At 38.0% G+C, this 57,671-nt stretch carries 47 protein-coding genes (1 of these 47 only partly in view); 35 read left to right on the top strand and 12 right to left on the bottom strand.

The window, feature by feature from the left end; translation table 11 throughout:
* Window positions 1-919 precede the first annotated feature (919 nt).
* The 3 genes from G6N06_RS10795 to nadA are packed head-to-tail and all read right to left on the bottom strand — an operon-like array spanning window position 920 to window position 3,856.
* Window positions 920-1,306 carry a putative zinc-binding protein gene (locus G6N06_RS10795; RefSeq protein ID WP_163516739.1) on the bottom strand — a complete coding sequence of 129 codons (387 nt, stop codon included), beginning with the start codon at window positions 1,304-1,306 and terminating at the stop codon, window positions 920-922.
* A gap of 29 nt (window positions 1,307-1,335) precedes the next feature.
* The gene (gene nadB, locus G6N06_RS10790; protein WP_163516736.1) at window positions 1,336-2,928 is read right to left on the bottom strand and encodes an L-aspartate oxidase; all 1,593 of its coding nucleotides are present in this window, start codon (window positions 2,926-2,928) and stop codon (window positions 1,336-1,338) included.
* 1 nt (window position 2,929) lies between these two features.
* Window positions 2,930-3,856 (bottom strand): quinolinate synthase NadA, encoded by a 927-nt coding sequence (gene nadA / locus G6N06_RS10785; RefSeq protein WP_163516734.1) that lies wholly within the window; start codon window positions 3,854-3,856, stop codon window positions 2,930-2,932.
* A 342-nt stretch (window positions 3,857-4,198) separates the two neighbouring features.
* On the opposite strand from nadA, the gene ureA reads away from it, so the two are divergent.
* From ureA to G6N06_RS10740, 9 genes are all read left to right on the top strand, one after another.
* The gene (ureA, locus tag G6N06_RS10780; RefSeq protein ID WP_163516732.1) at window positions 4,199-4,501 is read left to right on the top strand and encodes an urease subunit gamma; all 303 of its coding nucleotides are present in this window, start codon (window positions 4,199-4,201) and stop codon (window positions 4,499-4,501) included.
* Window positions 4,502-4,517: 16 nt separating this feature from the next.
* Window positions 4,518-4,892 carry an urease subunit beta gene (locus tag G6N06_RS10775; RefSeq protein WP_163516730.1) on the top strand — a complete coding sequence of 125 codons (375 nt, stop codon included), beginning with the start codon at window positions 4,518-4,520 and terminating at the stop codon, window positions 4,890-4,892.
* The gene (ureC, locus tag G6N06_RS10770) at window positions 4,889-6,616 is read left to right on the top strand and encodes an urease subunit alpha (protein WP_163516728.1); all 1,728 of its coding nucleotides are present in this window, start codon (window positions 4,889-4,891) and stop codon (window positions 6,614-6,616) included. The genes G6N06_RS10775 and ureC overlap by 4 nt, the downstream gene beginning before the upstream one ends.
* Before the next feature lie 25 nt (window positions 6,617-6,641).
* A complete protein-coding gene (gene ureE / locus G6N06_RS10765) occupies window positions 6,642-7,148 on the top strand; it encodes an urease accessory protein UreE (protein ID WP_163516725.1) in 507 nt (168 codons plus the stop codon).
* Between the two features lie 72 nt (window positions 7,149-7,220).
* A complete protein-coding gene (locus G6N06_RS10760; protein WP_163516723.1) occupies window positions 7,221-7,934 on the top strand; it encodes an urease accessory protein UreF in 714 nt (237 codons plus the stop codon).
* 23 nt (window positions 7,935-7,957) lie between these two features.
* Complete coding sequence (ureG, locus tag G6N06_RS10755; RefSeq protein WP_163516721.1) at window positions 7,958-8,599, top strand: urease accessory protein UreG; 642 nt, start codon at window positions 7,958-7,960, stop codon at window positions 8,597-8,599.
* Window positions 8,599-9,399, top strand: a complete 801-nt coding sequence (locus G6N06_RS10750; protein WP_163516719.1) for an urease accessory protein UreD — start codon at window positions 8,599-8,601, stop codon at window positions 9,397-9,399. Before ureG ends, G6N06_RS10750 begins: the two co-directional genes overlap by 1 nt.
* A 3-nt stretch (window positions 9,400-9,402) precedes the next feature.
* Window positions 9,403-10,104: a sulfite exporter TauE/SafE family protein gene (locus tag G6N06_RS10745; RefSeq protein WP_163516717.1), complete on the top strand. Its 702-nt coding sequence runs from the start codon at window positions 9,403-9,405 to the stop codon at window positions 10,102-10,104.
* A gap of 185 nt (window positions 10,105-10,289) precedes the next feature.
* Complete coding sequence (locus tag G6N06_RS10740) at window positions 10,290-12,515, top strand: TonB-dependent receptor (protein ID WP_163516715.1); 2,226 nt, start codon at window positions 10,290-10,292, stop codon at window positions 12,513-12,515.
* A gap of 145 nt (window positions 12,516-12,660) precedes the next feature.
* Here G6N06_RS10740 and G6N06_RS10735 read toward each other — a convergent pair whose 3' ends face one another.
* Window positions 12,661-13,047 carry an arsenate reductase family protein gene (locus G6N06_RS10735; RefSeq protein ID WP_240338041.1) on the bottom strand — a complete coding sequence of 129 codons (387 nt, stop codon included), beginning with the start codon at window positions 13,045-13,047 and terminating at the stop codon, window positions 12,661-12,663.
* A 481-nt stretch (window positions 13,048-13,528) separates the two neighbouring features.
* Between G6N06_RS10735 and G6N06_RS10730 the strand changes: the two genes are divergently transcribed.
* From G6N06_RS10730 to G6N06_RS10705, 6 genes are all read left to right on the top strand, one after another.
* Window positions 13,529-14,287, top strand: coding sequence for an SDR family NAD(P)-dependent oxidoreductase (locus G6N06_RS10730; RefSeq protein ID WP_163516713.1), 759 nt, complete (start codon window positions 13,529-13,531; stop codon window positions 14,285-14,287).
* A gap of 541 nt (window positions 14,288-14,828) precedes the next feature.
* Window positions 14,829-16,364, top strand: coding sequence for a catalase (locus tag G6N06_RS10725; protein ID WP_163516711.1), 1,536 nt, complete (start codon window positions 14,829-14,831; stop codon window positions 16,362-16,364).
* A gap of 129 nt (window positions 16,365-16,493) precedes the next feature.
* On the top strand, window positions 16,494-16,982 hold the full coding sequence (locus G6N06_RS10720) for a DIP1984 family protein (protein WP_240338040.1): 489 nt from the start codon (window positions 16,494-16,496) through the stop codon (window positions 16,980-16,982).
* 575 nt (window positions 16,983-17,557) lie between these two features.
* Complete coding sequence (locus G6N06_RS10715; protein ID WP_163516709.1) at window positions 17,558-19,531, top strand: monovalent cation:proton antiporter family protein; 1,974 nt, start codon at window positions 17,558-17,560, stop codon at window positions 19,529-19,531.
* A gap of 95 nt (window positions 19,532-19,626) precedes the next feature.
* Window positions 19,627-20,445 carry a universal stress protein gene (locus tag G6N06_RS10710; protein WP_163516707.1) on the top strand — a complete coding sequence of 273 codons (819 nt, stop codon included), beginning with the start codon at window positions 19,627-19,629 and terminating at the stop codon, window positions 20,443-20,445.
* Window positions 20,446-20,895: 450 nt separating this feature from the next.
* Window positions 20,896-21,450 (top strand): NADPH-dependent FMN reductase, encoded by a 555-nt coding sequence (locus G6N06_RS10705; RefSeq protein WP_163516705.1) that lies wholly within the window; start codon window positions 20,896-20,898, stop codon window positions 21,448-21,450.
* Window positions 21,451-21,532: 82 nt separating this feature from the next.
* Here G6N06_RS10705 and G6N06_RS10700 read toward each other — a convergent pair whose 3' ends face one another.
* Window positions 21,533-22,096, bottom strand: a complete 564-nt coding sequence (locus tag G6N06_RS10700) for a DUF6642 family protein (RefSeq protein WP_163516703.1) — start codon at window positions 22,094-22,096, stop codon at window positions 21,533-21,535.
* 453 nt (window positions 22,097-22,549) lie between these two features.
* Between G6N06_RS10700 and G6N06_RS10695 the strand changes: the two genes are divergently transcribed.
* The 3 genes from G6N06_RS10695 (at window position 22,550) to G6N06_RS10685 (ending at window position 24,887) form a co-directional block, all read left to right on the top strand.
* On the top strand, window positions 22,550-23,719 hold the full coding sequence (locus G6N06_RS10695) for a DUF5009 domain-containing protein (RefSeq protein ID WP_163516700.1): 1,170 nt from the start codon (window positions 22,550-22,552) through the stop codon (window positions 23,717-23,719).
* A gap of 209 nt (window positions 23,720-23,928) precedes the next feature.
* Window positions 23,929-24,498: a YceI family protein gene (locus G6N06_RS10690; RefSeq protein ID WP_163516698.1), complete on the top strand. Its 570-nt coding sequence runs from the start codon at window positions 23,929-23,931 to the stop codon at window positions 24,496-24,498.
* 41 nt (window positions 24,499-24,539) lie between these two features.
* On the top strand, window positions 24,540-24,887 hold the full coding sequence (locus G6N06_RS10685; RefSeq protein WP_163516696.1) for a nuclear transport factor 2 family protein: 348 nt from the start codon (window positions 24,540-24,542) through the stop codon (window positions 24,885-24,887).
* Between the two features lie 163 nt (window positions 24,888-25,050).
* Here the strand turns inward: G6N06_RS10685 and G6N06_RS10680 are convergent, their stop codons facing one another.
* The gene (locus G6N06_RS10680; protein WP_163516693.1) at window positions 25,051-25,413 is read right to left on the bottom strand and encodes a winged helix-turn-helix transcriptional regulator; all 363 of its coding nucleotides are present in this window, start codon (window positions 25,411-25,413) and stop codon (window positions 25,051-25,053) included.
* 189 nt (window positions 25,414-25,602) lie between these two features.
* Between G6N06_RS10680 and G6N06_RS10675 the strand changes: the two genes are divergently transcribed.
* From G6N06_RS10675 to G6N06_RS10595, 17 genes are all read left to right on the top strand, one after another.
* Window positions 25,603-26,526 carry a DsbA family protein gene (locus tag G6N06_RS10675; RefSeq protein WP_163516691.1) on the top strand — a complete coding sequence of 308 codons (924 nt, stop codon included), beginning with the start codon at window positions 25,603-25,605 and terminating at the stop codon, window positions 26,524-26,526.
* A gap of 89 nt (window positions 26,527-26,615) precedes the next feature.
* Window positions 26,616-27,671 carry a 2,3-butanediol dehydrogenase gene (locus tag G6N06_RS10670; RefSeq protein ID WP_240338039.1) on the top strand — a complete coding sequence of 352 codons (1,056 nt, stop codon included), beginning with the start codon at window positions 26,616-26,618 and terminating at the stop codon, window positions 27,669-27,671.
* Between the two features lie 36 nt (window positions 27,672-27,707).
* Entirely contained in the window at window positions 27,708-28,181 is a 474-nt protein-coding gene (locus tag G6N06_RS10665) for a Dps family protein (protein WP_163516687.1), read from the top strand.
* 253 nt (window positions 28,182-28,434) lie between these two features.
* Window positions 28,435-28,740, top strand: coding sequence for a ribosome hibernation-promoting factor, HPF/YfiA family (gene hpf, locus G6N06_RS10660; protein ID WP_163516685.1), 306 nt, complete (start codon window positions 28,435-28,437; stop codon window positions 28,738-28,740).
* Between the two features lie 265 nt (window positions 28,741-29,005).
* The gene (locus G6N06_RS10655) at window positions 29,006-29,629 is read left to right on the top strand and encodes a trimeric intracellular cation channel family protein (RefSeq protein WP_163516682.1); all 624 of its coding nucleotides are present in this window, start codon (window positions 29,006-29,008) and stop codon (window positions 29,627-29,629) included.
* Window positions 29,630-29,841: 212 nt separating this feature from the next.
* The gene (locus G6N06_RS10650; RefSeq protein ID WP_163516680.1) at window positions 29,842-30,963 is read left to right on the top strand and encodes a helix-turn-helix domain-containing protein; all 1,122 of its coding nucleotides are present in this window, start codon (window positions 29,842-29,844) and stop codon (window positions 30,961-30,963) included.
* A 182-nt stretch (window positions 30,964-31,145) separates the two neighbouring features.
* Window positions 31,146-31,772: a DUF6448 family protein gene (locus G6N06_RS10645; protein WP_163516678.1), complete on the top strand. Its 627-nt coding sequence runs from the start codon at window positions 31,146-31,148 to the stop codon at window positions 31,770-31,772.
* Window positions 31,773-31,838: 66 nt separating this feature from the next.
* Window positions 31,839-32,069, top strand: coding sequence for a heavy-metal-associated domain-containing protein (locus G6N06_RS10640; RefSeq protein WP_163516676.1), 231 nt, complete (start codon window positions 31,839-31,841; stop codon window positions 32,067-32,069).
* A gap of 18 nt (window positions 32,070-32,087) precedes the next feature.
* Window positions 32,088-34,007, top strand: coding sequence for a heavy metal translocating P-type ATPase (locus G6N06_RS10635; RefSeq protein ID WP_163516673.1), 1,920 nt, complete (start codon window positions 32,088-32,090; stop codon window positions 34,005-34,007).
* A 418-nt stretch (window positions 34,008-34,425) separates the two neighbouring features.
* Window positions 34,426-35,004 (top strand): RNA polymerase sigma factor, encoded by a 579-nt coding sequence (locus tag G6N06_RS10630; RefSeq protein WP_163516672.1) that lies wholly within the window; start codon window positions 34,426-34,428, stop codon window positions 35,002-35,004.
* Window positions 35,005-35,086: 82 nt separating this feature from the next.
* Window positions 35,087-35,836, top strand: a complete 750-nt coding sequence (locus G6N06_RS10625; RefSeq protein WP_163516670.1) for a tetratricopeptide repeat protein — start codon at window positions 35,087-35,089, stop codon at window positions 35,834-35,836.
* Between the two features lie 141 nt (window positions 35,837-35,977).
* Window positions 35,978-39,241, top strand: coding sequence for a CHAT domain-containing protein (locus tag G6N06_RS10620; RefSeq protein WP_163516668.1), 3,264 nt, complete (start codon window positions 35,978-35,980; stop codon window positions 39,239-39,241).
* A 270-nt stretch (window positions 39,242-39,511) separates the two neighbouring features.
* A complete protein-coding gene (locus G6N06_RS10615) occupies window positions 39,512-41,377 on the top strand; it encodes a T9SS type A sorting domain-containing protein (protein ID WP_163516666.1) in 1,866 nt (621 codons plus the stop codon).
* Between the two features lie 4 nt (window positions 41,378-41,381).
* On the top strand, window positions 41,382-42,515 hold the full coding sequence (locus G6N06_RS10610; protein ID WP_163516664.1) for a hypothetical protein: 1,134 nt from the start codon (window positions 41,382-41,384) through the stop codon (window positions 42,513-42,515).
* A 684-nt stretch (window positions 42,516-43,199) separates the two neighbouring features.
* Window positions 43,200-44,447 carry an amidohydrolase family protein gene (locus G6N06_RS10605; RefSeq protein ID WP_163516661.1) on the top strand — a complete coding sequence of 416 codons (1,248 nt, stop codon included), beginning with the start codon at window positions 43,200-43,202 and terminating at the stop codon, window positions 44,445-44,447.
* A 288-nt stretch (window positions 44,448-44,735) separates the two neighbouring features.
* Complete coding sequence (locus tag G6N06_RS10600; RefSeq protein ID WP_163516660.1) at window positions 44,736-45,908, top strand: MFS transporter; 1,173 nt, start codon at window positions 44,736-44,738, stop codon at window positions 45,906-45,908.
* 122 nt (window positions 45,909-46,030) lie between these two features.
* Complete coding sequence (locus G6N06_RS10595; RefSeq protein WP_163516658.1) at window positions 46,031-46,762, top strand: MgtC/SapB family protein; 732 nt, start codon at window positions 46,031-46,033, stop codon at window positions 46,760-46,762.
* 407 nt (window positions 46,763-47,169) lie between these two features.
* On the opposite strand, the gene G6N06_RS10590 is transcribed toward G6N06_RS10595, so the two are convergent.
* The 6 genes from G6N06_RS10590 to G6N06_RS10565 all read right to left on the bottom strand — a co-directional run.
* The gene (locus tag G6N06_RS10590; RefSeq protein ID WP_240338038.1) at window positions 47,170-49,509 is read right to left on the bottom strand and encodes a patatin-like phospholipase family protein; all 2,340 of its coding nucleotides are present in this window, start codon (window positions 49,507-49,509) and stop codon (window positions 47,170-47,172) included.
* A 158-nt stretch (window positions 49,510-49,667) separates the two neighbouring features.
* Entirely contained in the window at window positions 49,668-51,890 is a 2,223-nt protein-coding gene (locus G6N06_RS10585) for an FUSC family protein (protein ID WP_163516656.1), read from the bottom strand.
* Window positions 51,891-52,175: 285 nt separating this feature from the next.
* Complete coding sequence (locus tag G6N06_RS10580) at window positions 52,176-54,113, bottom strand: OmpA family protein (RefSeq protein ID WP_163516654.1); 1,938 nt, start codon at window positions 54,111-54,113, stop codon at window positions 52,176-52,178.
* A gap of 21 nt (window positions 54,114-54,134) precedes the next feature.
* Window positions 54,135-55,064 carry a PorP/SprF family type IX secretion system membrane protein gene (locus tag G6N06_RS10575; RefSeq protein ID WP_163516653.1) on the bottom strand — a complete coding sequence of 310 codons (930 nt, stop codon included), beginning with the start codon at window positions 55,062-55,064 and terminating at the stop codon, window positions 54,135-54,137.
* Between the two features lie 16 nt (window positions 55,065-55,080).
* On the bottom strand, window positions 55,081-56,328 hold the full coding sequence (locus G6N06_RS10570) for a T9SS type B sorting domain-containing protein (protein ID WP_163516651.1): 1,248 nt from the start codon (window positions 56,326-56,328) through the stop codon (window positions 55,081-55,083).
* Window positions 56,328-57,671: the 3' portion of a CshA/CshB family fibrillar adhesin-related protein gene (locus G6N06_RS10565; protein ID WP_163516649.1), read on the bottom strand. It continues 117 nt past the right edge of the window; 1,344 of the gene's 1,461 nt are visible here — the last part of the coding sequence; its start codon lies off the right edge, out of view; it ends in the stop codon at window positions 56,328-56,330. Before G6N06_RS10565 ends, G6N06_RS10570 begins: the two co-directional genes overlap by 1 nt.

The raw sequence follows: 57,671 nt of genomic DNA, 5'->3' as shown, positions 1-57,671 counted from the left end.
AAGAGAAAATCCAAAATCATATAATATTTTGTACTCAAATAATTCAAGTAAATATCTAAAATTTTATATTTCTCAAAAAAGAAACGCATAAGCTCTTGTTTTTAACAGACTCACACACAGACTCACAACTATCGAAACACAGAACCAATTGTTAATCATTGTATTACATGAATTGGAGCAGTTCTTCTTTATCTAAATCAATTCTGGATGATTAAAATGCTTAGTAAACATAATTGAGCAGATTTCTCCTACTTAGATCTGATTCAAATTTTAGGTATCACCAAAAAAAGGACAGTTACAAAATAGAATCATTATATTTGTATCACGAAAGTTTTTGAACCTATTTTAAGTTATGAGTTCACAATTCGTCAACATTGACATTACGATATAGCAAGAACCCCTGCTCTACTGGCGTTCAGGATTTAGGTTCTGACCCCAGTCGGGTCACACGGTGGAAGCACCAAAACTGTAAAACCTTGCTAATTTATTTTAGCAAGGTTTTTTTGTTTTTTACTGATTCCATTGACATCATATTGGATCATCTAACGGATCAAGTCAAAAAGCTATCCATCCTAAATGTTGTTTTTAAGCAAGAATCGTAGTTAATCTATAAAAAAAAATCTGCCGGCGCGTTAATGCTTCTGTTGTCAGATTAGTTGGAGGACAAAACTGGATCAGATTGAAAATAGGCAAAAGCAGGCCTTAAAACAGATATTTGCGATAGTCCAATTAGAATTGCTATATGATAATTCACATCGTAACATTTCAATGAAAATGAAATTTCATTCATTTTCACTACAACATTCTGCCATCTTCGGCTAGGTGATCAAACATTTCAACTTGGAATAAATTATCTTTATTATAATCTTCTTCCATACTAATGAAGGCAAGGAAGTTTAAATAATACAAAAACTTCATTTTATAGCCGATTTGAATGCATTTCTTTTGTTTTTGTTACGATTTGCTCAAAGACGTCCATTTCATCCTCTAAATTTAAACGGGTATTATATCTTTTTTTTAGATCATAATCGGTCAAAATAATATGTTCGTTAGGCTCGATGTCTATGTTCTTCAGACACTCTTTGGCACATTGAAGAGGGCATCCGTCAATAACAATTATCGGTCTATTTGATTTTGCCGTTTTAACAAGCGATTTGACTTTACCTCCTACTCCAGCTATACAGGACATCTCGGCAATACCATCATAATTCATTTTCACGGCAATATCGTTCGCCAATTGCGCCACATTGCTGCAACCAGAACAGGAATATATTAATGGTAGATTTTTTTGCTTTTGTTTTTCCATGGTTAGAAATTTTAGAATTTTTGTAATGTTTAAATCCAATCGTTTATCACACTATCTTTTTCGGCCGCTGGCACATTGTCCACATTATAATAACCGCCTTTATTCAGCCTTCGTTCCAAGGATTGACTAATAATTAAGTGTGCTACATTCACCATGTTTCTTAATTCACATAGTGCAGTGTTAACTTTCATGTCTTTATAAAGTTCTTCAACCTCGTTATAAATCAGATCAAGATGCCGAACTGCCTTTCTTAAGCGATTATCGCTTCTTACAATTCCCACATAATCCCTCATTAGTGCCTGCAACTGGGTTAGATTGTGGTGTATCTGAACATATTCCTTGGGCGTTCTTGTTCCTGCATCATCCCATTCAGGAATAAAGGCATGAACCGGTTCAACCGGATGCGCTGCTTGGTATTCAAATATATTATGTGCGCAAACCAAAGCTTCCAGTAAAGAATTAGATGCCAATCTATTGGCCCCGTGCAAACCTGTTCTGGAACATTCACCACAGGCAAATAAATTGGTCACTGAAGTTTTGCCGTTCTTGTCCACAACTATGCCACCGCAAAGATAATGTGAGGCTGGAACAACGGGAATCCAATCTTTTTCAACATCAATATGGTTGGTCAAACATTCTTGATAAATATTTGGAAAATGATTTTTGAAAACGTCGATATCTAAGTGGGTGCAATCTAAAAAGACATGGGGGTCACCTGTTTTTTTCAACTCGTTGTCAATGCTTTGAGAAACGATATCCCTTGAAGCCAATTCTGCTCTTTTATCATAGTCTGGCATAAATCTATGTCCGTTTTTATTTCTTAAAACCGCGCCTAACCCTCTGACCGCTTCAGAGATCAAAAATGAGCGCCCATCCTTTTTGTCATATAAGGCGGTGGGATGAAATTGGACAAACTCCATATCTTTAATTTCAGCTTTAGCCCTATAGGCCATTGCAATACCATCGCCAGTTGCTATTGTTGGATTTGTGGTATGACCATATAAACGACCAATACCACCCGATGCCAGTAAGGTCCTATCTGCTTTTATCGTCATTATATCTCCTGTATTTTGATCCAATACATAAGCTCCATAGCATGATATGTTTTTAGATTCAGGAATATCAAGATGGTGTTCAGTTATAAGGTCCAATGCAAAATGATAGGGTAAAACTGTGACATTGGACAGTTTATGAACTTGTTGCAGCAATACACGCTCCAACTCGAATCCGGTAATATCCTTATGATGCACTACACGGTTTATAGAGTGTCCACCCTCAATTCCAAGGTCCAGTGTACCGGAATCATTAAGATCAAAATTGGCACCCCAGAGCATTAACTCCTTGAGTCGTTTTGGGCCTTCCTTAATTACCATTTCAACCACGGCCTCATCGCACAATCCATCTCCAGCCACCAAAGTGTCCTGAATATGCTTTTCAAAAGAATCTTCCTTTAAATCCAATACTACTGCCACCCCGCCTTGGGCATATTTGGTGTTGGATTCCTGCTCATCTGCTTTAGTGACAATAACTACGGTCTTATCGGGAAATCTCTGGGCAACCTTTACGGCATACGTCAATCCTGCCACCCCCGAGCCAATCACAAGAAAATTTGTGTTTACCATTTTATTTCGATAGTTCCAACATTCTTTGAATTGGTTGTAGTGCACGCAACCTTATGTCCTCTTGAATTTCAATTTGTGGTGTTTCATTTAAGAGACAATCATAAACTTTTTGAAGAGTATTTACTTTCATAAAAGCGCATTCACTACAGGCACAAGTGTTGTCTTCTTCTGCAGGAGCAGGAATAAGAAGCGTGTTCGGAACCTCCATCTGCATTTTGTGCAATATGCCGGCTTCGGTGGCAACAATAAACCGTTCTTTTGGATGGTTTTTTACGTAGTCAATCATACCTGCAGTAGAACCAATATAAGTTGCAAGATCCAAAATGTGCTCCTCCGATTCGGGATGGGCTATAATTTTTGATCCAGGATAGGCCTTATAAAGAGCCAAGAGCTTATCTAAAGAAAAAGCCTCATGAACCACACAGGATCCATCCCAAAGCAATAAATCCCGCCCCGTTTTTTTACTGATGTAGCGGCCCAAATTTTTGTCCGGCCCAAATATAATGGGCCTATCCTTAGGTGCTGACTCCACTATTTTCACGGCGTTGGAGGAGGTACATACAATGTCGCTCATCGCTTTAATTTCTGCAGAACAATTAATATAGGTAATCACCAAATGATCGGGGTGGGCTTTTACCAATTTTGAAAAGGCCTCTGGTGGACAAGAATCAGCCAATGAACAACCTGCATTTAAGTCTGGCAATAATACTTTTTTGGTTGGATTGAGAATTTTTGCCGTTTCTGCCATAAAATGAACCCCTGCAAACACAATAACAGATGCATCGGTTTCAGCGGCTCTTTGTGAAAGCCCCAAACTATCGCCAACATAGTCCGCAACTTCTTGAATTTCATCACACTGGTAGTAATGTGCGAGAATTACGGCATTCTTTTCTTCCCTCAACTCGTTGATTCTCATTTTTAAACTCATAAGATCAAAAATAATTTTTTAGCCGAAAAAGGTAGGTATTCCATTTTCTTCAAAAAATGACAATTGTCATAAAAAACATGAGGATAATTATGTAAATCTTGGAGCCCCTCAACTGGAGTAATACCTTACAAGACGCATTAATAATTGTTGGACTAAGTAATATGTACCTGTTCTGACCCCTCATATAAAAATGAATTTGAAAACAGTACTTATCCCCAATTCATTAGAAATTCGATAACTCCAACATCTAATTTCATTTGTGTAAAATAAAATGATAAAACTTAGAGATAATGAAATAAATTAGTGAATAAGTTTTTATATATTTAAGAAAACAAAAGAAATATGAAATTAACCTCAAGAGAAACAGAAAAACTCATGCTTTTTTTAGCGGGTGAACTTGCTGAAAAGCGAAAAGCAAGAGGCTTAAAGCTAAATTATCCAGAATCCATAGCATTAATAAGTGCACGGTTACATGAATTAGCTAGAGATGGCAAAAAAGTAGCAGATTTGATGCAATTAGGTGCCACATTTCTTACCAGAGAAGACGTCATGGAAGGTGTTCCAGAAATGATTACAGATGTGCAAATTGAGGCCACTTTCCCTGATGGGACAAAGTTGGTCACAGTAACCAACCCTATTCGTTAATGAAACTCAGAATACTATGATACCAGGAGAATATATTTTAAAAAAAGAACAAATAGTTTGTAATGCCAACCAAGAAAGCATCACATTAAAAGTAATCAATACTGGTGACCGACCTGTACAGGTGGGGTCTCATTTTCATTTTTTTGAAGTCAATAAGGAGATTTCCTTTGATCGTAAAAAGGCATTTGGAAAACGAATGGATATTTTATCAGGAACCGCAATTCGTTTAGAACCAGGCGAAGCCACCGAGGTACAATTAATAGATATCAGTGGGAACAGAAAATCATATGGTGCAAATAATCTCACACAAGGAGATACAACATCAAAAGAGAGTCTAGCAAAAGCGATGAAGAAAATGGAGTCTGAAAATTTTAAAAACACCAAAGCATGAGTTTCAAACTAGATAGAATAAAATACGCAAATATTTATGGGCCTACCGTAGGCGATAAAATACGCTTGGGAGACACTGAACTTTTTATTCAAATTGAAAAAGATTTCAATAGTGATAATTACGGAGAGGAAAGTACATTTGGAGGCGGCAAGAATGTAAGGGATGGAATGGCACAATCATCAACCAGAACAAGAGATGAGAATGTGCTCGATTTTGTCATCTTAAACGTCATCGTTTTAGATCATTGGGGTATTGTAAAAGGCGATTTAGGAATTAAAGACGGAAAAATTGTGGGTCTTGGTAAAGCAGGAAACCCTGATACCATGGATGGTATTACGGAAAATATGATTATAGGCGCATCTACAGAAGTTCATTCTGGTGCCGGTCATATTCTTACCGCAGGTGCAATAGATACACATGTCCATTTTATCAGTCCACAACAAATTGATCATGCTTTGTTTAGTGGTGTTACCACGATGATAGGTGGAGGATCCGGACCCGCAGATGGCACAAGTGCCACCTTGGTAACCTCTGGCGCTTGGCATTTAGAGAAAATGATGCAAGCTTCAGAGAATTTCCCAATGAACATAGGTTTTTTTGGTAAAGGAAACTGTAGCACAACAGCTCCTTTGATAGAACAAATCGAGGCTGGAGCACTAGGATTAAAAGTACATGAAGATTGGGGAGCCACACCAGCTGCACTTGATGCTTCGCTTAAAGTAGCAGATGAATATGATATTCAGGTTGCTCTACATGCCGATAGCTTGAACGAAGCAGGGTTTTTAGAGGACACCGTTAAGGCTATAAACGGCAGAACCATCCATACTTTCCATACTGAAGGCGCTGGTGGCGGACATGCTCCGGATATTATGAAAATTGCATCACATCCTTATGTACTCCCGAGCTCAACCAATCCAACAATGCCCTATACTGTCAATACTATTGATGAGCATTTAGACATGCTCATGGTTGCTCACCACTTAAAAAAATCCATCCCTGAAGATGTCGCTTTCGCAGATTCGAGAATCAGAAAAGAAACTATGGCCGCAGAGGATATTCTTCATGACATGGGCGTTATTAGTATGATGAGTTCAGACTCACAAGCAATGGGAAGGGTTGCTGAAGTTGTTATCAGAACATGGCAGACCGCTCACAAGAACAAGTTGCAACGTGGATTTTTAGAAGAAGATAAAGTCATTGAAGCAGACAACTTCAGAGCAAAAAGATACATAGCCAAGTACACTATAAATCCAGCACTCGTGCATGGTATTTCAAAATATGTGGGGTCTATTGAGCCCGGTAAAATGGCCGATCTGGTATTGTGGAAACCGGCATTTTTTGGTGCAAAGCCCGAAATGGTAATCAAAGGAGGGATGATTGCAGCCAGCAAAATGGGAGATCCAAACGCGGCTATTCCTACGCCACAACCCGTTTTAATGCGAAATATGTACGGGACTTTGGGTTCGGCTGTTCACAAAACATCTGTGACCTTTGTTTCTCAAGCTGGAATTGACAACAAAATCGCCGAAAAATACGGTGTTAAGAAAGAACTATTACCTGTGAAAGGTTGTAGAACAGTTGGTAAAAAAGATATGATTCACAACAGTGCATGTCCAAATATTGAGGTAAACCCAGAGAATTATGAGGTAACTGTAGACGGAAAAGTCATTTCCTGTGAGCCTCTTGAGGTTGTTCCATTAGGTCAACTATACTTTCTTTTTTAAGAGTGTTGATTCTTAAAATAAAGATATGATCTGTAAAGAAGTAATTGGAAATATAGAAACATACCCCATTGGCAATAAAACTAAAGATGTTCTAAACTTGCAATGGTTCGAGACTACTAAGCGTATTATGCGCAAACGGTCGGAAGAAAATCAAGAAATCGTCATTAAATTTCTAAAGGAAGGAACACGACTTAAAGAAGGTGATATTGTTTATGAAGACCCCGACAAGGTTGTGATTGTAAATATTTTGCCTTGTGATGCCATTCAAGTAACCCCAAGATCAATTTATGAAATGGGAACGGTTTGTTATGAAATAGGAAATAAACACTTGCCGCTTTTTATTCAAGATGACCACGTGCTTATTCCCTACGAAAAACCTTTGGAACGCCTCCTTATAGCTACCGGGTACGAGGTCACAAAAACCCATTGCAAATTGCTCAATATGTTGAAGGCTAACGTAGAACCTCATCAACACGGTAAATCTGGAAGTTCTCTATTTTCAAAAATTCTTGAATTAACAACTAAAGAGTAGCATACATATTAAATACTGCTGCCTGAGAAAACACATTTTTTGGGCAGCAGATTATTTATAAGAAAAAATCAAATGAATAAGAACACAACCAAACCTACAGAATTGGGTTCACTTATTGAAATACTCCATATTACGGATCCTACGTTGCCCATTGGCGGATTTTCGCATTCAAACGGCTTGGAAACCTACGTTCAGCAGAATCTGGTAAAGAACGCTTCCACCACCCAAGATTTTGTAGAAAGCATGTTGAAAAACAACTATAAGTATAATGATGGCTTAGCAGTAAAATTGGCTTTTGAATTCACCGAGCAAAACAACTTAGATGAAATCCTGAAATTAGACAATGAATGTCAAGCTTTGAAGGCCCCACTGGAAGTGCGCGAGGCAAGTCTGAAATTGGGCACGCGACTTATAAAAATTTATGCTGCATTATTAGATAATCCCTTTCTAAATGAAATCAACAATCTCATTGAAGAAAAAAAGATGCAGGGTCATTATTCAGTGGTTTATGGGATCATTACAGCACTTTTAAAAATAAATAAGGAGAAGGCTACCTGTGCATTTCTTTACAATGCTGCCGTGGCTATGGTTACAAATGCGGTAAAGCTTGTGCCGCTTGGCCAAACAGATGGTCAACAAATAATTTATAATGTACAAGGCCTAATCGAAGCCTTGACTTTAGAAATAATGGAAGTAGAAAGAGATTTGCATGGGGTGTGCAATACAGCTTTAGACATAAAGTGCATGCAGCACGAGCATCTCTATTCAAGATTATACATGTCTTAAAAGAACCAATAATAAAAACACTAATGGAAGAAAGAAAATATATAAAGATTGGCGTTGCGGGACCAGTAGGATCCGGAAAAACAGCTTTGATAGAAAAACTAACAAGAAGAATTTCAAAAGACTATAGCATCGGTGTCGTCACCAATGATATTTACACAAAGGAAGACGCTAAATATCTTGAAAGCAACTCGTCATTGGACCCAAATAGAATTATAGGTGTGGAAACGGGAGGATGCCCACATACCGCCATTCGAGAAGATGCCAGTATGAATCTTGAGGCCGTTGACGAAATCGTGAATAGACATCCTGATATAGAAATTGTATTTATTGAAAGTGGTGGTGATAATTTATCTGCCACCTTCAGTCCTGACCTTGCCGATGTCACCATTTTTGTGATTTCCGTAGCTGCAGGATCCGATATTCCACGTAAAGGCGGTCCTGGAATTACCCGTTCCGATTTATTGGTAATCAACAAAAAGGATTTGGCCCCTTATGTAAAGGCCGATTTGAAGCTAATGGAAGACGATGCACGCAGAATGCGAAATGGACAACCTTTTGTATTTACGAATCTTATGATTGATGACGGTTTAGACAGTGTGATCCAATGGATAAAGCGTTATGCTTTGGTGGAGGAGCAAACTGAAGAACCTCAACTACTAAGATAATGGAGAAATACAGCCTAAAAACAGGACTAAGGGAGCAAACGATACTGAAAGACGTCTATTTTACACCGCCCTTTAACTTAGTTGAAGTAAGGGAAAATAAAAAAAATCCCTTGTTGGAGATGATGGTCATGTCCTCATCACCTGGGATCCTAAATGATGATTTTTACGATATCAATATTGAAGTTATAGATGGGTCCTCATTGAATTTGCAGACCCAATCCTATCAGCGCATCTTTATTTCTGAAAAAGGCACCAACCAACATATGAATATTTCAGTTGGCGATAGTTCTTATTTTAGCCATGTACCCCACCCTGTCGTACCTCATAAAGGAGCACGTTATACCGCTAAGAGTACGATTCATCTCAAAAGCACTAGCACCCTATTATGGGGCGAAATTTTAACCTGTGGACGTAAATATATGGCTGAAGAAGAGATGTTCCAATTTAAAAAGCATCATGCCATTACAGAAATATATCAAGAGAACGTCTTAATTTTTAAAGACAATCTCTATATCGTTCCTGAGAAGATAGATTTGAGACAGTTTGGTCAATATGAAGAATACACCCATCAAGGAAGTTTATTTTTTATAACTCCCGAAACTGATGTCAAAGAACGCATGGACAACATATCCAACCGACTATCAACAGAAGAAGGCATCAGTTACGGAATATCCAAGTTGTTAGACAACGCCTATGTGCTTAGGGTTTTAGGAAATGAAGGTGAGCAGCTCTATAAGTTATTTACTGAAATACGGATAGCAGAAGACAAATTAATTAATCAGAAAGTAAGTATAAATTAACAAATGGAAACAGAATTAAGTATTTTATTGGTTACCGCCGTTTCAGTAAGTGTATTGCACACCGTTTCAGGTCCTGATCACTATATACCTTTTATAGCGATAGGAAAAACAAAGGGATGGAAACTTCCAAAAATCGTCATGTGGACGATCATTTGCGGTTCCGCGCATGTTATGGCCTCTGTATTAATAGCTTCAGGAGGAGCAGCATTAGGATTTTCCTTGAGTAAAATAGATGGATTGAACGAAATTAGAGGAGGTTTGGCAAGTTGGGCCATTCTCATCTTTGGACTTCTCTATTTTCTGTATGGCCTTTATGGGGTCTATAAAGAAAAAAGACATAAGCATTTTGATGTATATGACGATGGATCTGTTTATGTATTTGAGCACGATCACAAACAAATGACCTATCCGTCAAACAGAAAAAAAGTAACGCCATGGGTTCTCTTTTTAATTTTTCTATTAGGACCATGTGAAGTCTTATTTCCATTACTGACCTATCCTGCCGTGGAACAATCTACATTGAATATGTTCATATTGATTGCAACCTTTCTATTTACAACCGTTTCAACTATGGTTTTAGTCGTCGTCCTAATATATTATGGCTTCAATTTTATAAAAACCGAATGGTTAGAAAAATATGTGACACCAATCTCAGGACTTTCCATAGCATTATGTGGAGTAGGAATGGTTTTCTTAGGATGGTAAATTCATCTGTATAAGAGTAGATTCATACTCAATTTCAGAATCATTATATCAGATATACGGATAGAGCTATTGCCCAATTGGTCAATGGTTCGGATAATAATACAGAGAAATTAATAGAAAACATTTGACACTGCCGATAACGTCAGCCCAATTACAGAAATCCACATTATAAATCTACCATAGAAATGAGAATCAATTTTATACTATTTACATTATTCATCACTAAGATTATAACCGCCCAAAATATAACAGGTATCGTAACTGACTCCAATGAATATCCTCTTGAAGGCGTATATGTTTACAATAATAATAGTGCCAAACACGCGCATACAAAGGCTAACGGAATGTTTACTTTAGAGGAAAGTAAAGCAGGAGACTCAATAGAAGTAGGGATGTTAGGCTTTCATAAAAAAGTTTTTATACTCACACAAACAGATGTTGATGCCGGATTGACGATACAATTGGAAAGCAAAACGATGCAGCTAGACCAAGTTGTCATAACCAGAGGTTTAAATGCAATGCATCATATTGCAAAACTCGACTTGCACACAAGTCCAGTAAATTCTTCTCAAGAAGTTTTAAGAAAAATTCCGGGATTAATCATCGGACAGCATGCTGGTGGCGGTAAAGCAGAACAATTATTTTTAAGAGGTTTTGACATAGACCATGGTACGGACATTAATCTTTCAGTAGATGGCATGCCGGTAAATATGGTTTCCCACGCCCATGGCCAAGGATATAGCGATTTTCATTTTGTCATTCCTGAAACCATCGCAATCATCGATTTTGGTAAAGGTCCTTATAATGCTGAGCGTGGTGATTTTGCCACAGCAGGATATGCCGCATTTATCACTAAAGACAGACTGGAAAACAGTTCAGTGAACTTAGAAATAGGTAAATTCAACACACTTAGGACTTTAGGCATGTTTAATCTTATGGATAAGAGCAGCGACCAAAATGCTTATGTCGCATTTGAATATATTTCTACTGACGGACCATTTGAGTCGCCACAGAATTTTAACAGAATCAACCTAATGGCAAAATATTCTGCCTTTCTTAAAGGAAATGATAAATTAGCCATCACCGCTTCTCATCTTGATAGTAGATGGGATGCTTCCGGACAAATTCCAATGCGTGAAGTGCTGAATGGCAACATTACCAGATTTGGAGCCATTGACGATACCGAAGGTGGTACCACCTCAAGATCGAATTTGAATATAGAATACAGTCGCTTTATTGATGATAACACCAGCTTTAAATCGAATGTTTTTTATAGCCGTTACGGATTTGAACTCTATTCCAATTTCACATTCTTTCTGGAAGATCCTATCAATGGAGATCAAATAAAACAAAAAGAAGATAGAGATATTTTTGGATTTAATGCTTCAATAAAAAACAACTTTCAATGGAATTCTATTGAAACTACAGTCACATCGGGCATAGGGTTGAGACATGATATTATTGATGATGTTGAACTCTCACATACTTTGAACCGAAAAACGACGCTAGAATATTTACAATTGGGAGATATCAACCAATCTAACCTATTTGCCTATGTGAATGCCGATTTCGAATTGGGAAATTTCACCATTGCACCGGCATTGCGTTTGGATTATTTCAAGTTTATGTATGAAGATCAATTAACAGAAACTTACTCGCTGCAAGCCGAACAGAAGGCTATTGTAAGTCCTAAATTAAATTTCCTATACCATCCAACCCAAAATATTCAATGGTTTTTAAAAACCGGAATTGGGTTTCATTCCAATGACACTCGTGTAGTGGTAAAGAAAGAAGGCGAGAAAATTCTACCAAGAGCATATGGAGCCGATTTCGGATTTATTTATAAGCCTGCGCCTCAATTAGTGGTGAATTCGGCTCTGTGGTATTTATTTTCCGAACAAGAATTTGTGTATGTTGGTGATGCCGGAATTGTGGAGCCAAGTGGAAAATCTCAGCGATTTGGAGTGGATCTGGGCTTGCGTTATCAACTAAATAAATGGCTCTATGCCGATATCGACGCAACGTATTCACATGCGCGTTCAATTGATGAAATAAAAGGTGAGGATTATATTCCATTAGCACCAGATTTTACATTGGCTGGTGGATTTTCATTAAATGACTTCAAAGGATTTTCTGGAGGTATGAGATATCGTTTTATTGATGATAGACCTGCCAATGAAGATAATTCCATTGTTGCAGATGGCTATTTTGTAACCGATTTCAATGTCAATTACAAATTCAAAAGTATTACACTTGGTCTGTCAATTGAAAATCTTTTCGACACCGAATGGAACGAAGCTCAATTTGCTACCGAAACCCGATTATTTAATGAACCACTTCCTGTAGATGAAATTCATTTTACACCAGGTACTCCCTTCAATTTAAAAGTAGGTATTATCTATACTTTTTAAGGATAAAACGAAAGTGACCCTCGCAGAATCAAGCTTCAGAGATGTATATCAGATATAAGAAATGAGGCAATCCTTTGAAGATGGACATTAAGCAAGTAGTTTCCTTTTATAAAGTTTTATTGGAAACACTGCACAAAATATCAATTCATATCCGAATGATATCCGTCGGTGTTTCCACTAAAACAGTTCTGTTACCTCGTAATGCAATAGGCTGTTTCATGATTTCAGGATGGTTCTGAATGACCGTAATCCAATCTTCAGGATCGAAACATTGTGCGGTGAATTTTCTTCTGTATTTGTAATGCTCTTGATTGACCATTTCTTCGATATTAATGCCCAAGCGATTTGCCAATTCGGTAATTTGAGTTCCGGTCAATGGGGTTTTTAAAATATCAATTTCCTCTATAGGAAGACCATGTGTCCTGGCATACGCCAATGCCTGTTTTCCTCTTTGAGACCTTGAATTATAGAACAGGGTAATCTGTCCATCTGATGTGGATATAACCCCCATATTACTTTTAGATCCTTGCATTTTTTAGTGTTGTATTTGTGTTATTTAGATTATTCGGCTAAAAACTGAACTTATCAAGGGCCATAAAATCCCACTCTATTTCAGGAGTTTAATTAATTAGGTCAGTTTACAGCTAAAGTAATGAAATATTCTTAATCTCAAACTCGCCTGTACCATTACATTCAACATGAGTATGTCTGCATCCATCCTTGTTGTCATCCCAAAAGTGGCGCCACCCTTTTATCTATTAACCCATTCAAGGCCTTAAAACTTGGCTCCCAGATATCTTAGCCAATCAAAAGACTCAATTATTACATGAAACAAGAAAATTAGATAAGGTCTACAACCATTCCAGACATATACGATCGCATTCACTGACACAGGTCATTTCATATGACTTCTTAACCAAGTATCTTTGGGATAAGCTGTAAATCAGACAATTATAGCACATATCATATTAAAAGGATTCAAACTCCTATAAATTAACCTAAAAATAAAAATTATGAAAAGAACAGAAAACAAAGTTGTTGTCGTCACAGGTGGAGCATTGGGAATTGGTCGTGAAACGAGTTTATTATTGGCCAAACACGGAGCAAAAGTAGCCGTGACTGATATTCTTGACAAAGAAGGTCAGGCGTTGGTTGAAGAAATAAAAAAATCAGGCGGGAAGTCAAAATACTGGCATCTTGATGTGACAAAAGAAAAAGATGTTGAGAAAGTGTACGCTGAAGTCGTCAAAGAATTTGGCCGACTTGACGCAACCGTTAATAATGCTGGAATTGCCGGTGCGGACAAACCCTCTTCAGAAGTGACCGAAAAAGAATGGGATCTTGTTATGGATATTAATGTAAAAGGCGTTTTCTTTTGTACCAAACATGCTGTTCCACATATGAGAAAATCAGGTGGCGGAAGTATTGTAAATATTTCTTCTATTTATGGAATCGTAGGCGCTGCAGATTTACCTCCGTACCACGCTTCCAAAGGAGCTGTTCGGGTCATGTCGAAAACCGATGCCATTCAATATGCCAAAGATAAGATTAGAGTGAACTCTGTTCACCCAGGTTTTATTTGGACGCCATTAGTGGAAGAGCTAGCTAAAGACGACCCAGGATTCCGTAAGCATTTGGACAGTTTGCATCCAATCGGACATATTGGTGAAACTATAGATATCGCCTATGGAATACTATATCTGATATCGGATGAGTCGAAATTTACGACTGGAAGTGAATTGGTTATTGATGGTGGATATACAGCTATCTAAACTGATCTAACATACAGTAATTATTTCAGGTGGCAAGGACAATCCTTGCCACCTGAAATTTTTAATAGACTATTATAAAAAAGGAAGAAAGAAAGGACCATTTCAATAAAAAAATAATTGAGATATATCGATCTCAGAACGATATTGATGTTTTTAATGACTAAATTTAATAGAATAAAAAACATCAATAACAAGAACCAATTAACCACCAAAACTAATAACCAATATATGAGCAACAACATCATAAAAGTTTCAAGAAATGTTCAGAATGCACCAAAGAATCCAGTATCTACACATACAGTAGCTTTTTCTCATTACAATCATATTTCAGGTCTGCTGTATTTTTCTTAGGTCTAGAAGAAGTATTATAGCTGATTACCACCTCTCATTTTTAAGCAAAAAAAACCACTTCCTTCTTCCCGATATCGTATGATTGCTCATTTCGGTTAAACTGCTGTTAAAACCATTAAAAATCCTCGGACAAGTAGCGTAAATATTGTAACTTGATATGCTCAATAATTAATCTTAAAAACCAAGACCAATGGAAGATAAAAACTCAAAAAAAGAAAATAAAAGTTCAAAGCTCACAAGGCAAACCGGAGCTCCGGTAGGAGATAATCAAAACGTTCAAACAGCAGGCCCACGTGGGCCAATGTTAATGCAGGATGCTTGGTTTCTTGAGAAAATGGCAAACTTTGACCGAGAGGTGATTCCTGAAAGAAGAATGCACGCCAAAGGTTCAGGAGCTTTTGGAACGTTTACTGTTACTCACGATATAACACAATACACCAAAGCCAAAATTTTCAGCGAAGTAGGTAAAAAAACAGAAATGTTCAGCCGATTTTCGACTGTTGCCGGTGAACGAGGTGCCGCTGATGCCGAACGGGATATCAGAGGTTTTGCACTGAAGTTTTACACAGAGGAAGGAATTTGGGATTTGGTTGGAAACAATACGCCTGTATTTTTCTTTCGTGATCCGATGAAGTTTCCAGACTTAAACCGTGCTGTAAAACGTGACCCTAAAACTAACTTAAGAAGTGCCAATAATAACTGGGATTTTTGGACACTGCTTCCTGAATCACTGCACCAAGTGACTATTACAATGAGTGATAGAGGTATTCCGAAAGGCTACAGACACATGCATGGGTTTGGAAGTCATACCTTTAGTTTTATCAATAAAGACAATATTAGACACTGGGTGAAATTCCACTTTGTGACGCAACAAGGCATAAAGAACATGTCGGATGAAGAGGCTATGAAAGTAGTCGGAATGGATAGAGAATCATCACAAAGAGACTTGTTTGACGCTATTGAAAGAAACGATTTCCCAAGATGGAAAATGTTTGTTCAGATCATGACGGAAGAGCAGGCCAAAACCTACCGCTTCCACCCTTTCGACTTGACCAAAATCTGGTCTAAAAAAGATTTTCCACTTATTCCAGTCGGTGAATTTGAGTTGAACAGAAATCCAGAAAATTATTTCCAGGATGTAGAACAGGCGGCATTCAATCCACTAAATGTTGTTCCAGGAATTGGATTCTCACCAGATAAAATGCTCCAAGGAAGACTTTTTTCTTACGGAGACGCCCAACGTTATCGATTGGGAGTAAATCATTATCAAATCCCTGTAAACAAACCAACGTGTCCTTATCATTCCAATCATAGAGATGGAACCATGCGCGTAGATGGCAACCACGGTGGCACCTTGCATTACGAACCTAACAGCTACGGTGAGTGGCAAGAGCAACCAGATGCAAAAGAACCGCCTTTAGAGTTGGATGGCTCAGCTTATGCCCACAATTTCAGGGACGATGATGAAGATTATTTCACTCAGCCTGGCGATTTGTTCCGCATTATTAAAGCTGATGGAAAAGAACAATTATTATTCAGCAATACCGCAGCACAAGTGGGTGGCGCAGAAAAGTTTATTCAGATCCGCCATATCAGAAACTGTTTTAAAGCCGACCCAGAATATGGACAAGGTGTAGCAAAAGCACTTGGTTTGACCATGGACGAAGTCAATAGTTTTGATATGACACCTTATGATAGATGGGCACCACGGCCTACCAACAGATAAGTTTCAGGAAATAATAGAGCAATACAAATAACATTGTCATAAACATGTGATAATAACACCTCTTTATGATGATGTTATTTTTACTATTGCCGTGTCAAAAAAATCAAAAAGCTTCACTTTTAAGCAAAATTGAAAAAATATAAAATGTCAAAACAACCCACAAATAAAAGTATCAAACTGGCTGAAGGCCTATTGCTAAGAGCGGATCTTATGAAGAAAATAGAACATCTTCAAAATAGAATCAGACCCGTGCTTATTGTATCGGATGATAAACTTCCCCAAGAAGACCCAGATAAATTGCTTGCACAACTGAGAAAGGCAATCCAAGATTTAGAATCTATAATCATAAGAATAAATAAAACCAATAATGAAACCCAGGTTGAAGGGGAAGGTTCTCTTATGGAAGCACTTGCTAAAAGAGATTCCTTAAAAATGCTTTCTGAAAAACTTAGAAATATTAGGTATGCCGCGCAAGTAGATAATAGTGGCGATAATAATCTTAAAACGACTATTGACATTAAAAAATTACAAAGTGAAATGGATCAAGCAGGAAGAGCTTTCAGAGAAATTGACAGTAAGATTCAAGAAATTAATTGGCTCACAGAGCTAAAGGATTAAGCCGAAAGGCGGAATGATCGGGGCGAGTGCCAGCCCCTTTTTTTGGTGTGGGTTTTCGGGGCAAACTGAAAACTCTACCGCATAGAGCTGCTTGGGTTGCGGCAAAAACGTATTGTTTAGGACCCATTACTGCTTACATAGTACAATAGTATCGCGTAAAATTTACTACCAGGTACTGACCGATCATTTTTTTTTCAAGAACCTCAGGGTATTAAAACCCACTAGTAGAATCAATCATAAAAAATTAGAAAACCTCTTTTAAGCGATCATAAGAAAACATATCGTGCTTTTACGCTCTTTCTTTAACTTTCTTCCTTAAAAAAATTATTCCTTATTCACAGTTATGCCTTGCCTACGGATCATTTTCCATCGCATTTTTAATATCACACCTTGTCTTCGCAAAAAAAATAGGCGGTTTAAAAGGTGTAACACTACACTTAATACATATTAAGTGCCAAATCGATCCATATTTAATTGTCATTGGTTTATCTTTATCAACTCTTTTTTCCTGGTCAAAAGAAGGTGAAGTGAAAAAATCAGATCATGCAAATTAAATACAAGAATAGCTAAAACGTATGCCATTACTACAAGATATACTTATACTTCTCGGATTTTCAGTCGTTATCGTTTTTGTGCTTCAGCGTTTAAAACTTCCTTCTATAATCGGTTTTTTGCTGACAGGGGTCGTTATAGGGCCTTATGGGCTAAGTCTTATTAAAGCTGTAGAGCAAGTAGAAATTCTATCGGAGGTTGGTGTAATTCTATTACTCTTTGTTATTGGAATGGAATTATCCATTAAACAACTGGTCTCCATTAAAAAAACTGTTTTTATAGGTGGTTTTTTACAGGTAGGACTTACTGTAGGTGTTGCTGGCCTTGTTTACTATTTTTTAGGAAACTCTTGGAACGAGTCGGTATTTGTTGGCTTTCTTTTTTCTTTATCAAGTACTGCAATCGTTTTAAAAACATTACAAGATCGTCAAGAAATTTCGGCTCCACACGCAAGAAACGCTTTGGCAATTCTAATTTTTCAAGACATCATAGTAGTGCCAATGATGTTGGTTACCCCAATGATTGCTGGAGAATCGAGCAATGTAGTCACAGATATTCTACTGTTATTGGTCAAATCGGCCTTTGTGGTTGTGCTCACTTATATCAGTGCGCGGTATGTTGTACCTAGATTGATGCACGCTGTGGCAAAAACCAACAGCAAAGAACTTTTCCTTTTGGTCACGATCACCCTTTGTTTTGCTATTGCTTTTCTAACTGCAGAAATAGGCTTATCGTTGGCATTAGGTGCTTTTATTGCAGGCCTTATTATTTCTGAATCGGAATATAGCCATCAGGCTACCAGTATAATCCTTCCTTTTCGTGAGCTTTTTACAAGTTTCTTTTTCGTATCCGTTGGTATGTTGCTTGATCTTGGTTTTTTCCTAAGCAATATTCCTATCATCCTACTTTTGGTATTTATTGTCCTTCTATTAAAATCATCGGTTGCGGCCATTGCCGTCGCTATTCTTAAATATCCTACTAAACCGGCAATCTTAACCGGCCTGGCGCTTTTTCAAGTTGGTGAATTCGCTTTTATCCTTTCTAAGATCGGTATTAGGTACCATCTTTTAACGCCACAAACCAACCAATATTTTTTATCCGTGTCGATTGTGTCTATGATATTAACGCCATTTGTCATTATGTTTTCAGAGACTATTTCCGACAAAGTTTTGGGTGTTAAAAAAAGATTAGGACTTAAGAGGGAATTGGATTCAAGTGGCATCGAAGAAATGGTCGAACCCAATTTAGAAAATCATTTAGTGATCATTGGATATGGCATCAATGGCAGCAATTTAGCTAAAGCAGCCACTGCTAGCAATATACCTTTTATAGTCATAGAGACGAATCCCGAAATAGTCAAGCGGGAAAAGGCAAAAGGGTTGCCAATTATTTTTGGTGATGCCACAAATGACCATATTCTTGAAACGGTCCATCTTTCAAGAGCCAGAGCAGCTGTAATTGCCATTTCTGGAAATACGGACACTCAAAAAATCATTAAAAATATACGCGCTATTTCTGATTCATTATATTTAGTTGTAAGAACGAGATATGTTAAAGAGACTTCTGAATTATTGGCTCTAGGTGCTGATGAGGTAATTCCAGAAGAATTTGAAACATCCATACAGATATTCGAACATATATTGCACAATTTTCTCGTGCCTGAAGGCGATATTGTCCAGCTTATCCATAAGGTTAGGGCTGACAATTACCAATTATTTAAAGGTGAATTAAAAGGCCCGAAAACCTATAGAACCAATGAGCTGGCAGATTTCAATATCAAAAGCTTGCGCATGAGATCGGATAGCAATAAGTTTTTAGGCAAACCTTTAAGGGAATTGGATCTAAGAGCAAGATATGGCATCAATATACTAGCCATTAAAAGAAAGGATAAATTACTGGAAAGTGTACAGCCAGACGAAATAATAAAACAAGGTGACATCATTTATATTCAAGGAGATCAGAGTAAAGTAGAAGAGTTTTATAAACTTATCAACTAATACAACAACGGAAGATTGAACACCGATCATTGCGGCCTTAAGCTCCACATATAGTGAAGTCCGTACCAACTTTATAACGACATAAAATCTAAAAAATGAATAAACGGTTTATAGTACTTATTGACTTTTCTGAGTATTCGAGCAATCTGATAAAGTATGCCTGTGATTGGAGCCAAGAAGCTAATGCAAAAATTCTTTTGCATCATCAAACCCATCCGTTTTTACCGGCATTCGCAGAAAACGAAGCCAGAGAATATATCGTTCAGCAAGCTAATGACAACGCACTTGAGAAATTAAAAATCCTAGCGCATGACCTTATTCCTGAGACTATTGAAGTTGCTTATTATGTTTCTGAAATCGATTTTCATCTTACTTTACCTGAATTACTGATAGAACCGTTTGAAAATTTAATTTTCATCGGTTTAAAAGGTACGGGGATTTTGAAAAAAATATTTTTAGGGAGCGTCGCCCTTCGGATCATTGGAAATATAGAAAACACAGTGGTTGCCATGCCCAAGGGAATCGATTCATTTTCGCACGAAAAAATATTTGTGGCCGTAGGCGATAAGAAACCCCTGAACATACAGCAATTGGACAACTTTCTTAAGTTCATTGACCACCAGAACACGAGCATAACGTTTTTCCATTTGGCGAAACCAAATGAAGACACCACTCTTATCAAAGAAAAATTACAGACTCTATCAGAAACTTATGCCGACAGATTTACTACAAACTTTGCTATTTACGAAGCCAATAATCGATTAGACGGTATAAAGGGAGTCATCAACAACAAAATTAACGAGATATTGATTGTTCAAAAAGGGTCACGTATTTTAACCGACCAACTTTTTAGTCGATTTTTAATTAACGAATTAGTTTACGAAGGTCAAACCCCATTAATTATATTACCATAAAATTCGAAAACGTCGAAGTTGGGAAGGAAATATAGCTTTCAATCAAGATTATGACTTTCATTTGGACGACCATTATATAGGTAAAGCCTTACGGCCTGGTGAATAACACACAGACAGCCTCCAAACGATGCTTTACAATTGGTAGGCGCCCAGCTTTTCCAAAATATATTTTTTTTGAAGAATCAAGCCAAATGATGTAGGTCATTGTCATTGCGGGAGAAAGACCCTATATTAGAGGTATTATCTTTTGATTCTCAAACTTTAGTAGTGTTTGAAATGGGGCAGGAACCTCTGGGGTATAAGAATACACACTGGTGGAAATTATACGAAAACCTCAAATGTTAAACTACTTATAAACTATAATAAAACAAAGTTAGTGAATATTGAAATTCTTATCTTAGTGAGATAAGTGAAATCAATTTTATCAACATTAAAAATAATATCAAATTTATGAAAAAACACAACATCGCAGTTATCGTAGGAAGTCTTCGTAAGGAGTCCTTCAATTTAAAAACAGCCAAAGCTTTGATGGCAATGGCACCAGAATCATTTAATATGGAACTTTTAGACATAACAGGTCTTCCAATGTTTAATGAAGATCTGGAAGCAACATCTCCAAAGGAATGGGTAGCCTTACGTGAAAAAATTAGAGCTGCAGATGGACTTCTCTTTGCTACACCCGAATACAACCGCTCTGTGCCTGGGGTTTTGAAAAATGCGATAGATGTAGGTTCACGACCATATGGAGAAAATTCATGGAACGGAAAACCAGCGGCGATTGTCAGTGTTTCCATTGGTGCCATAAGCGGTTTTGGAGCAAATCATCATTTGAGACAATCTCTAACTTTCGTAAACGTTCCTACTATGGCCCAGCCAGAAGCATACATTGGAGATGCTGCAGCGCTTTTCGATGACAAAGGAAAACTAACCAACGATTCAACCAAGGAATTCCTAAAAAGTTTTATGAAGGCCTTCGAGAAATGGGTTGAGACTCATGTGAAGTAATTCCATTGTTAAAATTTCTGAAGATTAATGTTTTAAGTTTTATATCCATTAGTGGATTTTAGCGACCTGCCCTTATTGCAGATTAATAATACAGTCTGAAATCAAGCAATTTACAGAGACTATAGTGTTTTTGAAACATCAGTTCTACCACTTCTTTGAGATCATCATTTTCCTGATACAAGCTAAAAAAAACGCGGTCCAAAGTACTGACGCTCGAAATTTCGCTTAAGTCAGATCCGTAACCTGAAATGGCACGTGCCCCAGTAACATCAAGAAAATACTGCGATTCTTCATCGGTGAGATCCAATATTTTTTTGTTTGCAAAATGGATCACTTTCCCTTTCATCCTTCCTTCAAAGAGTTCAGCTATTTCCTCCATACTATAATAATAGTCGTTCAGGCAGATATTGTTGGGCTCGCCGGGCATAATAAGATAAATAATTTCGTAATCCTTAAAATTATGATCTTCATATAGCAACACACCCAAGCTTTCTTCAAATCCCTCAATGGTATCACAAGCCTTATAAATACTTTCAATACCCTGTTGTATCACAATATTTTCCAATACAGATACGACCTCTGTCATATTGGTACTATCTACATCAGGAATTGCTTCAAGACAGAAAATGAACTTTTCATGCTCCATAGAACCCAACTTTCATTTATTTTTAGAATTCACAAAACTCCTTCTTTTCATGGGGTTTAACAAATAAATTAAAGATGATTATCAGCTATTTTCAATTACACAACATCTCCTGTCATTCTGAATAAAGGTATTGAACCAAAATAGTGTCGGCAGCATTGATAAAATTGAAAATAGCGCATCTAAGTGTCCAAAAAAAATAAGGTAATCAATGTATATATGAATTCCTATCCATCTCTTGTTAATTGCAAAACTAACACGTTTTAGCATGGAGTTTGTCACTGCCAGGTGACTGAGTCCATTTAGTTTTATGATCATTTTTTAAATCTAGTAATTTGTATATTTACTTTCCAGACTCTATAGCAAAGCGATATCGTTCTTAATTATTCGACGGAATAATTTATTATGAATAAAACTTAAGGATATGGTCACTTTAACACCCGTCTTTTGAAAACAATGAGAATCCGAACCATAGATGTATTAAGGGCACTGACCATGTTTCTTATGATTTTTGTTAACGATATTTGGTCATTGACAGGCATACCTAAATGGTTGGGACATACGGCTGCCACAGAGGATGGGATGGGGTTTTCGGATGTTATTTTCCCATTGTTCCTATTTATAGTTGGTCTGTCCATTCCTTTGGCCATAAATGTCCGAATCAAAAAAAAGGATTCCAAGATCAGTATTCTTGCCCATATTTTTGCAAGAACAATCGCCCTGCTGATAATGGGGTTATATATGGTTAACTATGGTGCCATTAACGACCAAGCCATGCCTATAAACAAAAATATCTGGCAGATCTTAATGGCATTGGGGATTTTTCTTGTTTGGATGGATTATACACGCCTGCCCCGCATAAATAAAAAAATCGTCGGGACTTTAAAATCCGTTGGTGTACTTTTATTACTCTATCTCGCATGGATATACCAAGGTGGAAATTCTGAACAGATAACGAGCATGCAAGTAAGATGGTGGGGCATATTGGGACTCATAGGCTGGGCATATTTACTGAATAGCATTATCTACCTTTATTACGGCAAGAACAAGTGGCTCCTTGTACTTGTATTTTTAGGATTGCTTTTACTAAATATACAGGAGAATGGTTATTTCAAAGATATTCCAACTTTTAAATTAGTCATCAGCGCTTCCAATCATGCCCTGGTTATGGCAGGGGTACTCTGCACCGTATTCTATTTGAAACTCAGCAAGACCGTCCGCCAAGAGCATTGGTTCCTGGCCATCATTTTCCTATTGGGGGCAGGTTTTATAGGCTTCGGAATGTTTTTAAGAATTGAGTTTATTATTTCAAAAATCCTGGCTACTCCGTCCTGGACATCTATTTGCATCGGAATTAGTTTCATATCTTATGCTACTTTATATATACTCGTTGACCGATGGAACAAATACAATTGGATAAAACCTATAAAACCAGCGGGCACCAGTACTTTGACCTGTTATCTCATGCCATTTTTTATATATCCCATCATGGCATTAACAGGATTTCAGTGGCCAAGTATTTTTACCGCAGGCTTATTGGGAATACTAAAATCATTAGTTTTTTCATTCCTAGTCATTTTTATCGTAGGACTCATGGAAAAACAAAATATAAGACTAAAAATATAAGGATAATTCGCAATTCCTAGTTGGCACTATAATTATCGATTGAATCGATAAACCACTATGGCCACAAGAATTAAAACCTAAAATTTAACAATGAATTTATTGATTGTCTTGCGATATAAAATCTTTAATTTTTAAAACTTAATAGAGTAAGTTATTACTGTAACTTTCCGTATATTGAAGTATTAATACAATCTAAAACGTTAACAATTATGAGAAAAGCATTTATTTTATTGATTATGATGATTTTTAGTGTCAATGCATTTGCACAAACACAATGGAAGGTGGACCCCTACCATTCGTCATTAAATTTCAACATATCGCATTCGGGAATAAGTATTGTGAATGGAAAATTTTTGGAATACACTGGGAACTTAACTACAAATGGAGACGCACTGTCCGATGCTAGTTTCGATTTTACCGTCAAAGTAAACAGCATCAATACAAGCGTAGAGAACAGGGATAATCACTTGAGAAGTCCTGATTTCTTTGAGGTAGAAAAATACCCTAATATGACTTTTAAAAGTACCAAAATTTTAGCCACAGGTAAACCCAACGAATATTTATTATACGGGAAACTGACCATAAAAGATGTTACCAAAGATGTGATCTTTGATGTGCACTATGGTGGAACAGTGACAAGTGACCAAGGCCAAAAATTAGGCTTAAAAGCCACAACGACCATTAATCGATTTGACTATAATATCAATTACGACCCAGCTGCTGCCGGTGTTGGAAAAGATGTAAAGATTGTGGCGCACTTACAATTCGCAAAACAATAATATTATAGATGAAAAATCCAGCAAAATAAGTAGTCGATAAGATGTTTTCGGCATTTGGTAGTGGTGATGTGGAACAATTCGTGGCTACAGTTTCCGAAGATACCGTATGGATTTATCACGGCACCCATATTATTCCGGCAGGAACTTTTGAAAAAAAGGAAGGTGTCAGAACATTTTTCACCAATATTATGGAAAGAACTGAAATCATCAACTTTGAACCTCAACAATTTATCGTTGAAGGCAACATGGTAGTGGTTTTAGGCCGAGAACACCAAAGGGTTAAACGATCAGGAAGGGAACTAAAGCAGAAATGGGTTCAAATATACGCGGTTGAAAACAATTTGATTACAAAAATGGAAGAGTTTGCAGCCTCGGAAGAAGTAAATTAACAGAGATGATTTAAGACTTATGGCATTCGGCCCAAAGTCACTTTTGACTATAAATCTATGATTGACGGATAAATTTCCATTACCCATGGGCTAAATATCGTAAGTCTTAAGTCCTTTTGTTCTACATCAAATAATTGAGCCTATTTTTATTTCAATGAATCTCTCATTTTGAACCGTGAATTGACTGTCTATAGGCAAGGCCCCACTTTGTCAGCTCATCAATAAGTGGTGCGAGTGTTGCACCGTATTCGGTAACAGCATATTCAACAGTTATCGGTTTTGTATTCATAACTGTTCGGCTGACCAAGTGATTCATTTCCAAGTCCTGAAGTTCTTTGGAAAGCATTTTACTGCCAATGCCGTCAATTTCTCTCAACAAGTCCATAAATCCCAGTTTACGGCCTTCTATGAGCGTGCCCAAAATATGAAATTTCCATTTTCCAGATAAAATGCCCATCGTATCACTGATAGCTTGCATCCTAATTTGACAAGCGGGTGTGTCGTTTATTACAGATTTCTTTTTCATTGTTTCATTTTTTTTAAAGTACTAAACTAAATGCGAAATCCCCTGAAGTAGTTTCCTAATGGAAAGTACTTTCTAAAAGGAATTACATATCAAATATACACTTATTTTCGGTATATTTGTAATAATCAGTCAACAGCGAAGAAATAAGAAGGAAATATTGAATGAAATAAATTATTAAAACTTAAAATTATGAACAACGAGACCTTAAAAAATAATCCACTTATATGCGACATAGAAACTGGAATGTGTGAAACAACGGATAGTACATCTGAAAGCACCTCTGGAAACAAAGTTTCTTCAGATAAAAAATCCATCCGAATCATTTATTATACCGATCCAATTTGTTCTTCTTGTTGGGGAATTGAACCTCAACTACGAAAACTTAAGTTAGAGTATGGGGATGCCGTTGAAATCGACTACAGAATGGGTGGTTTATTACCGGATTGGAATTACAATAGCGGTGGCATAAGTTCTCCTGCAGATGTTGCTAGTCATTGGGATGAAGTGAGTATTCATTACGATATGCCTATAGATGGGGATCTTTGGTTAGAAGATCCAATGGATTCTTCTTACCCTTCATCTATTGCATTCAAAGCTGCACAATTACAAGATAACCAAAAGGCTATTTCATTCATGCGTGAAATGCGCGAAATGATGTTTTTAAAAAAGATAAACATGGCTAAATGGGAAAACTTGGCCATTGCAGCTAAAAAAGTTGGATTAAATGCAGAACAATTAAAAACGGATTTTGAGGGTAAAGCCAAGGGCTTATTCCAGGAAGATTTAAAGTTAGGACAAGAATTGGGAGTAAGAGGATTTCCAACCATGTTTTTTGTTGATGATGCTGGCAATCAAGAAATCGTTTATGGCACCAGGCCTTATGCTTTTTATGAAATGGCCATTTTAAAATTGAATCCAAACGCAACGAAAAGTGAATACAGTAAAAATTGGGAAACATTATTCTCAATATATCCTTCGCTCACCGCAAAAGAGTTTTCTGAATTATCAGGAACTCCAAGAAGCGAAAGCGAAAACCAGCTAAATGAACTTGTCGAAAAAGGCAAATTAAAAAAGTATACGACAAAAAATGGTTCAATTTGGACCATTAAGTAATCGATCAGCTAAATACTGATGAACTGAAATGGCGTCATTCAGGAATTTTATGACATGCTAAAATGTAAAAAATAAATAAAGTTATGAAGATGATGAAAGCAGCCCGCTGGCATAAAGCAAAAGACATTAGAGTGGAAGAAACAGCGATCCCCTCGCCCAACGACAATCAGGTAAAAATTGCAGTAAAGTTTACCGGAATATGCGGATCAGATTTGCACGAATACAACGACGGACCTCAACTAATCCCGGTTGATGAACCCTACGCTCTTAACGGGCACCAGGGAACTACAACCCTTGGACACGAGTTTTCGGGCGTCGTTGAAGAAGTAGGCAAAAACGTAAAAAACATAAAAAAAGGCGACCGAGTAACGGTAGAACCTATTTTTAAGAATCCCGAAAGTCCGTTTATTTCCACTGGCGAATATAATCTTTCCGAGCCTTTGGGGTTTATAGGTCTCACGGCTAACGGAGCGTTTGCAAAATATGTGGTGGTTGAGGATTATATGGTGCATAAAATGCCTGATTCCATGACCTTTGAACAAGGTGCCATTGTAGAGCCTGCGGCAGTGGCTGCATACGCAATCCAACGCAGTGGCATGAAATTGGGAGATACCGTATTGATTACCGGCGCAGGTCCCATTGGTTTACTCACCGTTCAAGTGGCATTGGCAGCCGGTGCGTCCCAAATTTTTGTATCAGACCTTTCAGAAAACAGATTGAAAAAAGCTAAAGAAATTGGAGCCACCCACACTTTTAACGCCAAGGACAAAGACATCACTCAAAAAATAAAAGAGATTACAGGTCACGGCGTTGATGTTTTTATCGATGCTGCAGGTGTTCAAGCTACGTTTGACACGGGTATCAACAGCTTACGCAATGGCGGCACGGCCATATTGGTTGCGCTCTTTGGTAAAAGTGTGACCCACGATGCCTTAAATCAAACGCTAAGGGAATTGACCATCATAGGGACCGCTGCCTACCGGAACATTTTCCCAGAAGTGATTGCTTTAATAAGTAGCGGAAGATTACCGGTAGAAAAATTAATTACCAGCGTGATTTCATTGGATGAGATCGTCGAAAAAGGGTTTGAGGCACTTACCAAAGATCCTTCAGAAGTAAAAATATTGGTTGATATCAACCGTTAATAATTAAATTATAATATAAATTTTAAAACTATAAAAATGGCAAAATTAAATTCAATTGGATTGGACATTCAAAAATCCAAAGTACTTGCAGAAAAACTCAATGAACTTTTGGCAGATTATTCAATCTTTTATCAAAACGTCAGAGGATACCATTGGAATATTAAAGGAGATAAATTCTTCGAATTACACGATAAGTTCCAAGAACTTTATGAAGATTTGTTTATAAAAATTGACGAAGTAGCAGAACGAATTCGAACCCTTGGTCACACACCAAACCACAAATTCTCTATCTATCAGAAAGAAGCAAAAATCAAGGAAAGTTCTGAAGTAGCCGATGGGATTCAGGATATGAAAGACACTCTTGAGTCCTTCAAGATCATTATTATCCTACAACGTGAAATATTGGAATTATCCGCAGATGCAGAAGACGAAGGTACTAATGCACTGATGAGCGATTACATTCGTGAACAAGAAAAATTGGTTTGGATGTATTCTGCATATTTAAAATAATTTAAGTGCTGTACAGTGAATTCAACTTTTGTTGAACGCACTAAAAATGGCAATCAAATTAAAGCAGAAAATACTCATCAGTTTATAGAAACTGAAAAGTGGACTTAAGATTGTGAGGCCGAGGATAAAATAATGTTGATACAACTCTTCTTTTAAGAAAAGTTAACTTTGTCTTTGGCCTTACAATCCTATATCCTATTTGAAAAGCTTTGCGGACGATCATTATATTAAATAATCATTAAAAAACATATTTATGAAATACACAGATAACATTTCCGGAATAAAAATTAACATTGAGGCGGTAGATATCTCCATAGGAGAAGACGTACAAAATACGATACGTAAAGTAATCTCACGTCTTAGTCGGTTTTATGACAGAATAGAGTGGGCAGATATCTACTTGGAAGATAAAAAAGACAAAAGCACCAAACAAAAACAGGTCAGCATCCGTTTAGGTATCCCAGGTAATGATCCTTTTGCTTCAGAATATGGTGACGATTTTCATGCGCTGTTGACCGAAGTAGAAGATAAATTACAAAAACAGTTGGAAAGGCGCTAAAATTCAATAACCATAATTCTATCTGCCTTGAAATCAAGTTTTATTTTTTAAAAAGGGATTAAAAGTGTTGTCTTCGGTTTGGAGTTGACCTATGAAGGTTTTAATAATGGCTTGGAGGCTCAGTGGCCGAATTTGGACATTGTATTTTATATGCCTTATTTGGTCCATCATGGTTTATTCAGTTTTATCATGTAGTTAGATTTGAATAATACGAGAACTTTTCGCTTTTGTAAATTAGCATCGTAACACTAAAACCAAATAAGTATTGGAATCTCTCAGAATTATTGAAATTGTCGGCACTGCGGCGTTTAGCATTGCGGGTGCCTTTGCCGCGATGGAAAAAAGACTCGATGTTTTTGGGGTTTTTATTATTGCATTTATCACCGCGTTGGGCGGAGGTACTTTGCGGGATGTCCTTATTGGCAAAGTTCCCGTCAATTGGATGCTCGACCTGAGCTCGGCGGTAGTTGTGCTGATCACGACCATAGCCGTCCTGTTTTTTAAAAGTGTGATAAAAAATTACCATAACGTTTTATTATTTTTCGATTCTATCGGACTCGGATTTTTTACTGTGGTTGGCATTCAGACAGGAATTGCACTTGACTTACATCCCATAATCAGTATCTCACTCGGAACCATTACAGCTTGTTTTGGTGGCGTGATAAGAGATGTTTCCTTAAGCAACATCCCGCTTATTTTCAAAAAAGAAATTTATGCGACCACTTGTATTCTCGGAGGCATTATTTTTTTCGTTTTGTTAAACCTGGGTGTCCCAAAACTGCCTGTTGAAATTATTTGTCTCGTAATTATAGTTTTATTCCGATTATTATCGGTGAAATATCATTGGCATTTACCTACAATCTACAAACCAGAGAAACCAGCATCATAGCGTATCTAAATACACTAGGAAAATGATAATTAGGTAAATATCCAACGGATAATAGAAGATAGAGCCGCCAATCTATCTCAATTTATGGTAGGGCAAAAATGGTCATATAGACATTAAAGAGTATAGGTTTACTTTATTTATAAAGATTTTTTTCAAATTGTAAATTTTGGTCACTGAATCAGTAAAAACTTAAAAACAGCAACATATAGCAGATGAAATATATTTTGTTTATAGCTTCTTTCAATGCATTCTTTTTCATGGTGCTTCTTCTTCAGAAAAAACCAAAATTTCTGCATGACCGCATCTTCAGTATTTGGCTTTTGTATCTCGGCAGTATCACAGGCATCTACGCTTTTTCCATGGAATCCTTCTTCGATACCCCTTTTTTATCTAGCATTATTGTTGCAATGTTCTTGTTAAACGGCCCTTTCTTATACTTATATGTTTCTACTCTTACTTTTAACCACGCCCGATTTAAAACCAAAAATCTATTGCACTTTTTACCATTCGTGGTATTTATCCTGTACTTGTTTATTGCGTCAGGTTTTCCCGCCTATTCAGAAAGAATTAGGATAGGTCACGATTCCGACGCTGTAGCCGAAACGCCCATCCTATATTTATTTTTTCTCGTAATTACCGCGCTCTCAGGGCCAGTATATTTTGTTCTGGCCCAAAGACAGTTTCACAAGACCAAAGAGTCCATCCTCAATTTTACTTCCAAGGATTTCGAATTGGATTGGTTAGGTAGATTGATCCCTGCCTTTGGAATAATATGGACATCCTTAGTCATTTCAGCCGTTATCCATCATGTTTTCCATCTATTTTCAATGAGTTTTTGCATTAATGGTCTCATGCTATCATTTTCGGCATTTATTATCTTAATTGGATATTTTGGTTTAAAACAAATAGGCGTTTTTGTCAACTTTAGTGATAAAGAAGCCAAAGATCCTATTATCGAAACCGAAAACCCACCTTCCAAATTAAAGGATGATGCTTTGGAGCAGTGTTTCTGTAAAATAGATGATTATTTTAAAACTGAAAGGCCCTATTTAGAACCCGATTTGACCTTGCCCAAGCTGGCCGAAAGCCTTAATGTCCCCCATCATCATCTTTCGCAGGTCATCAACGACGTATATGGACAAAACTTCTTCGATTTTATTAATAAATATAGAGTTGAAGAAGTCAAGAATAAAATTGTAGATCCTGAATTCGACAAATATTCCTTACTTGGCATCGCCTTCGAAAGTGGATTTAACTCTAAATCTGCTTTTAACCGTGTTTTCAAAAAGTTTACCAATACCACCCCTAGCGAATTTAGAGATTCCCAAAGATAATCTAAGAATCAGCCATTTCCACCTCCAAAGATTAGCCTTTCCACGTACTACTTTATAAAGTGGGACGTCTACTCCCCATGAAAACAGTGCCATCTTATAAGATAGGTCGCACACTCTTGATTTAGTCCATAGTTTTGTTTACAGAAAATCAAAATAGATTATTAATTCTAAAAACAGATATTATGAAAACTCAAACAAAAAAATTAACCGTTTCAAACCCCTTAAAGGTAGAACGGATATTTAAATTCAACATGCGATCAATTCTTTTGGCATTCGCGTTTATGTTGGTCAGTATTTCAGGATTTGCACATTGCGATTCCTATGACGGCCCGGTTATTAAGGATGCCTTAAAAGCATTGGATCAAAATAATGTGCAGCTGGTTTTAAAGTGGATTGAGCCACAACAAGAAAAGGAAATCATTCCTTTGTTCCATAAAACCTATAGTTTAAAAAACGAGGATAAAGAAGTATATGCTATAGTTGAAAAGCATTTCTTGGAAACCCTTGTAAGATTGCACAGAGAAATGGAAGGCGCGTCCTTTACAGGCTTGAAACCCGCAGGATCGATGACTCCTTTGGTTGAAATGGCAGACAACTCCATCGCAGAAAACGATGTTGAAAAAGTGATTAAAACCGTCACCAATCATTTGGAGCAAGTGCTAAGGGAGCGTTATGCAACCGTAGCAAAACTCAACAAGACCAAAGATAATTCTGTTGAGCAAGGGCGTGAGTATGTACATGCTTATGTCCAATACACCCATACTTTAGAAGCCTTGGAGCACATATTACACGGGGATATTTCCCACTAAGGAGGTGTATTAGTGATGAGTTCAGAGTTATGAGTAGTTAAATATGAATCGTAAATAAGAAAAAACATGAAAACTATAAAAGAAATAAAAACCGTAAGATTTCAATTGGAAACCCTAACCTGCCCAAGTTGTATTACTAGGATAGAAGGCGTTCTCAACAAAGAACCAGGGGTAGAAAAAGCAAAAGTGCTTTTTAATTCCAGCAAGGTGAAAATAGAATATGACGAAGAAAAAGTTTCTTCCGATCGCTTGGCCGAAGTGATAGAAAAAGTAGGCTTCCCGATAATAACCTCTTAATAAAAGGTATAGAAGATAATGAAAGCTAAACAAGTAAATAGAATAATGTATGCAGCAGGAATTTTACTTCTTGCTGCAATAGCAACCTATGTGTTCAAATGGAACAGCCTCTTATTGGATGCGCTTTTAATTACAGCTTCTATAGTCGCTGGGGTTCCAACTTTTATAAAAGCTTGGAAAGCGTCACGACTAAAAATGTTCAGTATCGAGCTTTTGGTGACTATAGCGGTTATTGGTGCGCTGATTATTGGAGAGTATGTTGAATCGGCAGCGGTGACTTTCCTGTTTCTTTTTGGGGCCTTTTTGGAAGGTCGTTCTTTAGAAAAAGCGCGTGCTTCACTTAAATCCTTGATGGACATGGCGCCGTTGGAAGCAACTGTAGTCCGCGATGGCTTACGCTCCACAATCATGGCAGAGGAGGTTATAAAAAATGATTTGGTCATCATTCAAACTGGAGAAAAGATTCCAATAGATGGTCGAGTTATCACAGGAAATGCCTCTGTGAATGAAGCAGCAATTACTGGTGAATCTATTCCGGTAAGTAAAGGTCTGGATGATCAAGTATTCAGCGGCAGTATTTTGGACAGTGGATATCTGGAGGTTATAGCAGAAAATGTTGGAGAGGATACCACCTTCGCCAAAATCATTGAATTGGTAGAAGAGGCTCAGGAAGGGAAAGCAAAGACCCAACGGTTTTTAGAGAAGTTTGCTACCATTTATACACCGGGAATTATGGTTCTTTCTGTCCTCGTCTGGGCGATTACACAGGACGTCCATTTAGCGCTAACCTTCCTGGTTATTGCTTGTCCTGGGGCCTTGGTGATTTCCGCTCCTGTATCGATTGTAGCAGGAATAGGAAACGCCGCCAGAAATGGAATTTTGATCAAAGGTGGAGAGGTCATGGAGAATCTGGCTAAATTAAACGCTTTTGTATTTGACAAAACAGGAACCTTAACAAAAGGAAAGCCGGAAGTTACCGCCATCAAAGGGTTTGGTATCACTGAAGAGGAATTACTCCTCATGGCTGCCGAAGCGGAAGTGATCTCGGAACATCATTTGGGAAGGGCCATTGTGAAAAAAGCGGAAAAAACTGGATTAAAACTCGTCAATAAACCTACAGAAGTGAATGTGCTTAAAGGTCGCGGAATTGAAGTCAACTTAGATGGAAGACCACTCTTTATCGGCAATCGAAAGGGACTTGTGCAAAATGAAATCACAATAGAAACTGAAGTGGAATCTTATGCCACTCAGCAGGAGAGAGCCGGAAATACAGCCGTCTTTATTGCCGATGACAAAAAGGTCTTGGGGATTATTTCAATTGCCGATACCATAAGAGACAAGGCTAAAGACACTATAGACAACCTCCGGGCTGCGGGCATTAAACACTTGGTAATGCTTACCGGAGACAATAAGCATACTGCCAATATAGTGGGCGAACAATTGGGCTTGGACCGCATATATGCCGAATTGCTCCCTGAAGACAAGGCTCTAAAAGTTAAAGCCTGTATGGGGAAAGGTATCAAACTCGCCATGTTGGGCGATGGCGTAAACGACGCCCCTGCCATTGCTTCTGCCGATGTTGGAATTGCAATGGGGGTAGCAGGAACCGATATCGCCATGGAGACAGCAGATGTGGTCCTGATGGCCGACAATCTTGATAAGTTAACCCACGCTGTGAAGCTTGCCAAAACCACGGTGCGAAACATGAAACAAAACATGTTTATTGCAGTAGGAACAGTCGCCCTGTTGTTGGCGGGGGTCTTGACAAAAAACGTGAATTTAGCCTCAGGAATGCTGATTCATGAATTGAGCGTGCTTTTAGTAATCCTTAACGCCATCCGTTTAGTCAGCTTTAACCCAATTAGCCGCTTTAAACGATCTACTCCTCCAAAAGAAGTGCCTTCTCTCGAGGAAATAAAGCTTATTCCTGAACGATAAATTGAAAGATAAGAGGCCGTTTAATGACTTATTAAATGGCCTCTTTTTTTTCATCCCAAATCTGGGTGACGAGTTTATCACCCATCAAACCCTGAACTGCTTCAGACCGGGTTGGGTAACCTTGATTCCCAATGGCATGGACAAAGCTCTACAAGCCGCAGCCTTATTTTAATTTCCACAAAATTCTTTGATGAAACGCAAAACTTCGGAAGAAGCCGAGGAATTTACCTCTGAAACCCAGACTTAGAATCTAGCTTCAGAAACTAGCTAATTTTCTGATGACCTTTTTGAAACCCTCCGTTATATCATTAAACAAAGTATAGATTCCTGCATACTTTTTATAAATTATTCAGGATTTGTATTATGATTGAACCTTAACATTGAGTGAAAAAAAATTGTATATTTCCATACAATTTTTATGGAAGAAACTCTAAATCTAGGTCAATTTACGCTCTTGGATGCTTTTTTAACGAATAAAGAAGTTGCCATAAGGGAATTTTATATTGCCCAATACCCGAAAACCAAATATTATATTCTTAAAAATGGAGGAACTTTAGAGAATACCAAAGATGTTTTTCAGGATGCTTTTTTCGCGTGTTGGAAGAAGTTGAGTACGGGAAAATTTAAGCCCAAGAACAAGACAGAGATAGAAGCCTATCTTTTTACTGCTGCGAAAAATAAATGGATAGACCAAACGAGGCATCTGACCAAAAGAAATACAATTGCAATAGATGAAAAATCATATCATCTGGCAGCAGATGAAACAATGCAAACCAGCGAAATGGAAAAAAGCGAGGAACAGATGTCCATAACCTTAATCGCATTTGAGAACTTAGGAAAAGCATGCAAAGACCTACTAACTCAGTTTTATTTCAATAAAATGTCTATGAAAACTATTGCCGAAAATCTAAATATAGAAGAGGCCTCGGCAAAAAATAAAAAATATAGGTGTATCCAAAAGTTGAAGGAATTGGCGCTTGGAGACGATAGTATGTAGTTGTGAGTTATGAGTTGTGAGTTATGAGTTATGAGTTATGAGTTATGAGTTATGAGTTATGAGTTAAAAATAAAATTTAAAAATGAAACCCCAAATTGAAATAACGCAATTGGAATGGGATCTAATTGAACGGTATCTGGATCATAACAAGGCGTCGGATAAAACACTTTTGTTAAATGAAGAGCTGACTCAAATTCCCAACGTTGACGCGAAAATCGCACACATAAAGAAAGTAAGAGAACAGATTGAGGATAGAATCAGGCAATCAAAAATAAAGGAATTTCATGAACATATTTCAGTGGATAAAAATGATACTAAGGTGAATATTTTGTCTCCCGAGAAAATGAACCCAAAGCTTATTTGGTATGCTATTGCCGTAGCGTTGGTTGTATCCTTTGGAGTTCTTTGGATGTTTCAAAGCCGTAATTCACCTGAAAAAATCTTTGCCTCACATTTTGAAGCAGACCCAGGTTTGCGAACTGTTATGGGTGCCTCAAACGAATATGATTTTTACGAAGGAATGGTTGTTTATAAACGTCAAGAATATAAAGAAGCCATTAACTGGTGGCAAAAACTGCTTCCCGAAAAAACAGAAAATGATACGTTGAATTACTTTTTAGGTGTCGCCTATTTAGCCGAAGGTAATGCTGAAAAATCATTGGAATATTTAGAGCCCGCAACTAAATTTAACGACGGTATCTTTATAGAAGACGCAGCCCATTATACGGCTTTGGCAAAAATAAAGTTAGGAAAAATTGAAGAAGCCAAAGACCTGTTAAACGCACATCCTTCTGAAAGAAACAACAAATTGTTAAACGCATTAAAAGAATAAACAAAGCCCTAAAATTAAACGTATTAAAATACAACCTCAGACTTTGGTCTGTGACAAAAAAATCAGCTGTAAAAATATAATCGTGCAGCAACGCGATTATAAATTGCAAGTGCTATTTCAGATTATATTAATTAAGATTGTATGGTATCCAAATACAACAATTTTTTACTTTTAATCCTGATTGCTTTTTTAGTTTTCTTCCAAAATAGCTTCGGTCAAGACGCGAATTTATCCGGCATTAAATTGATAGACTCTTACCTATTAAACAATCAATTGAAAGAGGCTGATGCTGCACTACAAACGCAAATTGAAAATTTTAAGCAAGCCAAACAAATAGATTCCTTGGCGCAATACACAGTATATGTAGGGAAGGTTGCACTCTTAAAAAGCAATCCAAAAGATGCGGCCAAAAAAGCCGATGCATTTTTTAAAAACCTAAAAACGCTCGGAGCATCCAAACGTGCTCTACATATAGCATTGTCGGGACTTTCTCAACTATATGAGGAATTGGGAAACATCACCGAATCTTTCAAAGCTGCTGAAGAATCACTAAATACAATTCGGTCCGTCCCCGATGCCACGCACAACGAAATTGGCGAAGCTTATTATGCGCTAACCTATTCCTATTACATATCCGGAAAATTTTTGGACGCTAACGAACAGGCTAAAAAAGCACTTTCAGAATTCAAAAAATCTGAAATAAAGAACTATAAAAAGATCGCTGACGTCTACAATTTTTTTGGCATAATGATGTGGCAGTCCCAAAAATTGGACAGTGCCCAAAACTTCTTTGAAAATGCTATCAAAACCTTACAAAAAATACAAGGGGATTCGGTGTATAAAGTATATTCCTCTTCGGGCATTAAATTGAATATGGCGCTGGTAATGGAGGCTCGCGGCAATATTTCAGAATCCCTACAAACGCTGGAAAAACTCATTCAGGATTGCAATTTTGTCATAAAAGAATCTCATGACGTTCGCATTGTTTCGCGCAGTAAACGCCTAAAATGGACAGGCGTTTCAAACCTTGGCTCGCTTTACTCTAACATTGGCCATGTAGATAGGGCCTATAAACTTATGGCGTACATTTACAATAATCGCGATCAACTGTACCTCCCGGGCGATCCCGAAATTCCACGTGCACTTATACTGTTGGCCCAATCGCAAATGGCTTTAAAAGAAACAGACAAAGCCATTATTTCCTTAGAGAAAGTGCTTGCGATGTACGATGCCGATTCCAGTCCTGATGTGTATTGGCAGGCCATTGCTACTGCTAATTTGGCGAATTGTTACGACCGAAAAGGCGAAATAGAAAAGGCGGAAAAAGCATACAACGATGCCGAAAAATTATACAAAATCGCCCTCGGCGAAAACTTAGACGATACCTACTTAAGTTTTGCACAGGATAAAAGCTCGTTTTTGGCGAAAAACGGTAAAAGTGAAGCCGCAGTAACCACTTCTTTAAATGCCTATAATTATTTAAAAATGAACGGAGGTGAAAACAATAGCGATCTCATCGCTCTTATGCTAAACCTTTCGGAAGTGTATTACACTATTGACGATTACCCAAAAGCCATCGAATGGAGCGAAAAAGGAATAGAGTATATTGATACCCGCACCCAAAATAAAAGCACGACACTCGATGCTTTAAAATTGGCCTACCGCAAGCCTTTGTTGATTTTAGCGAAATCGGAAGCACTTTACGCACAGAACACAACCAAAGATTCTGTTTTTCTAAAAAGTCTTTTGAAAACTATGTTCGATGCCTTCAAAATTCTTGAGGAACAGAAAACCCTGATTTCAAAAGACGACAATGTGAATGTGCTGTATTCAAATTTTTTGGGCCTTTACAGATTCACAAAACAGCTGTATTACGATTTATACACCCAAACCGAAAACAAAAAATACCTTACCAATCTTATAGAAACCCACGAAAACAGTGTTTATTATACCATTCGTTCTAAGCTGACGCTTCAAGATGAAATCAATATTGTAAATGTTCCGAAAGCGGTTATAAAAAGGGAAAGCGAGTTAAAAAAAGAAGCCGTTAACCTCAGCGCTTTAAGTGAAGATTCAACCACATCATTTCAAAATTATCTCGAGGCGAGTACTATTTATAATTCGTTTTTAGATTCTTTGAAAACAGCCTTTCCCAAATATTACAAAATGAAGTATGCCACTTTGGATGTTTCACTTAAAGATTTACAAAAATATATTCCTGCCAACACTACAGTAATTCGCTATTTGTTTATCGATAAAAGTTTGTACGGAATTGTATTGGACAGCAAAAACCGAAGTATTCTTCCCCTAAAATACGAATCTGTAAAAAATCACATTGAAAAATTAATCGATCCAAAGATAACTTTCGATGAAGAGTCCACCTTACTTTATGAGCTTTATCGGCAATTATGGGAACCTTTGAGCAGCCGCATTAGTAACGAAAAAGTTATTATTATTCCAGATGGGGCCCTCTTCAATCTAAGTTTTGAAACCCTAACCCCATCAAAAATAAAAAGCTATAAAGAACTTGCCACTCATAGTTTGCTGGCGAGCCATTCCATTTCGTACAACTTTAGTCTGTTGCTACTAAATGAAAACAAAAAGCCCAAAATGTTTTCTGAAAATTTTGTTGCCTTTGCGCCCGGTTTCACTAAAAAAATGAAAAGCGAATACAAAATTGCCATTACAGATTCCGTTAATAGTGATAATGCGTACCTCACTTTACTCTCGCAACCCAGTAGTGTGGAATTGGCTAAAAATTACTCTAAAATTTTTAATGGAAAATCGTTCTTAAATGAAAATTCAACGAAACAGATTTTTGAAGCCAATGCTGGTGAGCACAAAATAATCCACATTGGCACACATGCAGAAAGCAACAATATAAGTCCTGAATTTTCTCGTCTTATTTTTGCGAAAAAGTACGCGCGGGATGACAGCTACGACGAAAATTCACTGTACACTTTCGAGATCTACAACACCAATCTAAGTTCAAATCTTGCCATCTTAACGGCCTGCGAAACAGGGAAACCTACCTACCAGCCCGGTGAAGGAATGATTTCTTTGGCACATGCATTCAACTATGCCGGCAGCGAAAGCATCTTGACCAGTCTTTGGCAGATTGACGAAGAAAGCAGTGTGAAAATCATTCAAAATTTCTACGATAATCTCGCTGAAGGAATGGCAAAAGATGAAGCCCTGAGGAATGCAAAGCTAAACTTCATTACCAATGCCAAAGGCCGCACGGTATCGCCCCAATATTGGGCAGGCATGGTATTGATTGGCGACACCGCTCCCATTGAATTGCAAACAGGAATCCATCCAATTTGGTGGTGGGTTTTCGGGGTGCTATTAATAGGTTTCTTTATTATTTTTATTCTGAAAAGAAAAAAATCAGCGTCTTTATAGTCAGAACTTTATAAGACTCCGCTTTTTTTGTGATTGCCATTAAAACTTCAGATCGTGGTCAAGAATAGGTTTCAGAGCAAGCATTCCGTATCAGTCATCAACCTTCCGATACCAGTCTTTTCTCTTTATTCTTTCCTCTTTATTCTTTCTTCTTTTTTCTAAAAAACAGTGATGACCTTTTTCAACGCTTCCGTTAGTTGAATAGAAACCCACCACAGCAATGTTGCTGAGAGTTTCAAAATATATTCCATTAACGTAAAACCAAATATTATGAAAAGACTATTATTTTTTTCGGTATTGAGCATTTTTTGCTTGACTATTTCAGCACAGACCAAAACTTGGATAGGACCTTTGGGTGGTAGCTTTAATGTTGCCGAAAACTGGAATCCTTCTGGTATTCCGGGTTCTACCAATGATGTTATCATTCCTACCGGAAGCAATATTATAATTGATGGCGCCAATATTAAATCATTCGCACTTCAAGGAAATGCCCAAGCAACAGCGAGCAACATTACTTTTTCAGATGCCTCTTCCATAGACGCTGATGCAAGTTTAGACATGACTTATACCGAATTGATTGGTAGCGGTACTTTGACAAATAATGGAACCATTGTTTTTACTCACTTAAGATCGGTAAGAGGTTCCTTGACCATTATCAATAACGGGGTTATAAATTTAAATCAAAGCGGAACTATTTATGCGGGCTACGGAACTCCTACCTTAAACAATACGGCCTCTGGCATTATAAATTTAAACGCAGAAGATGGTGGTCTATATCAACAATCGGGAGAAATGACTATCATTAATTCTGGACTTATAAAAAGAGCCCATGGCTCAGGCGCGTATCGAATTGAAATACCCTTACAAAACAATAACGGTACTGTATCCGTAGAAAATGGATCTTTAACCTTATACAACCCTGCTACTGTACTTACTGACGGCACTTACAATGTTGCCAATGATGCAGTTTTAAATTTTAATCATACTTTCACTTTGAACGGAACCCTATCTGGGCAATTAGACGGACCTATAAACTGGGCTGGAAAACTCCTTGTAGCACCGAGTACAGAGGCAACTTTAAACTTTAATGGTTCTGGAGATTTTAATTGGATATCAGGTGAATTTAAAGGGGAAGGAACACTCACAAATAAAGGAGTATTGAATTTAGATGGGTCTGGGTCTATTAGAGGAAATTCTACTCTAAAGAATGAAGGTTCAATAAATATTAATTCTACTAGCACCTACTATTTTGGTTACGGAAGTCCAACCTTAACCAATACTGCGTCAGGTGTTATAAACATACTATCTGACGGGGCAATTTCAGGACAAGATGGATTTGTAACTCTGAATAATTCAGGAACAATAAAAAAGGAACCTAGTACAGGTAACTTTTTCATTGATGCCAACGTAACAAATTCGGCACCCGGAAAAATTATAGCCGAAACAGGACTTTTAAAATTTGGTTTTGGAACTTTTGAAGGTGACGGCATGTTGACAGGCAACGGAGCTGTGGCCATCCAAAACAATTTAGTTTATGATGGCACCATTTCTCCTGGAGGCATGCTTGGAACCTTGATCTATGCGGGCAACTATAGCTCTTCTGCAAACGCAATCTTGGCCACTGAAATATCTGGACCTACAGCTGGAACCGAATACGACGTTTTTGATGTAAACGGCACTGCCAGTCTGGACGGGGATATTCTTGTTTCACTAAACTATGAAGCAAATCAGAATGACGAATTTGTAATTCTTACCGCAAACAGCATTACCACTTGCAACCTTCCCGCTACCGTTACCGCCCATTACGACAATCACGATTATACTTTTGATGTCATCTGTAATCCTACCAACGTTACTCTAAAAATAACCAACATCGTTTTGGGGACCGAAGACAATACCTTGAGCAATCTTGCAATGTATCCAAATCCTTCAAGCGGTCATTTCACTATTGATCTTGGAAAGGATTATTCAGATGTAAACTTGCAAATTCACAATATGCTCGGGCAGCAAATTTCTTCAAATAAATACGCTTCAATCAAAACCATTGAGCAGGAAATAAATACTTCCGCAGGAATTTATTTTGTAAAAGTGTCTTCAAAAGGAGTTTCAAAAACGCTGAAACTTATAAAAAACTAAAAGGATGAAGAATTTTAAACTAATTGTCATTTTCATATTTGCTATAATCTTCCATTTCTGTCTTTCCTCTTCAAAAGCGAATAACGGTATAGCGACAAACAAATCAATTACAGCAACAAATGGCATTGAAAACCAAGAAGAGTCCAACCAGATGGAAAATTTAAAAAAAAGACTCCAATATTTTTATGTGAAAGACACTCGCAACGGCATGGTAGTAGAGCGGCTGCCATTCCCGGAAACATGGCAACAACACACCAATGGCGAATTTGCCTATACCGGCCCAAACGGCATAAAAGTGTATGGAGAAAAGGGAATGAACTATGTCTATTCAAATGACCCAACTACGCTTCAGCTATATCAGGCAACCGGAATGCAAGTGCAATATCCGCTAAGTATTGAACAGGTCATAGACCAAATATTTGTGCACTATGGCAATTCCATCAACAGAAAAATTACCAAAACCTATCCCTTGAATCAAATAGCGGATTTTTACAAAAATTTTGATGCCTTGCTATTTAAGGTAGACCAAAACCCAAAACAGATTAAAGCATTAGGTATTGAATGGATAGATCCGGACGGCACAAAGTGGCTCACCGTTTTGCATCATTACGTTGAACAGACTTCTGATCATATCTATTGGGGATATGCGGGAAGTGCCATTGGCGCTCCCTCGGCTTATTTTGAAGAAGCAAAAACAGATTACCTCAACGGATTGATAAATAGGCAAATCAACCCACAGTGGATTAGTACTATGAACCAACAAACGGAATACACCATCCGAAAAAGCAACGAGGCCCACGCACAAAGAGAAGCGGCATTCCTAAGAGGAAGGGAAGCACGCCAAAGACAATATGAGGCAAATTTGGCATCACGGGAACGGAACCACAAACAATGGGAAGCAAGCCAAGATGCAAATGCACAGCGCCAAGAACGCATCAGTGATTATATTCTCGGAAAAACCAACGTGAAAGACCCAAACACAGGCGAACGTTATAAGATAGACCCCACCAATGACCATTATTGGATTAACACACACGGAGAATATGTAGGCTCAGACAACTATAAATATGACCCTAACAAAGACGATTTTATCAATAACCGAACCTGGAACAAATTGGAAATGGACAATTGGGATTGATTGGTTTCTTTGAATCCTGATCGTTCATGGACCTGTAAAATTAAACAGCATTAAGGCAATTACAGAAAGTATCGACCATGATTTGGACGATGCCGGCAACATAAATATTCAACTTAAAAACATCGCAGACATAGTTGCTATAAACAACATTTACAGAACCTTCTTCAAAAGCGATCTTCCTGCAAGAATAATAATTGACGGGTTCAAAGGTCCCTATAAATGTTTTGATACAAATTGATACACTTGTTTTAAAACTCTGAAGGCACCTCGGTCTAACAACGGCATCCCTTCTTGTTCCTTATTTTATCCTTTAAATAATAGGATCGTATTAAAATTTGTAAGTGCAAAAACAGCTTGGAATTACCCAAGCTGTTTTTTTATGCCATTCAGGAAGTGACGAAACCAAGGCTTTGATAAGCAATTCCATTATTGATCAGGTATGATTACTCTTGAACTATTCCGCTTACTTAATCCCATCAACTGATTTTGCCAGTTACCGACTATTAATAGGTAAAATTTTGTTAAGAGTTGCTCCTCTATGACCAATGTCAGCTCAAGCAAGGAAATAAAGCCTTATCTTAAAAAAGTTGTCAAAGCCTCTCCATTTCGGAGCCAGTCTCCGATTTGTGGCTATAGTAGACACAGCAATTTTTATAACTAATATTAATTAAATTCAGATTTACAATGAAAAAAAAATTCTTTAATGCAAAGATATATCGCAACGATGTAGCGACAGAAATGATAGTTGAACACGGGAAAATTACCCAGATCGGGACTAATTTACCTAAATGTGAAGAAGAAATCGACCTCGGCGGCAAACTTGTTCTACCACCTTACGTAGATCCGCATTTGCATTTAGATTATGTCTATACCTTATCTGAACTTGGACAAGCGGGAGCTGGTTCAGGTACCCTCTTTGAAGCCATTGAACTATGGCCTAAATTCAAGGAAACGCTCACTGTAGAAAGTGTAAAGAGATTGGCGATGAAAGGAATTAAAGATGAAGTTTCCCAAGGTGTACAACATATCCGTACCCATATTGACGTTACAGATCCAAACTTTACAGCACTAAAAGCGATGTTAGAAATGAAGGAAGAGCTGAAGGACATCGTTGATATTCAGATTGTTTCTTTCCCACAGCAAGGTATGTACATGTATAAGGGCGGACTTGAATTAGTGGAAGAAGCGCTGAAAATGGGAGCTGATGTTGTGGGAGGAATTCCACATTACGAACCCGCACGAGAATTCGGAGAAAAATCCGTGCACGATATCGTCCGTCTTGCTTTAAAATACGACAAGATGATTGATGTGCATTGTGATGAAACTGATGATACCCATTCGCGCTTTGTGGAATTATTAAATGCGCTGGTCCTTATGGAGGATTATGGTACCAGAACCACAGCGAGTCACACCTGTTCGTTTGGTTCAGCTGATAATTCCTATGCCTTTAGGATGATGGATTTATTCCAAAAGAGTAAGATGAACTTCATTTCATGTCCTACTGAAAATGCCTATTTACAAGGACGTCAGGATACTTACCCAAAGCGTAGAGGATTGACAAGAGTGAAAGAATTTATCGAATCTGGAATTAATGTGGCGTTCGCCCAAGATTCCATCAACGATCCATGGTACCCCATGGGAAATGGGAATATGATGAATATTTTGGACAATGGCATCCACTTGGCGCAAACGATGTCTCCAAAAGAGATTGAGACAGTTTTTGATTTGATCACCTACAATGGTGCCCGTTGTTTAAACATTCATGACAGTTACGGTTTAGAAGTAGGTAAAGCTGCTAACTTTATCGTTCTTAATGAATCAACCGTTTATGAAGCGATTCGCAAAAGAGTAGATGTATTAGCATCGGTAAGAAATGGTGATTTCTTATTCCGTCGTAAAGAGATGGCTTATGATGTTCCGTTGAGCTTTTAGATTTGTTTTAAGTAATTAAATAAACATAAGAGTCAGATTACTAAAAGTTTAGTTGCATACAAGTGTATTCTGATCATAATTAACCGCAAAGAGATCGTAAAGAAAATGCGCAAGAAACGCAAAATTTTAAATAATAATTACATAAACATTGCGACCTTCGTAGAACGCTTAGCGTTGTCCTTTGCGGTTAAATAGTTGTCACGACGCCTTATCATCAAAGTTAAAAACCGATATGATACAGAATATATAAAAAGCTTCGGCAACTTTCATAACATCTAAATTAAAAACATGAGTAAACAACATATTACAGAACAGGCCAAAAATGCTTTTCCGTGGCTGATCATGATCTTGATGTCGTCAGTGACCTTCGTAGGAATACTGTCCGAGTTGATGCCTTCAGGCGTCCTCCCACTGATGATGGCCGATTTGAATATCAGCGAGGTACAAACAGGAAATCTAGTGGGTTATTATGCCATCGCATCGGCAATATTTGCGATTCCTCTCATATCTTTAACCATGCAAGTCAACCGTAAATATCTGTTGATGATTTTGCTTGGTGGATTCGCCATTTCCAATATTATTGCAGGACTTGTTCACGATTATACGATTATTATTATCCTTAGAGTAATTGGTGGAATTTGTGCAGGTGTCATGTGGCCAATGATTGCTGCGTACGGCATGCGTTTGGTAGATGAAAAAGACCACGGAAAAGCCATCGCCGTAATTATGGCAGGAACAACCTTGGGTATCAGTGTGGGCATGCCCATCATGACCTCCATAGGAAATGATTATGGCTGGCGAACCGAATTTATTGGACTTGGAGGCTTTATTATTGTAATTGCGTTAATCAGTTTTTTTGCATTGCCTTCCATTCCAGGAGAAAAATTGACCAAAAGCTCATCGCCTTTCGCACTATTAAAAATACCAGAAGTATTAATTGTTCTACTGCTTACCCTACTTGGGGTTATAGCGCACTATGGCGTTTATGTGTATATCACAAGTCTGGTTGATGAAATTCAGTTGGCAGGAGGAGTTGAAAGTGCCTTATTGTTTTTTGGTATAGGCTCTTTGATTTCTGTACTGTTGGCCATAAAATATACCGATAAGCATTTAAGATTGCTAACCATAGCCATGTTTGCCTTGCTGATCATCTCTATGGTTATTTTTCTAATGTTCGGGAGAACAACTGGCATGGGGCATTTTGCTTTCTTTTTGTGGGGAGTTTCCTTTGGACCATTGGTTACTCTGTTACAGGCAGCAGTGAGCAGACAGGTAGAAACGGCAAAAGACGTGGCCACCTCCGTTCAATCTTCCGTATTTAACCTTTCCATTATGATTGCATCTTCTGCTGCAGGTCTATTGCTCGGTATTTACTCTCCATTGAGTTTAATTTATCTCGCCATTGCACTGTCCGTACCAGGAATCATTATTTCATTTTTTGCTAAAAAGTCGTTGAGTTGATATTTGAGTTATGATACCTTATGATTATGTTTGTATCCGGGTTTTCGTGTTTAGAAATAAAATGGATGACATCGTCATATTCCTTTTATGACAACGGTTTTGAACAATAAATAAATAATTATATGAACGGATCTGTGGAGATAACCGAATACATTTTTCGCATTGGAGCTGCATTTTTGTTAGGTGGAATTATCGGATTTGAACGACAGTGGCAGCAAAAAGATGCCGGATTAAGAACCAATACATTGGTAGCCATCGGTGCGGCATCATATGTGCTGTTGTCTTTAGATCTTCATAGTCTTTCGGGAGGAGATCCAGGAAGAGTTACGGCCCAGATAGTCACAGGCATTGGTTTTATAGGTGCTGGCGTTATAATGAAAGATGGGTTTGGAGTGAGAGGTCTAAACACCGCAGCAACTATTTGGTGCTCTGCAGCGGTTGGAACATTAGCCGGGATGGGCTTTTTTGCAGGAGCAATAGTGACTACCACCGCCGTCGTTTTGTCCCATTTGATTCTCAGGCCTATAAGTGTTCGATTATCAAAACTTTCAGCATATCGTAAAACCAAAGTTAAAGAAACCTATTATCAGGTCTCCATTCAGTGTTCTTTAAATATTGAATCAAACGTCCGGTTTTGGGTTTTAAGTCATATTGAAACGAATGATCAATTACTTCTGCGTTCGATCAACAGAGATATTATAGAAACAAATCCTGAAGAGATCATTATTCAGGTTGAGGTAGCAACTATCGGCAATCAGGAAAACTTGTTGGAAAATTTGGTGACCAGCCTGATCATGAAACTGGAAGTTACCCGTGCAGGTTGGAAGTTGGTGGGCCAGGAAACGGAGTTTTAGGTCTAATCCTATTCCAATTGAAAACTTTTATTTTTAAGTCGATAGATTGGACACTAATCTCGTCCTGTTTGGATTAGTAACTCATTTTCATTTAAGTGTACAATTTCAATACAAAAACTTAACCGCAACGTAAGGTTTGAAAAAGCGAATAGAATCAACAAGCTCAGGGCCCATCCGACCAGCACGTGAGGGAAAGTTCACGAGGTATAAATAGGAAATTTCTTTTTCGATCAAGGTAAGCCACGGATATCAAAATCCACTAGTGAGATTAAAGTATTGCAACCTTTGTACAACCTTTTGCGACCCCTGTGATAAAACTGATGACCTATTAACTTTTAGAAATTTAATATTATAATTGATACTGATTAGTGATCAATTCCTTTTGTAGGAAGGTTACAACGGTCTTATCAATTAGAACGATTTAGAGGAAAACCTATGCCAATAAAAAATCTAACGTTATTGGTACTATTGACCCATGAGACGTCAAAATTTACAGGCCCAAGAAGTGACTTGTAAGAAACCATGGCTCCAACAGAAGCCAGAAAGCTTGGATCTTCATGATTTTCCCACCTTCCTTTAGCTGAAAAGACATTGGTTATATAATCTTCAAAGTTTCCATAACCTACAGAAGCCATTTCAATATGGGGAATAAAATACACGTTACGAACTGACTTTATTTGAAGTCCAAGACCCAACTTTAAAAATTGACTGACGGCCAATTCATTTTCCGTTAAACCAGAAAATGTATAATTGTCACTCCTTGGATCGATAATATTTCCGCCTAAAAAATACTTTGCACCATAACCAAAAGTAGAAAAGAGAAAATCGTCGTCTTGGGTACGATCTTCAAACAGAAAACCAGAGTTCAGACTTAAAATTCCAATTAAAGTTGGTTTAAAGGAAACTCTTTCTTGAAATCCGAAACTCAATTTTGTGTAGTTGTTACTTGGCACATCAACCTTCACGACATTAGGATCTATATAACTCACTTGGATATCATTAGACAACGCCCTTGATAAAACAGCTTGAATCTGACTACCTTTTGTAGGGTATAATACATCGTTCAAATTGCTATATTTAAAATGAGCATACACCTCATAAGTTGAGAACCTATACTTTTTTAGATTTAATATATTATTTTTAACTTCTGGATCGATGGTAGGTTTCAATTGAGTGGATTCACGTTTGACACCAAAGCCAGCATAGCTTTTTAATGAACTTAAGTTTCTATTGACTTGATTGTCAAATTCAAGATAATTTAATTTAACCTCATCGACATTTTTTCCTTCAAGAAATATTTTTTGCTCAAGAATTTGACCAAAAACTTCGGTTCGCCACCACCAGTCCCTATCTCCACCAAAATTTTTCTGGTATTGTAATCTTGCTTTTGGTTGCTTAGCAAAGTCTAAAGTAATTAGGGACCGTGAGGCCTGACCTATAATATTTCTACCGGTATAATTCGCAATCAGTCCTGCTCCACGATAACCGTCAAAGTGCAACGAACCTTTGATTTGATGCTTTGATTTTTCAACACCTTTTAAAATAAGGCCAAATTGACCATCATCTCTTAAACGTGTGAACTCAATGTCTTTAAAAATTGTAGTTCCCATGGCCCTACCTAAGCCGTCTTCAATATCTTGGATCGTATATTCTTCATTAGGCTGCATCGCCGTTCTGGCTTTTACAAGTGCCAAGTTTGATTGACTAATGTCCTGATAGACAATAGTATCAAACACGAATTCAGTGCGAGTAACAGGGAGTTCATGTTTCCGCTGCTTAAATTTTTTCAATCTATTTGATAAAGCAACCAAAGCATCAATTTGTTGGTTGGTAGCCATTTTACCCTCTTCATAAATAGCATTTGCCTTGAAAAAGTCTGATGTGGAATGTGTTAAATAAGGAGCATGATCAATGAGTATATCACAAAGTTCGCGGTTTGCTGGCCGCTTTTTATTACTATTCATCATAGTCCCTTGAAATAGTAAGGCACTAATACTGTTTAAGCTCTCAATCGTTTTGGGATCGTCTCCTACATCACTCCCAATGATGATGTCTGCACCTAAATTCTTAGCAATATCTGCAGGGAAATTATTCAGCAATCCACCATCTACCAAAAGCGTATTCTCGTGTCGAACTGGTGAAAAGACTCCTGGAATTGACATACTGGCACGCATCGCCATGGCAAGAGAACCTTGTTCTAAGATCACCTCCTCCCCATTTATAATATCTGTTGCAACCGCCCTAAAAGGTATGGGCAAATCGTCAAACTGCTCTATCTCATAACTTGGAACAGCAAGGAAAGCAATAAACTCTCTCAAATTTTGATCATTGAGAAGATAGAGGCCCGTATTAATATTGCCGTTTTTAAAATCCAATTCTATTAAATACCTATTGTACTCACTTTTTTCTTCTGCACCAACTTTATTAAGCGACACTCTTCCACCCAATAACCTTTCCCAATTCGCGTTTTTTGTAAGACTTGCAATACTATCGCCTGAATATCCCATGGCATAAAGTCCACCTACAATACTCCCCATACTGTTGCCGACTATTAAGTCTGGAACAATATTCAAGGAATCCAATACTTGAAGCGTGCGGATATGCGCAATCCCCTTTGCCCCTCCTCCACTTAAAACCAACGCCACTTTCGGTTTTTTTTCTTGAGCAAAAACCACTTGTGAAAATGCCATACAGAATAGCAATAGGAATAGATTCAGATTGATTTTTGATTGTAAGATTTTGGCCATTTGCAAGGTGTTACTATTTCAAAAATAACAGTTTAATACCGATACCAGCAAAAGTAGTTCGAAAATCATTATTCGCACACCACTACAACTTGATTTTAAGTGCACCAACACAAGTATTCATTAAATTGTAAATTAATAGAACTAAATTCCACCTGCTATTAATCCAGCTCCATGGATTCAGCCAATCTGAGCATTTTACAGCTAATAGAATGCAACCATTCCAATTGTTCCCAAACCAGATGGGCCTCCTGAAGTCCTCGTACAGTTTCTTTATTCTGTGATCCCAAATTACTAATTTCTAAAGAATTGAGATTGGGCAACTGTTCCCCAAAAAGAAGTTCATTTTCAGGCAACGCTGCCGTCCCTTGGCATGTTTTATCCTTTAGGCATTGTACGACACGCTCCAGGTTAAGCTCTATCCTTTTTGTTGCAGTTATAAAACGTTCGGAGGCCTCTGTAGTGTCGTAGTTCTTTATGTAGGTACTTAAGGAAGCCAATGAGGCTAAAAAATTATGGTTCAAGACGACAAGTTCATAAACTTTATCCATTTCCCTTTGTTTCGACTTAGGCTCCTGTGTCATGCGCTGAAATGCCGAACTTAGATTGGAGGTTTCCAAGAATGCCTGTTTTCTCGCAATATTGTAAGAAGTTGGAATGTTTCCTTTGAGTTGATAATATTCAGTAATTTTATTGAGAAAATCCTTGTTGGCGCTCACACTTTTTTGGATACTTTCCTTCATTTCAACAAATTCCCAAGCAGGCCAAAGCCACAGCATTGCTGCATATGATAGTCCCGCTCCAACAAGCGTGTCCAAGATGCGGAATTTTATCAAGTCTAGGACATCAGGAATAAGAATGGCATAAATAAAGACCACACTCAACGTAATAAAAGTCGCCGAAGCCTTATAGTTTTTTTGCACCAAGGAAATTGCAATTACCAAAGAAATAACGCCCATAATGCCGTACACATAAGGATCCTGAATCAGAAAAACCACACCAAATGCTATGGCCCCGCCAATAAGTGTACCGATCATACGATCCTTCGCTCGGTTTCTTGTGAGTCCGTAGCTGGGACGCATGATGACGATAATGATCAACAAGATAGAGTATGGATTCTGAAAGGCAAAGATCGAACCCAGTGCATAACCAATCATCACTGTAACCGCCAACCGCACCGAATGTCTGAAAATGGTAGACTTAAAACTAAAGCTCCTAAAGTACAGCATAGGATCATAATCTTGGGGTGCAATAAAGCGTTGGGCCTTTTTCCTATCTATAAAATCGGCTTCGGCAATATTATGGTCCCCTAAAAGCCTTTTTATTCTTTTAAGTTTATCAGACTGTTTTTCTTGATATTCAAGCAGATTTTGAAGCATAAGATATTCCTCATAATACTCGGTTTCACGAAGCAAAGCCACCTCCTGTCTTGCCTTTTCAAAACATTGAATCATTGTTGCGTTCTTTGGCAATTTTCTATAGTCATTTCCGGCTTCATAAATCATCCGCAATTGAGAAGACATCTCAAAAATCAAATCCTGAAATCTTTTGACGTATTGAGGATGTGCGTTAAAAAGCGCATCCATCCGATCATAGTTCACCGGATTTGCAATGGCCGTTTCCAACATTTCTATCAATTGGGCAAAAATCAACAAGCGTTTATTCTGATAATTGGACCAACCGGACGCCTTTCTTGAAAGTATTAAAATCTCCCTGAGGGTTTCATGATTTGTCGTTAGATCGCTTTGCAGTTTAAGTAATTGAGATTGTAATTTTTCGTGGTCCTCATTTGGGTCTATCAATTTCCCTCGTGTTTCTATAAATTCTGCGGTAAGCAAATAAGTTTCGGACAAAAACTCCTCGGTTTCTGCCTTTGGGTTAATGCGATACCAAAGCTTGGACAGGAGCAAATACCAAAGTCCGCCCGTCCCTAACAACAAAGCATACTGATAAATTTCCAGTTCGGATTCGAGTGAAAAACTCAATACAAAGGCCATAAGACCCGAAAAACTGATAAGCGAAGCACGAAAACCATATACCGAAATTAAAGCGATGGCAAAAGTGATCAATCCCAAAACCGGAAGTAACAGCCACAGTTCAAAATGTAGATAGCCCTTTATGAAACTGACAATCATAACCAATGTCGCCGACATTAGAATGCCAAACTTTTTATGACGGAAGCTGCCAATAACATCGCTGGGCGAACTCCAGAAGGCACCAAAACTGAGCGCCAATCCAATTTCAAGATATCCAAGCTCTATGCCTATGAGTACAGGTAAAGTAACCGCAATGCCCACTCGGATGGCTTTTGAAAAACTAATACTTTTTATAAACTGGAGCAGTTCCTTAAAATTCTCGGAAATAAAAACTCTTACAGTACTCAAGGTAAATTGGTTTATATGCTAATATAGGGTTTTATGCAAAACCGAATCTAACACAAAAATAAATATGCTAGGATAAGGTAAGAATTAGTTCAACCAGCAAAACCCAATGCGCTTCGCTTTTGCGTTTTGGGTTTGGATCCCGCCCAAAAGCGGGATTAGTTCAACCAACAAAACCCAATGCGCTCCGCTTCTGCGTTTTGGGTTTCACTAAAAAAAAACCGAAGACAAGGCTTCGGTTTCTTAAGACGTTTTCCAAAAATTTTATTTAGTGTTTAATTACCCTTTCTAATCAATAATAATAAATTCTGAACGTCTATTTTTTTGATGCTCTTCAGCGGAACATGGGACACCATTGCTACAATTGTTCACCAATCTGCTTTCTCCGAATCCGACCGCCTGTAATCGCGATTCCGGGATGCCATTTTCGACCAAATATTTTAAAGTTGAGGTCGCACGACGTTGGGAAAGTCCTTTATTATAGGCATCATTTCCTCTACTGTCAGTATGTGAACGGATCTCCAATCGTATGTTAGGGTACTGATCAAGTACAGCCAAAACCTTCTCCAATTCTACTTGGGCGTCTTGTCTAATATTCGATTTATCAAAATCAAAATAGATGATTGGAATGTTCAACACCTTGGCAAGGTCGGTTCCAGTGACCAACGGAACTTCGTTGGTTTGCAATTGGAAATCGATGCGCTGATGCTCCAAGTTTGCCTTGGACAGAAACTCATCGGAATCATATCTTTCTTTTGTTGCTTTTACAAAATAGGTTTCAAACTTATCAGTCTCGACCGTATAAAAGCCTTCTGCATTGGTGCGAACCTGCTTATGGATTTTGTTGTTGGAATCGGTCAATACGATATTGGCGCCTTCAATTGGCAGTCCGGTCTGTTTGTCGGTTACCAAGCCCTGAATCTGGGCAAAATAGACATCAATAATAGGTGTTGTTTCCAAAAACGTATAAATATTATCGTAAACAAACGTACCTTCCGTATCAGAACGGTTAGAGCTTATAAAGCCCCTGTGCGTGGACTGGTCGATCCCAAAGGCAAAGTCATCGGCATAGGTATTAATGGGAGCGCCAACGTTCAGCAGATTGCCAAATCCGTCTTCTTCAATTTTTATATAGAAAACATCTAACCCGCCCAATCCAAAATGGCCGTCAGATGAGAAGTAAAGCTCATGGTCGGCAGAAACAAAAGGAAAAGTCTCCTTACCTCTGGTATTGATTTCAGGTCCCAAATTGACAGGCTCCCCTATACTCCCATCGGTGTTGATAATGGACACATAGAGGTCTGATTCTCCATAGCCCCCAGGTCGGTCCGATGAAAAATAAAGTTTAGTCCCATTTGGACTCAATGCCGGATGGGCGGTAGAAAAATGGTCGCTGTTGATGGACAGTTCTTCCGCTTCTTGCCATTTATTGTTGATTTTTTTCGATCTATAGATCTTTAATTTTTGATCATCCTTTCTGTTTTTTGCTGTGATATTGCTTCGGGTAAAATACATCGTATTGTTATCTGCTGTAAATACAGGTGAAGACTCATGGAACCTACTGTTGAGGTTACCAGTGAGCTTTACTGAATTACCAAGCGCCTGGTTCAAAGAATCCAGTTCGATACTATACAATGATAAAAAGCTAAGCCCGTCCCAAGCACTTCTTTTGTTCAAAAAGGTTTTACTGTCACTGGTTGAAGCGTAATAAAGGGCATTCCCCGATTTGAAATAACCAAAGGAGATGACATTTTCATCGTAAAGTTTTGAAATGGGTTCCACCTCATATCTTCCAGAGTTCTGCTGAATGAGATCCGCATAGTTCCTTGCGCTTCTCCCGCTCTTCAGGCCACTTTTGGCTGCGAAAGCATCATAAACATCTGAAGATTTATCATTCCCGGTAGCTTTCAAGGCTTGGGAATAGCGAAGATAAACAATGTCATTCTCAGGCTCAGGGTTGAGCTCAAACAAACGCCCATACCATTTTACAGCCTGATCATATTGTGCATTAAAATAATAACTGTTGGCCAATTTCGTGAAAAGTTCTTCGGATTGATGACCTTTTTCTGCAACGGCCAAATAAATTTTTTGGGCATTGACATAATCCAATTGCTCATAATTCTCTGCTGCCTTTTCCAACTTTTTTTCCTGTCCGAAAACTAAGTTCAAACTTGACAGGCCAAGGAAAAGTAAAACGAAACTATATATGGTAAAATTATTTTTCATGATATCTTCTTTAAAATACGATTAAAAGAATCTTGGATTGACTTTCGCTTTCATTCTGGTTCCTAATTCAAAGCGCAAAAATATCTCGTGGGATCCACTATTGTAATTCCCCAGTTGAGTGGTATCGTAATCATAGGAATAACCAATCATGAGATGATCTGAAATTTGGAACCCCGCCAATACACTAACCGCGGCATCCAATCGATAAGCAAGACCAAACGTTACACTATCGTATAATAGCGCATTGGCTGAAATATCTAAGGCCAATGGCGCTCCCACAACCGCTTTGGCCAAAACCGCCGGTTTTAATTTCAAATTCGAATTAATGTCAAACACATAGCCCCCAATCAGATAGACATGCGTCTTTTCTGTTGCGGTGGATACTTGGACATCATCATAATGATCGGTTTTCAACATATTTGGCGATGACAGGCCCACATACCACTTTTCGGTGTGCAGATAAAGACCGGTGCCAACTACGGGCGAACTGTTATTTTGCTGTCTCAGATTATAATCGTTGGGATCATAAATATTTAACTTATTTGGATCCAAATCCCATATCGATACGCCAGCCTTCATGCCAAACGACAGTTTTATATCGTTTGCCATGTTAATGGTGTAGGAGAAATCAGCGGTAACAATACTTTCTGAGGAAGGTCCAATCTGATCACTAGTAAATCCGAGCCCCAATCCAACGCCTTTAACACCTATAGGTGAATGCATTGAGAAATTGAGTGTTTTTGGAGCGCCATCCAAACCTACCCATTGATTTCTATAAATCCCAAGAATACTTAAAGAGCTACGTGAGCCTGCATAGGCCGGGTTGACACTTATGGTATTGTACATGTATTGCGTGTACTGGGAATCTTGCTGTGCTTGGGCGGAAGGGACCATGAACAGCAGACTTCCGAACAGCAAGAGCACAAGAAAATTTGATTTTTTAATAGTCATAAGAATTCGATTCAGATTATTCAGCACTTAAGTATAAATATCCAGCTTGTTTATGAAAATTATGCTCTGCCTGATCACCATACTGATATTCAAGAATATAAAAGTAGGTGCCAAAAGGTAATTTTTCAGAATTTTTCAAGGTCAATCGTCCCGAAGAGTGGCCATCAAAAACATTGCCGTTGACTCCATAATTATTGGTCTCAAAGACCTTGACCCCCCAACGATTGAATACCATGACCTTTAAGTTCTTGGCACAATCTATATTATTGGATTGATCGATCAGGAAATAATCGTTTTTGCCATCGTTATTGGGTGTTACAGAATTATAGACAACAATATTGCATGGCAAAATAAGATCCGATTTAACACGTGCAAAAGTAAAGACACCATAACCGTTGACTGCTGTGGTAACTGTTTGATTATCGAGATCGATGGCACCTCCTTCGTCTACCCACATGTTCATTGCGGCGTTCCAACGGACTATGGTCAGGTCACCTTGTACCGCACCAGCAATCATTGAAGCAGGTGTGGTCACATCTCTCCAAGAAAGAGCGATCAGGCCGTTATCCGTACCGCTACTATTTTTTTCTATGGTCCAGTATTCCCGGTTGTCAATTTCTTTTATCACACCAGCCTTAAGTGAATGTGGATAAAGCGCATTTGAATTCTCAAGGAAATATTTGCCTTCAAAAAAAGCGCCATTATTTTCAGGGTCAGAAATCCCTGCAAACCGATAATACCCACCGTCACCTATTGGGAAGGTGAATTCTCCCTCGCCCACTTTGTTCACAGGTCCATCCACATGACTATGATCCGATGTATTGATGTGGTAAGCATTGGTGTTGAATGTTATTTCACCACCAAAATTATCATTGTCCACAATACCATCATAAAAATCGGATTCCCCACTGATATGTAAGTTACCCAATAATTGGAATGGAGCGGCGTGGCTAGAGTTATTGAAATAGACATTATATAGGTAGCTGATTTTTGAACCGCTGAGCACCTGGTCGGAATTTCCTATAAATCGGGTAAGCCCCGTGTTCAGATGGAAATCCACAATGCCATCGTTATTAAAGTGGTCATAAATAAAAGTATCTCCATCATTGAAGAACGAACCCGTTGCCAGATTGTCAAAACGTTCAACCGTTGAGAATTGGGTAGCTTCACTGACGTATAACACACCTTGGTTGCTGGTCTGTGCCATCATATTGTTAGCAAGGAGCAGAAAAGCACTTATATGGAATAAAGATTTTTTCATCATTAATTTTTAAATTTTCCTTTACTATGTATCATAGGATTGGTAACTGCAGGAATCAATATAACCATCTTATGGTCTTCCACTTCTCCTGTATTTACAGTTTCCGTAGGTGAGATATTAGGAATTTCAGAAAGCCTAAGTCTTACAAAAGTACTATATGCTACACGTGAAGGTGGCACGATCCATTCCATGACTACACTTCCCATACCTCCTCCAGTTGAAGGAGCGAACACCTCAATTTTCTCGCTCGGATCAAAAGTGCCGCTCAAATCAAAATCAATCCATCCTGAAATATAACCATCATCATTACTTCTATAGGGGATGGTTGCCGTAATTAAAGAATTTGGAAGATAGACTTTATGAGAAAATATTTTATATTCCTCCGGCCATGCATCCTCTTCAAGAATTCCTGCAGGTCCGTGATTATTATCGCCTAAAGCATTACTTGAATACAATGGGGCCCTTTCTGTATCTGGAGCCGTGCTTCCCAAATGACTTAATTCTGTATTTGGAATTAAGCCCCCAGGCTGATATTCAGGAACATTTATATTTGTAGCATCAAAAAAAGGACCGCTTTGATTTGGAATATTATCCGTACTGAAGTTCAATCTTTGAATCAGATGCATTGGATAGCCATAAGTCAATGGTGCATCGCCACCATCCACATCAGGAGGCAGTAGACCTAATGCTATGGCTGTTAATCCACTTCCTTTTATAGTGGCATCAATGGTCACAGAAAGATCAGGATTGCTCCCTGTTTTTCGATAGGCAGATTCATTGAATTTTAAAAACGACACTGCCACGGTTTCTCTGTCATTTCCTTGGAGAAACTTCATGGTTCTCTTGGAAGTGGGAACTCCCCCTTCATTCACAATATCTTTTCGAACCCTATAAGGCCCCCGATTTAAATTTTTATTTACCTCCACTAAGGTCCATTCCCCATCGGCTGTGGTATGAATATGTTCGGTACTTGATAAGGACTCTGCATCGGCAACCACCAATCCTGCAAGCCGGATTGGTACACCGTCTATAGTAGCTTTACACACAATGGTTATTGTATTATTCTGACCACTAGTTGAGTTGATAATTCCCGATACCAATTGGTTATTAGACCCGACCCCGCCAATATTATAAAGATCATCAAGATAATCACCACTGTAATTTCCGGGCGCATAAGATCTTATGACGCCCCCGGTAATGGCAGTGATTTCTGCTTCAATACAGAGCCATTGGTTATTACCAAGCTCAATTGAAGCAAAGGATTTTGCTCCGACAGCCAATGTTCGACCATGTCTTCCATGAGGATGGGTAGTTTGATTATTAGATCCCCAGGTTAACCACAACAC

The sequence above is a fragment of the Gelidibacter japonicus genome (assembly GCF_010725055.1).
GTDB classification, from domain to species: Bacteria; Bacteroidota; Bacteroidia; order Flavobacteriales; family Flavobacteriaceae; genus Gelidibacter; species Gelidibacter japonicus.
This window is presented reverse-complemented; position numbering and strand designations above follow the sequence as displayed.

Bases quoted from the DNA above. Each gene is read 5' to 3' on its own strand.
- G6N06_RS10795 (WP_163516739.1), bottom strand. From the start codon at position 1,306: ATGGAAAAACAAAAGCAAAAAAATCTACCATTAATATATTCCTGTTCT.
- nadB (WP_163516736.1), bottom strand. From the start codon at position 2,928: ATGGTAAACACAAATTTTCTTGTGATTGGCTCGGGGGTGGCAGGATTG.
- nadA (WP_163516734.1), bottom strand. From the start codon at position 3,856: ATGAGTTTAAAAATGAGAATCAACGAGTTGAGGGAAGAAAAGAATGCC.
- ureA (WP_163516732.1), top strand. From the start codon at position 4,199: ATGAAATTAACCTCAAGAGAAACAGAAAAACTCATGCTTTTTTTAGCG.
- G6N06_RS10775 (WP_163516730.1), top strand. From the start codon at position 4,518: ATGATACCAGGAGAATATATTTTAAAAAAAGAACAAATAGTTTGTAAT.
- ureC (WP_163516728.1), top strand. From the start codon at position 4,889: ATGAGTTTCAAACTAGATAGAATAAAATACGCAAATATTTATGGGCCT.
- ureE (WP_163516725.1), top strand. From the start codon at position 6,642: ATGATCTGTAAAGAAGTAATTGGAAATATAGAAACATACCCCATTGGC.
- G6N06_RS10760 (WP_163516723.1), top strand. From the start codon at position 7,221: ATGAATAAGAACACAACCAAACCTACAGAATTGGGTTCACTTATTGAA.
- ureG (WP_163516721.1), top strand. From the start codon at position 7,958: ATGGAAGAAAGAAAATATATAAAGATTGGCGTTGCGGGACCAGTAGGA.
- G6N06_RS10750 (WP_163516719.1), top strand. From the start codon at position 8,599: ATGGAGAAATACAGCCTAAAAACAGGACTAAGGGAGCAAACGATACTG.
- G6N06_RS10745 (WP_163516717.1), top strand. From the start codon at position 9,403: ATGGAAACAGAATTAAGTATTTTATTGGTTACCGCCGTTTCAGTAAGT.
- G6N06_RS10740 (WP_163516715.1), top strand. From the start codon at position 10,290: ATGAGAATCAATTTTATACTATTTACATTATTCATCACTAAGATTATA.
- G6N06_RS10735 (WP_240338041.1), bottom strand. From the start codon at position 13,047: ATGCAAGGATCTAAAAGTAATATGGGGGTTATATCCACATCAGATGGA.
- G6N06_RS10730 (WP_163516713.1), top strand. From the start codon at position 13,529: ATGAAAAGAACAGAAAACAAAGTTGTTGTCGTCACAGGTGGAGCATTG.
- G6N06_RS10725 (WP_163516711.1), top strand. From the start codon at position 14,829: ATGGAAGATAAAAACTCAAAAAAAGAAAATAAAAGTTCAAAGCTCACA.
- G6N06_RS10715 (WP_163516709.1), top strand. From the start codon at position 17,558: ATGCCATTACTACAAGATATACTTATACTTCTCGGATTTTCAGTCGTT.
- G6N06_RS10710 (WP_163516707.1), top strand. From the start codon at position 19,627: ATGAATAAACGGTTTATAGTACTTATTGACTTTTCTGAGTATTCGAGC.
- G6N06_RS10705 (WP_163516705.1), top strand. From the start codon at position 20,896: ATGAAAAAACACAACATCGCAGTTATCGTAGGAAGTCTTCGTAAGGAG.
- G6N06_RS10700 (WP_163516703.1), bottom strand. From the start codon at position 22,096: ATGGAGCATGAAAAGTTCATTTTCTGTCTTGAAGCAATTCCTGATGTA.
- G6N06_RS10695 (WP_163516700.1), top strand. From the start codon at position 22,550: ATGAGAATCCGAACCATAGATGTATTAAGGGCACTGACCATGTTTCTT.
- G6N06_RS10690 (WP_163516698.1), top strand. From the start codon at position 23,929: ATGAGAAAAGCATTTATTTTATTGATTATGATGATTTTTAGTGTCAAT.
- G6N06_RS10685 (WP_163516696.1), top strand. From the start codon at position 24,540: ATGTTTTCGGCATTTGGTAGTGGTGATGTGGAACAATTCGTGGCTACA.
- G6N06_RS10680 (WP_163516693.1), bottom strand. From the start codon at position 25,413: ATGAAAAAGAAATCTGTAATAAACGACACACCCGCTTGTCAAATTAGG.
- G6N06_RS10675 (WP_163516691.1), top strand. From the start codon at position 25,603: ATGAACAACGAGACCTTAAAAAATAATCCACTTATATGCGACATAGAA.
- G6N06_RS10670 (WP_240338039.1), top strand. From the start codon at position 26,616: ATGATGAAAGCAGCCCGCTGGCATAAAGCAAAAGACATTAGAGTGGAA.
- G6N06_RS10665 (WP_163516687.1), top strand. From the start codon at position 27,708: ATGGCAAAATTAAATTCAATTGGATTGGACATTCAAAAATCCAAAGTA.
- hpf (WP_163516685.1), top strand. From the start codon at position 28,435: ATGAAATACACAGATAACATTTCCGGAATAAAAATTAACATTGAGGCG.
- G6N06_RS10650 (WP_163516680.1), top strand. From the start codon at position 29,842: ATGAAATATATTTTGTTTATAGCTTCTTTCAATGCATTCTTTTTCATG.
- G6N06_RS10645 (WP_163516678.1), top strand. From the start codon at position 31,146: ATGAAAACTCAAACAAAAAAATTAACCGTTTCAAACCCCTTAAAGGTA.
- G6N06_RS10640 (WP_163516676.1), top strand. From the start codon at position 31,839: ATGAAAACTATAAAAGAAATAAAAACCGTAAGATTTCAATTGGAAACC.
- G6N06_RS10635 (WP_163516673.1), top strand. From the start codon at position 32,088: ATGAAAGCTAAACAAGTAAATAGAATAATGTATGCAGCAGGAATTTTA.
- G6N06_RS10630 (WP_163516672.1), top strand. From the start codon at position 34,426: ATGGAAGAAACTCTAAATCTAGGTCAATTTACGCTCTTGGATGCTTTT.
- G6N06_RS10625 (WP_163516670.1), top strand. From the start codon at position 35,087: ATGAAACCCCAAATTGAAATAACGCAATTGGAATGGGATCTAATTGAA.
- G6N06_RS10620 (WP_163516668.1), top strand. From the start codon at position 35,978: ATGGTATCCAAATACAACAATTTTTTACTTTTAATCCTGATTGCTTTT.
- G6N06_RS10615 (WP_163516666.1), top strand. From the start codon at position 39,512: ATGAAAAGACTATTATTTTTTTCGGTATTGAGCATTTTTTGCTTGACT.
- G6N06_RS10610 (WP_163516664.1), top strand. From the start codon at position 41,382: ATGAAGAATTTTAAACTAATTGTCATTTTCATATTTGCTATAATCTTC.
- G6N06_RS10605 (WP_163516661.1), top strand. From the start codon at position 43,200: ATGAAAAAAAAATTCTTTAATGCAAAGATATATCGCAACGATGTAGCG.
- G6N06_RS10600 (WP_163516660.1), top strand. From the start codon at position 44,736: ATGAGTAAACAACATATTACAGAACAGGCCAAAAATGCTTTTCCGTGG.
- G6N06_RS10595 (WP_163516658.1), top strand. From the start codon at position 46,031: ATGAACGGATCTGTGGAGATAACCGAATACATTTTTCGCATTGGAGCT.
- G6N06_RS10590 (WP_240338038.1), bottom strand. From the start codon at position 49,509: ATGGCCAAAATCTTACAATCAAAAATCAATCTGAATCTATTCCTATTG.
- G6N06_RS10580 (WP_163516654.1), bottom strand. From the start codon at position 54,113: ATGAAAAATAATTTTACCATATATAGTTTCGTTTTACTTTTCCTTGGC.
- G6N06_RS10575 (WP_163516653.1), bottom strand. From the start codon at position 55,064: ATGACTATTAAAAAATCAAATTTTCTTGTGCTCTTGCTGTTCGGAAGT.
- G6N06_RS10570 (WP_163516651.1), bottom strand. From the start codon at position 56,328: ATGATGAAAAAATCTTTATTCCATATAAGTGCTTTTCTGCTCCTTGCT.